Here is a 55,878-nt window from a genome sequence, read left to right on the forward strand (position 1 = left end):
GCCACAATCAAGGAAGCCATCGATGCTTCCGCAAAGGCCCTTCCGGCATGGGCAGCCAAAACCGCCAAGGAGCGCACGGCTATCCTGCGCAAATGGTTCGATCTCATCGTTGCCAATGCCGACGATATTGCTCTTATCATGACCTCGGAACAGGGCAAGCCGCTTGCCGAAGCACGCGGCGAAGTTATTTACGCCGCTTCCTTTATCGAGTGGTTCGCGGAAGAAGCAAAACGCGTCTATGGCGACACGATCCCTGCCCCGCAAAATGGGCAACGTCTCACTGTTATCCGCCAGCCGGTTGGCGTCACCGCCGCCATCACGCCATGGAACTTTCCGGCCGCGATGATCACCCGCAAGGCAGCGCCAGCGCTTGCCGCCGGTTGCACCATGATCGTTCGTCCTGCCGATCTCACGCCACTGACCGCACTGGCGCTCGGTGTTCTTGCCGAAAAGGCAGGCATCCCGGCAGGTGTTCTCCAGATCGTCACCGGCAAGGCGCGCGAAATCGGCGCCGAGCTGACGAGCAACGAAATTGTGCGCAAGCTCTCCTTCACCGGATCGACGGAAGTCGGGCGCTTGCTGATGGCGCAATGCGCCCCGACCATCAAGCGCATCTCGCTTGAACTTGGTGGTAATGCACCGTTCATCGTGTTCGATGATGCCGACATTGATGCAGCCGTCGATGGCGCCATGATCTCCAAGTACCGCAATGCAGGCCAGACCTGTGTCTGCGCCAACCGCATCTATGTGCAGCGCGGAATTTACGACAAATTCGCTGAAAAGCTTGCAGCCAAGGTCAAGGAACTCAAGGTTGGCAACGGCACCGAACCGGGCGTTATCATCGGCCCGATGATCGAGCCAAAGGCTATCACCAAGGTCAAGGCACATATCGAAGATGCGGTATCCAAGGGTGCAAAGCTCATCACCGGCGGCAAGGAACTGGGCGGCCTGTTCTTCGAGCCGGGCATTCTGACCGGCGTCACCTCCGACATGATCGTCGCCAGGGAAGAAACCTTTGGCCCGCTGGCACCGCTCTTTGCCTTCGATACGGAAGAAGAAGTCATCGCCATGGCCAATGACACGATCTTCGGTCTGGCCGCTTATTTCTATACGGAGAATTTCAGCCGCGCGATCCGTGTCGGTGAAGCCCTGGAATACGGCATGGTCGGGCACAATACCGGCCTGATCTCCAACGAAGTCGCGCCCTTTGGCGGCGTGAAACAGTCGGGCCTCGGTCGTGAAGGCTCCAAATACGGCATCGAGGAATATCTCGAGACCAAATACATCTGCAGCGCCTATAAGCGTTAGAGATTGCTGTTTTCCATACCGTTCCATGGAAAGCAGTATCAAAGAAGATGGCGCGCATTGTTCGCGCCATCTTTTTTATTTATAGACGGTGCAACTGCTAATATGGCTTTTGCCAGAGATAATCCGGAAAATACATGCTGCGCCGCCTTTACGACTGGACGATTTCGCTTGCCGCAAGAAAATCCGCCGAATGGTGGCTTGCCATCATCGCCTTCATAGAAAGCTCGGTCTTTCTTGTCCCGGCCGATGTCCTGTTTCTACCCATGGCGCTCGCGCGGCCAGAACGCGCCTGGCGATATGCCTTCATTGCGACGGTTTCGTCTGTCCTGGGCGGCATTGCAGGCTGGTATCTCGGCTATCACGCCTATGAACAGATCGCCAAACCGGTGCTCGAAATGTACGGCAAGCTGGACACGTTCGAGCAGTTGCGCGGTACGACCAGCGCCGACACCATTTTGTTGATGCTGATCACTTCCGGCCTGGCACACCTGCCACCCATCAAGGTGGTGACAATCCTGTCAGGTGCAGCCGGCATCAATATCTGGCTCTTTATCGCATCAGCAATCGTTGCACGCGGCGCACGTTTCTATTTCCTTGCCTGGCTGCTGCGCCGCTATGGCGAGCCGATCCGCCACTTCATCGAAAAGCGCCTCGGCCTGATAGCAAGCCTCGTGGCGGTGGCCTTGATCGCGCTCTTCTTTGCTGTGAAATATCTTCACGCCTGAAGAGTTTGCCCAAACTCGGTCAAAATAAATTGCTTGGAGACAAGCAAGCTGTTTGCCTTAAGAATAAGAAAGCCTTTTCAAGGAATTCCATATGGCGTTTGCACTCAATAATCCGGTCGGCAAAGTTCAGGCATGGACCGCGGGGATCATGACAGTTGGCCTTGCCGCGACTGTCGGCACGGCACTCGGCTTTGAGCACCTCGCAGGCTTCATGCCCTGCAAGCTCTGCCTTGAAGAGCGTACGCCTTATTATATTGGCGTCCCGGTTCTGGCTGCAGCCTGGCTTTCCTACGGATTGAAATGGCCGCCGATCCTGACGCGTGGACTCATTTTGATCGGCGCGCTTTTAATGACTTATGGGCTGGCGCTGGCCGTTTATCATACGGGCGTCGAGTTGAAATACTGGCCCGGTCCGACGGATTGCAGCGCAGCGACGATGAAAGTCACGCTCGATGCGGGTAGTCTCTTAAGCGATCTCAACACGCACCCGCCTGCATGCGACAGCGCACCAGGTCATTTCCTCGGCCTGTCCTTTGCCGGATGGAACGTCATCGCAAGCCTGCTGTTTGCAGCTATCGGCTACTACGGCGCTTTTGCGAAAAGTGGGAAGTAAGGGAAGATTCTGAGGGGGCTTTTTCTCTCGTCACATGTTGTCATCGCAAAACTGCGGCGCATTTTTGCGCAACATGCTTATGGCTCCAGTTCGACGTCCCAATAAAGGAAATCGAGCCAGCTATCGTGCAGATGGTTGGGTGGGAAAAGGCGGCCGTTATTGTGCAGGTCCTGCACAGTCGGCGTGACCGGCTTCTGGCGCGGCCACATATGCGCGACGGCGGGCATCATGCCGCCCTTGCGCAGATTGCATGGTGAACAGGCGGCGACCACATTGTCCCACGTCGTCTCGCCGCCATGGCAACGCGGGGTAACGTGATCGAAGGTCAGGTCATGCGGCGAGCCGCAATACTGGCATTCAAAACGATCACGCAGGAAGAGGTTGAAGCGCGTAAACGCCGGATAGCGTGGCGGCTTCACATAATCCTTCAGGCAGATCACACTCGGCAAACGCATCGAAAACGATGGCGAGGATACAACCTGATCGTATTCCGCCACGATATGCACGCGTTCAAGAAAGACCGCTTTGATCGCATCCTGCCAGGACCAGAGCGACAGTGGATAATAGCTGAGCGGACGGTAATCAGCGTTCAGAACCAGCGCGGGCAAGCCACTGGTCGAGACGGTTCTGGGCGAGACGGCAACAGTCAAGGGCGCACCTCCTTCAGAGCAACTCCGAAAAGGGCGAAATGGCTCTCCGTGCGGAATTGCGCTTATTATCGAAGCGCCGCGCGTCCATTATGGGCGCAACAACGACGCTCCAACCTCGTGAGGACGGCGCCGAGAAAGCAGAAGATCAAGCTTCTGCGAATCGAAATTCCGTCATCAGCCGATGGAGATAATGTAAGCCCGACGTGACAGGATTGTGAAGCGGAAACGCATTTATGCTTCGGGAAACACGCAAGTTTTACAGAAGCATCTACAGAAGCGGCGCAGCCTCGCGTCCCTTGATTGCCGCATAATAAGCCCAGAACAATCGCGCCGCCACGCCACGCCATGGCGCCCAATCTTCCGCCAATAACCGCAGCGCCGCAGCGTCCGGGCGCGTTTCATGCGCGAAGGCGTGACCAACGGCCGTCTGCAAAGCCACATCGCCTGCCGGAAACACATCCGGATGACCGGCAGCGAATAAAAGATAGACCTCCGCCGTCCAAGGACCGATGCCCTTGATCGCTGTCAGTGCGGCGATCGCTTCTTCGGCAGGCAGATCACAAAGCCCGTGCAGGTCAATTGCCCCTTCCGCCAAAGTTTCACTCAAGGCAAGGAGTGTTCTCTGCTTTGGGCGTGAGAGACCGGCAAAGTGCCAGGCTTCCTCCCCGCCCGCAATATAGGCTTGGGGCGTCAGTGGATCGATGGCCTGTTTCAGCCTCGCCCAGATCGCGGCGGCACTGGCCGTCGAAACCTGTTGTGCGACAATGATGGAAGCCAGACTTTCAAATCCGGGTTCGGACCGGCGCAGCGGCACGGCATGGGAACGGCTGCGTATATCGGCCAGCCGCATATCGGCGAGAACCAGAGCTTCCAGCCCTGCCTCAATGTCGCTCAATGTATCGATCCGCCGCATCGCCTGGCCTTTCATTCTATCAGCGCACAACGTACCAATGGAATCAGATGACATTCAACTGACATCGGCAACTGACATTGGCAACTGACATTGACGCTGACACCACCATGACCGTACCTGTGTTCCGTTTCGCTCCGAGCCCCAATGGCCAGCTCCATCTCGGCCATGCCTACTCAGCCCTTCTCAACGCCGACATGGCAAAAAAGAACAGCGGGCGCTTCCTGCTGCGTATGGAAGATATCGACATCGCGCGCTGCACGCCGGCACTGGAACAAGGCATTTACGAGGATCTCCGCTGGCTTGGCCTGACATGGGAAACCCCTGTGCGCCGTCAGTCGGAACATTTCGGCGAATACCGCAATGCCCTTACCAAACTCGCCGACAAAGGCCTTGTCTATCCTGCCTTTCTCAGCCGGGGCGAGGTTCGCGAGCAGATCGGCGAAGCTTTCGCCAGGGGCAAGGACTGGCCTTCCGACCCGGACGGAACACCGCTTTATCCGCAGGGCGAGCGCAATCTGACCGAAAAAGAACAGATGGAACGCATCGCTTCGGGCATGTCCTATGCCTGGCGGCTCGACATGGACAAGGCACTGGAAGCCGCAGGTGAGCCACTTTTCTGGAATGAAAGCGGCGCAGGTCCGGATGGTGAGACCGGTCGCCTTGTAGCCGATCCTGCGCAATGGGGCGACGTCGTGATCGCGCGCAAGGACACGCCCACCAGCTATCATCTTTCCGTGGTGGTGGACGATGCACTGCAGGGCATCACCCATGTCGTGCGCGGGCATGATCTGTTTCACGCGACATCCGTTCACCGGCTTCTGCAAAAACTTCTCGACCTGCCCGAGCCGCTTTATCATCATCACGATCTCGTGCTGGGCGACGATGGAATGAAACTGTCGAAGAGCCGCAAGGACACAGCACTCGCATCCCTGCGCGAACAGGGCTTTACGCCTGACGACATTCGCGCCAAGCTGTCATTTTAAAAGCTATTTTCGCCGCAGCGTCACAGATGATGTGCCCACGCACCGATTGACGAAAGCGCGCCAAAGCGGTTCAAAGGCAGCATGATAGCTGGCACTGAAAAGCGCCGGCGGTAAATGTGTTTATTTTGAAGGAGGCAGAGCCATGGTTTCTCAGAAAGCCGGTAATTACGTTGAGATTGAAGGCTTGCGCGTTGCCCCTGAACTGGTGGAGTTCCTGGCCACGGAAGCCGCGCCCGGCACCGGTGTGGAACCGGAAAAATTCTGGAAGGGCTTTGCAGCCATCATTCGCGATCTTGCACCGAAGAACCGCGCCCTCCTCGCCAAGCGCGACGACCTTCAGGCCAAGATCGACGCATGGTACAAGCAGAACCGCGATAAAGGCTACACACAGGCCGATTACCAGCAGTTCCTCAAGGACATTGGCTATCTCCTGCCGGAAGGCGGAGAGTTTTCGGTTTCGACCACCAATGTCGATCCGGAAATCACTCATATCGCAGGCCCGCAGCTCGTCGTTCCGGTCATGAATGCGCGCTATGCGTTGAACGCCGCCAATGCGCGCTGGGGTTCGCTCTATGATGCGCTCTACGGCACCGATGCCATTTCCGAAGATGACGGCGCGGAAAAGGGCAAAGGCTACAATCCGAAGCGCGGCGAAAAGGTTATCGCCTGGGCGAAGAACTTCCTCGATGAAAGCGCGCCGCTTGCCGCCGGAAACTGGGCGAATGTCGCCGGTCTCGCTGTCAAGGACCGCAAGCTTGAAATCAAGCTTACCGACGGTTCGGCAACGGCACTGAAAGATGCCAGCCAGTTCAAGGGCTACAATGGCGACGCCGCCGCCCCGACCAATGTCCTGCTGGCCAAGAACAACATGCATGTCGATATCGTCGTCAATGCGGACCATCCGATCGGCAAGACCGATCCGGCCCATATCGCCGACGTAGTTCTGGAATCTGCGGTCAGCACGATTCAGGATTGTGAAGATTCGATCGCCGCCGTCGATGCCGAAGACAAGGTTGCCGTCTACCGCAACTGGCTCGGCCTGATGAACGGCAAGCTGGAAGATACGTTCGAGAAGAACGGCAAGCAGATGACGCGCCGCCTCAACGGCGACCGCAGCTACAAGGGTGCAAACGGCTCCGATATCACCCTCAAGGGCCGCTCGTTGATGCTGGTGCGCAATGTCGGCCACCTCATGACCAACCCGGCAATCATCGATGCAGACGGCAACGAAGTGCCGGAAGGCATCATGGATGCAGCCTTCACCAGTCTGATTGCGCTGCATGATATCGGTCCGAATGGCCGCCATATGAATTCGCGCGAAGGTTCGGTCTATATCGTCAAGCCGAAGATGCACGGGCCGGAAGAAGTGGCGTTCGCCAATGAAATCTTCACCCGTACCGAAGAGATGCTGGGCATGAAGCCAAACACGCTCAAGATCGGCATCATGGACGAGGAACGCCGCACCACGGTCAATCTCAAGGAAGCGATCCGCGCTGCCAAGGACCGCGTCGTCTTCATCAATACCGGCTTCCTCGACCGCACCGGCGACGAAATCCATACCTCGATGGAAGCGGGTCCGATGATCCGCAAGGGCGACATGAAGCAGGCTGCCTGGATCGGCGCCTATGAACAGTGGAATGTCGATATCGGTCTTGCATGCGGCCTTTCCGGCCACGCGCAGATCGGCAAGGGCATGTGGGCCATGCCTGACCTGATGGCTGCGATGCTGGAACAGAAAATCGCGCATCCGAAGGCTGGTGCGAACACCGCCTGGGTGCCGTCGCCAACCGCTGCAACCCTGCACGCCACCCATTATCATCAGGTGGATGTTGCTGCCGTTCAGGAAAAGCTGAAGAGCCGCCCGCGCGCCAAGCTCGACGACATTCTGTCGGTGCCGGTCGCAACCCGCCCGAACTGGACGCCGGAAGACATCCAGCACGAAATCGACAACAACGCGCAAGGGATTCTGGGCTATGTCGTGCGCTGGGTCGATCAGGGCGTCGGTTGCTCGAAAGTGCCGGACATCAACAATGTCGGCCTGATGGAAGACCGCGCAACGCTGCGCATCTCCGCACAGCATATTGCCAACTGGCTCTATCATGGCGTCGTTTCGGAAGCCCAGGTGATGGAAACCATGAAGCGTATGGCCGCTGTCGTCGACAAGCAGAACGAAGGCGATCCACTTTATCGCCCGATGGCCGCAAACTTCGACAAGTCGGTTGCTTTCCAGGCTGCCTGCGATCTGGTTTTCAAGGGCCGCGAACAGCCGAATGGCTATACCGAGCCGGTCCTGCATCGCCGCCGTTTAGAGCTGAAAGCTCAGGGCTAATCTGGATTACGGGACAGACGGAAAGCGGCGGGAGAAATCCCGCCGCTTTCATTTTTGAAATCGCTTGACTCCATTATAATAGATATTATTTCTAAAATAATGGAAAACGCAACCGAACAACTTGACAATGCCATTGGCGAAAATCTGCGCCGCCTGCGCCTTGCGCAAGGCATGACGCTGGATGCGCTTGGCGATGCGTCCGGTGTCAGCCGCGCAATGATCTCGCGGATCGAGCGCGGAGAAACAAGCCCGACCGCCCAGCTTCTGGCGCGCATTTGCGCCGCCCTTGGCACGTCGCTTTCCGCCTTTTTCGGCGATGCGGAAGCCCCGCCCTCACCCTACCTTCCCCATGATCGCCAGCCAGTCTGGCGTGATCCGGATACCGGCTATGTGCGTCGGTCAGTCTCCCCACCCGGCACCGGTTCGAATGTGGACATGATCGAAGTCGAGTTTCCAGCTGGTGGCAAGGTCACTTTCGCGCCGCAGACCGCCAATGCCGGCATCACCCAACATATGTGGCTCTTTGCCGGTGAGATGGAAATGACCGTCGGCGACACGCATCACAGCCTGAAGCCCGGCGACTGCCTTTATATGCCCATCATGGCTGGCATCACCTTTCATAATCCCGGTTCGACCCTCGCACGCTACGCCATCGTGCTTGAGCGCCGTGGCAGCCTCTGAAAGACAGGCCGATGATCCGCGTTCTCCATGTAGAAGAAGCGAAACAAGCCGTTCCGGCACTCGCCGAAATTCTGGCGGACTGCGTCATGGGTGGCGCATCGGTTGGCTTCATGGCGCCTTGCGAGCCGCAGGATTTCATCTCCTACTGGAACCGTATCGCCAATGAAGTCGATAGCGCTGACACAGCCCTTCTGGTTGCCGAACATGAAGGCGAGATTGTCGGCACGGTTCAGCTTGGTCTCGCTCAAATGCCCAATCAGCCGCATCGTGCCGATCTTAAAAAGCTGCTGATCCATTGTAAGGCGCGCGGCCTTGGTCTTGCGCGCAAACTGATGGAAGCCGTTGAAGAAGAAGCACGTAACCGACGCAAGACACTTCTCTGCCTGGACACAGCAACCGGCAGTCCGGCGGAAGCAATCTACATTCATCTCGGGTGGGAGCGGGTCGGCGTTATCCCGAACTATGCGCTTTATCCTGACGGAAGCCCCTGCGCGACCACACTTTTCTATAAAGGCCTTTGAAATGACCCTCACCATCCGCTTTGCCAACGAAGCTGACCTCCCCGCTCTGCTTGCGATCTACAATGATGCAGTCGAGAACACGCTCGCCATCTGGAACGAAACGCTCGTCGATCTGGAAAACCGACGTCAATGGCTGGAGGGCCGCAATCGTGACGGCTTTCCGGTGCTGGTTGCCGAGCGCGAAGGTCGGGTTGTTGGCTATGCCAGCTATGGCCCATTCCGCCCCTTTGAAGGCTTCCGCCATTCATCCGAACTGTCGGTCTATGTGGCAAGCGATGCGCGCGGCGGCGGCATCGGTCGCGCCTTGCTGGCCGAGCTGGTGGAAGAGGCGCGCCGCCGCAAGGTGCATGTGCTGGTGGCGGGCATTGAAGCAGGCAATGCCGCATCTATCGCGTTGCACAAATCTCAGGGTTTTTCAGATTGCGGCACGCTGAAACAGGTCGGCCAGAAATTCGGGCGCTGGCTCGATCTGACCTTCATGCAGAAGATTCTCTGATCGTAGCCACTCAAGAAAGAGCACTGCAGGTTATTGCCCTGCTGCGCTCTTTTTGTTTATACGAAGATATTCGCAAGGACCCGGTGAAAGCCCGGGTGGCTCTTCTGGCCGCCTATCCGCCAGACAACGCAACAACATCCCCCATTTTTACAATCGGCCATGTTGAATCGGACGGCTCTCAACGCCCGTCTTCTATTTGCGGAAAATTCAATGACACGTCTTGCTGCCTACCGCCGCGAGTGGTTCTCCAATATTCGCGGCGATATTCTTTCCGGCATCGTCGTAGCACTTGCCCTTATCCCGGAAGCCATCGGTTTTTCGGTCATCGCTGGCGTCGACCCCAAGGTCGGCCTCTTCGCCTCCTTCGCCATTGCCTGCGTTTCCGCCTTTACCGGCGGACGTCCCGGCATGATATCCGCCGCCACGGCGGCAACTGCTGTGGTGATGGTCTCACTCGTCAAGGAACACGGATTGCAATATCTGTTTGCTGCCACGATCCTGATGGGCATTCTGCAAATCCTCGCAGGTTTCCTCAAACTCGGACGCCTGATGCGGTTTGTATCGCGCTCGGTCATCACCGGCTTCGTCAATGCGCTGGCGATCCTCATCTTCATGGCGCAGCTGCCGGAACTCATCCATGTTCCGGTTGAGACTTACTGGATGATCGCAGGCGGTCTCGCCATCATCTACCTCTTCCCGCGCGTGACCAAAGCAATCCCCTCGCCGCTCGTTGCCATTGCCGTGCTCACCACGCTTGCATGGACGACTGGCATGGACCTGCGCACGGTTGGCGATCTCGGTGAATTGCCATCCGCATTGCCGATCTTCGCGCTTCCACAAGTACCGCTGACGCTGGAAACGCTGCAGATCATCCTGCCATATTCAATCACGCTGGCGGCTGTCGGCCTGCTTGAATCGCTGATGACGGCCCAGATTGTCGACGACATGACGGATACCAACAGCAACAAAAGCCAGGAATGTATTGGTCAGGGCACCAGCAATATCGCATCCGCCATGATTGGCGGCATGGGTGGTTGCGCCATGATTGGACAGTCAGTGATCAATGTGTCGTCCGGCGGTCGTGGCAGGCTTTCAACCTTTGTTGCTGGCTCTTTCCTGCTGTTTCTCATTCTCGTTCTCGACGATCTGGTGCGGATCATTCCGATGGCCGCTCTGGTGGCCGTGATGATCATGGTATCGATTGGCACCTTCTCATGGCGTTCGATCCTCGATCTGCGCCGCAACCCGCCATCCTCGTCCATTGTCATGCTGGCAACCGTCATAACGGTGGTTTCCACCCATGATCTTGCCAAGGGTGTTCTGGTCGGCGTGCTGCTTTCCGGCGTGTTCTTCGCAGGAAAAGTCGCCAAGATGTTCCGTGTGAGCGAAACAACGAGCGAAGATGGAACCGAGCGCACCTATACCGTTCAGGGGCAGATCTTCTTTGCCTCGGCACAAAACTTCATTGCGGCTTTCGATTTTTCATCGCCTGCAAAAAGGGTAACGATCGATGTCAGCCATGCCCATCTGTGGGACATCACCTCGGTCGGTGCGCTCGACAAAGTGGTGCTGAAATACCGTGCCAGCGGTACGGATGTTTCGGTGATCGGCTTTAATGAAGCGAGTAGCGATATGATCGACCGCTTCGCTGTCCATGATAAGGAAATCGGTGCCGCAAAACTGGCGGTACACTGAACAAAGAAAAAGGGCCGCTTTTGCGGCCCTTTTTATTAATTCGGCTGTGGAACGGCAGTCCCGGTCGAAAGTTCGGTCAGACCGATATCACCTTCAACCTGATCGCTGCGGGCCATCAGGTAGAGGCCAAGCACAGAGGTCAGAACCGCGATGAACACTAGATACCAGGCATGCGCCATCGGGTTGACCGCCAGAAGCGAGGTTACGATCACCGGCGTCAGTCCACCAAAGACCGCATAGGAAATATTGTAGGAAAACGACAGGCCGGAGAATCGAACCGGGGCCGGAAATGCGCGCACCATTACATAAGGAACAGCGCCAACCATACCGACCGAAAGACCCATCACCGCATAAAGCGCGAAAAGAACAGGCAGGGAAACCGCCGCATAGGTGTAGAACACGAAAGTCGCAACGCCGAAGAAAATGCCTGCGACCGCGAAGAATCTTCCGCTGCCGATACGATCAACAATCGCGCCTGCGCTCACCGTTCCGAACATCAGAAACAGCGTGCCGAAGCTTGTAGCGGCAAGCGACTGCAAAGGCGTGTAGCCATAAAGCTTCTGCAGGAAAGTTGCAGTCATCAATGTGGTGACGACGATGCCAGCCGACAATATCCAGGTCAGCAGCACGGAAATGATAACGCCATGCATGTGATTGCGTAGAACGGTGCCAAGCGGCAGCTTGTCCTTGAGAAGATGGCTGTTCTTCATCTCGGTGAAGATCGGCGTTTCAGCCAGCCAGCGGCGCAAATAAACGGCAAACAGGCCGAAAATGCCACCGATGAAGAACGGAATGCGCCATGCATAGGCGGACAGTTCTTCCGGCGTGAAAATCCAGTTGATGGCAGTGGCGATCAGCGAACCGATCATGATGCCGAGCGTCAGGCCCGAGCACAGGAAGCCGCAGGCCATGCCAACACGATTGGCGGGAACATGCTCCGCCACAAACGTCCATGCGCCGGGGACTTCACCACCGATGGCAGCGCCCTGCAACATGCGGAAGATAATCAGCAGGATCGGCGCGCCAACACCAAGCGTTGCATAGGTTGGCAGGCAGGCCATGGCCAATGTCGAGATCGACATCAGAAACACCGAGAACGCGAAGACGCGCTTCCGGCCAAACTTGTCGCCAAAATGCGCCAGCACGATGCCGCCAATCGGGCGCACCAGATAGCCAGCTGCGAAAATGCCGAAAGTCTGGATCAGCACCAGCCAGTCCGGCATATCGGGCGGAAAAAACAAATGTCCGATAACGCTCGCGAAAAATACGAAGATGATGAAATCATAAAATTCCAGCGCGCCGCCCAATGCCGAGAGGCCAAGGGTGCGGAAATCCTGCCGGTTCAGCGGACGGGGATTATTGCCTGCATGGAGATTCGTCGATGTCATCGATCCGATTCTTTCTATCGCATCGGCCCGAAATCATGATCGATTTTCGGAAAGCACAATGCGTGGTTTCAGAAGTTCAGGATGTCGTTTATGCGTCCAAGTGGGCGCGTGGCGCTCTGATCATTAACTTGCTTGAGCCCGATCTTTTCGGGTGGGTTTTAATGCGCCAAATGTGCCTGTACTGCAAGGCTTGACTTCTAGAGGTCAAAGTCTATTTTAGAATTATTCTAATCTATGGATTTTCGAAATGCTCAACCGATTCTTCCGCACCGACCGCCGTCCTTTCGATTCGCTTTCCGAACAGGAAATCCTGGCGCTTGCCATTTCCTCCGAAGAAGACGATGCGCGCATCTATCTCGCCTATGCCGACGGCCTGCGCGACGAGTTCCCGCAATCGGCAAAAATCTTCGAGCAGATGGCAGCAGAAGAACACGGTCACCGCGATGCGCTGATCGAACGGCACAAGGCTCGCTTTGGCGATCGGATTCCGCTGATCCGCCGCGAGCATGTCAGCGGTTATTATGATCGCAAGCCGGATTGGCTGGTGCGACCGCTCGGCATCGACAAGGTGCGCGAAGCTGCGTCCGAAATGGAGGAGCAAGCGTATCGATTCTATATCGAGGCCGCCAAGCGCGTCAGCGATGCGGACACCCGCAAACTGCTGGGCGACCTTGCCCAGCAGGAAAAGCAACACGAAGCCAAGGCTGAATCGCTGGAACACACGCTGACACCAGGTGATGTGCAGGATGAGGAGCGCGCCGCCGAGCGCAAGCAATTCATCCTCACCTATGTCCAGCCCGGACTGGCAGGCCTGATGGACGGATCGGTCTCGACGCTTGCTCCGATCTTCGCCGCCGCCTTTGCAACACAGGACACGTGGCAGACTTTTCTTGTCGGTCTTTCGGCCTCGGTCGGCGCCGGTATCTCGATGGGTTTTACCGAAGCCATCCATGATGACGGCAAGCTGTCCGGTCGCGGCTCACCGATCAAGCGCGGCCTGTCCTGCGGTATCATGACGACGCTGGGCGGCCTTGGCCACACCCTGCCCTATCTGATCAAGGATTTCTGGACCGCGACAAGCATTGCTGCGATTCTGGTCTTCTTCGAACTCTGGGCCATCGCCTTCATCCAGAACCGCTATATGGAAACACCATTTTTGCGCTCGGTGCTGCAGGTGGTTCTGGGCGGCGGCCTCGTGCTGGCGGCAGGCATCCTGATCGGGAACGCCTAGAGCATTTCCAGCAAAAGTGTGAAACGTCTGCGCGGGGAAGTTCGGTAAAACAAATAGTTAGAGCGGTTCCGACGATTCAGTTGAAATAGGAGCCGCTCTACACCCCCACAGCGTCCTGCGGTCGGGAGATCGGCTCCTCGAAAGTCTCGATTGCAATGCGCCCTTGTCGGGAAACAGTGACAAAGCTGTTTGCTGGCACGGCCATCCAGTTGGCGGCCTCGCCGTCCAGCGGCTCTGACACCACGCACACACCGGACGATCCGCCCAGCGTCGCGGTATAAAGCGTCGGCGCGAAGGCATCGGTAGCATAGCGAATGGCATAAAGCTGGTTGCCGTCAGAAAACGCCGCCGTCAGCCGCAGAAATGGCGGCACGCCGCCACGAACCGCTTCCTCGACGACCGTTGCCACCATGCGTTTCATCGCCAGGGCAGGAACACTGTCCAGACCAAATTCCAGCATCAGCAGAAAAATCAGTTCCGAATCGGTTGCGCCATGTTTGCGACCGTAGACCTCATCGCTCAAATGACTTTCCAGCCTGCGACGCAACCGGTCGAAATGACCGATCTGGCCGTTATGCATGAAGCTCCAGCGCCCGGAAACGAAGGGGTGGCAGTTGGAGCGGCTGGTCAACCCGCCGGTCGAAGCCCGCACATGTGCAAGAAAAAGGCGCGACCTGATCTGTCGTGCCAGACTACCGAGATTCTGATCGGACCAAGCGGGCAAAATATCTCGATAAAGGCCCGGCTCATCCCGATGGCCGTACCAGGCGACGCCGAAGCCGTCGCCATTGGTACGCGTTTTCGCCTCATGCGCATCGTGGCTTTGCGCCACGAGCGAATGGCAGGGAGACGATATGACGTCTTCCAGATAGGTTTCCGGTCCGAGATAGGCGGCCCAACGACACATGTGCGATCCGGTTTTTACCGGCCCCGGTTATGAGTCCGCTCATAGAGCTGGCGAACAATCGTGCTCGCTGTCTTCTCGAACAAAAATGGCAAAATTGCATGAGTGAGTGCTGCAAAGGCTGCACAAAAAAGCTTGAACGAAAAACGACCGGCAAAGGCCATATGCTGGAAATAGGTTTCGTCAACCGATTCAGGATGTTCAGTAAAGAGGCGAGTGATGCGAGTGGTCATTGGAAATACTCCCGTCAATGAGCAATTCGTTCCCTTTTGTCCGGTGCCAGAAGCACCTTTCTGGAAAATCATTTTAGCAAAAGCAGACGAGATGAAATCTCAATTTGTCCTTGATTATTTTGATTTTGCGGGACAAATATCCCATCATGAAACTAACTTTAGACGAAATTGATCGCAGAATCTTGGATGAGCTGCAAATTGACGGTACTTTGTCCGTTGATTCTCTCTCCGAGCGGGTGCATCTTTCCCGCAATGCCTGCTGGCGGCGGGTAAAGCGCATGGAGGATGAGGGGATCATCAAGGCGCGCGTCGCTTTGGTTGATGCCGAGATGGCGGGATGCGGACTTTCCGTCTTCATTCTTGTACGCACATCGAGCCACGACCCCGAATGGCTGGCGAAATTTCGCTCTGCCATGGGTCGTTATCCGGAAATCGTCGGCGTTTATCGCATGACCGGCGATCTGGATTACGTACTGAAGGCACGCGTTTCCGACGTCAAAGCCTATGACCGCCTCTATCAGCGGCTCATCGCCAGCGTTCCGCTGTCGGATGTTTCGGCTTCTTTCGTCATGGAGGAAATCAAGGAAACGACGGCGGTTCCGCTGAAGGAATAAACACCACCTCATAAGCATAATCCGATGGGCTTGCCGCATTCCAACCCGATTATGCTCTAAAAAGCATGACCCTGTGCATCACTATCATTGCAAAACGTCAAATAGGCGGTACACCTTTCATTGGTTTTCACGTATGAGCGTCGCCAATTTGAACTCTCGCAGGAAAGGCTCCCTCATGACCGCAGCATCCTCTTCCGCGCCAACGCTCGGCATCATCCGCCTCGAACATGCGAAAGGGCTGGAACTTCCGGCCTATGAGACATCCGGCTCGGCTGGCATGGATCTGCGTGCCGCCGTCGCCGAAGATCGCCAGATCGTTCTGCTGCCCGGACGCCGCACGCTGGTACCGACAGGATTGATCCTCGAGATTCCCGAAGGCTTTGAGGTACAGATTCGTCCGCGCTCGGGCCTTGCCTTCAAGAACGGCATCACCTGCCTCAACACGCCCGGCACCATCGATTCCGATTATCGCGGCGAGGTGAAGGTCCTTCTCATCAATCTGGGCGATGACGATTTCCGCATCGAACGTGGTATGCGTATCGCGCAGGCCGTTTTTGCGCCGGTCATTCAACCGAGAATCGAAGAGCGCGCCGAGGTGACCGATACGGCGCGCGGCGCAGGCGGTTTCGGATCGACCGGCACGGCATAAAAGCACATCGCACAATAAAGCCCGGCTGAGCCGGGCTTTTTTTATAACGCATCCCGAAAAGTGTGAAACGGTTTTCGGATAAGATGCGCGTCAAAACGAGTATTTAGAACGCCGATCTGATGGCGATTTTTACTGCGTCAGAGCGGCGCGCTGGCAAAGGACGCCAGTGACCTGCACGTCAGCCTCACCCAACTTGACACCGAGCAAGTCGAGAACTCCGAAAACCAGATTATCTATAACAGGCGCCACAGGCGTTAACAATAATCCTATCAAGCCCACCAAATCTCCCAATGGTAGCTTTATTATACCCAGTACGCTGAGATCTATATCTATATTCTTGAGAAGAGAACTTGAAAGAGAAGAAACCAAATCGCTCGAATACGCAGTTCTTATTTTTTTATTCTGGATGTCACTGTAGCTGAATGACAGTAGCGTCGTCTTTTGACCCAGATTCACTTCTGCTTTTGCGTCTAGGCTTAAAAGACTCCCGAATTTAAGCCCCAACACATATGGCTGCACGTCAGCTATACTTGTCTTGCTCACAGAAGGCTTCCGGTTCAAGTCGTAAAAGGAACTGACTTCACCAAGATAGACACCCACAATACCCGGCTTTGCCGCAATCGTGACATTAGCGCTCGTCGGGCCCAACGGACAACTTATACTTTTGAGTTCTCCTTCACCTGAAGCAATATCGATTGCTAGCGGCAGATTGAGATTGAGAAGTTCAACGCCAAGCAGCGGATTGCCCGATTGCCCCCCGACGCGGATACCAAGTTGCAATCGAATCTGAGCTGTACGAACGAAAGAACCCGCTGCGCCAACCCGGAAAAAGGGAGTTTTTTGCGGTGGTTCTCCCACTATAACTTCTAAGGTAACGCCCAGCAGCCCGGGAACCTTCAACCCAGACGTAATATCGACTTGATGCTTACCTCCAATCATCACCGCTGCCGAAACCAGCTGCATAACATTAGCGGTTATGTTGTATCCGGCTCCAGAGCCTATTGAGGCGTTAGCCAACGACCCAAGCCCCAGCAGCTTCCCGACCGGTAGTTTCGTAGCGAGGGCAGCTGCATCCCTACCCAGAATGCCGAGTGCCGCTTTCGCTGTCGGATTGTTCGTCACCACTTCAGCCAACACACTTGCCAGCATCCCGACCGAAACATCCGTGTTCAGCAGCTGATCATAAGTGCCAGCTGTTAGCCCTACTTTCGGGGCCAGCTTGTCGAGAAAACCGAGCAGGTTGATATCAGTTGCTGCAAGAGCATTGTAATCGACGAGCTTCAGATTAAGAGTGGTGCCCAACAGACCACCGAGAAGTCCGTTCAACACACTCTGATCGGTATTGAGGCTCAACAACCGCGAACCGATGGAAAACGCGGCTTCTGCCTTTGTGGCCGCCATTCCGGTAGCGCCAAGCGCGGGGCGATTGAGGAATGCTTGACCGAAATAGAGATTGCCCGGACGTGCCAGCCGGACACGAACCGCATCAGGACTGGCCCCACCAGCCACGAAACGGTTTTCAACCGCACGGCTCTTATCCGGGAAATAGTTGCCCTTCTCCACCCAGACACGCGTCTTGTTGTCGGTCTTTCCGTTGACGACAGATGGATCGTAGCTGCCTGTCATCAGCACCGGATCAAGACCGTTCGCCTGCAATTGCCGCAGCACCGCATCGTTGGCCTGCGAAAGAGAAGCCGCGCCGGCGACGGCAGCAAAGTCAGCCATGCTCTGTAGCTGGCGCCGCTCCAGAAATAGCGAACTCGTGTCCACGCTGAAAGCTGCTATCGCCAGAAACAGTGGAGAAACCAGCGCCGCCATCGTCGCCAGATTACCGCCCCGTGCATGCAGGAAACGCGATACCAAACCCCGCATATCGAATGCCCCAATCCGTGTCAGATTCCGCCAAGTCTTATTGTGGATGCCCTTGTGATCGTCGTGTCTGGGAGCGGCAGCCCCGTCATCAGGTTCCAGATCGGCAGATTTTCCGCATTGTAGCGGATCGTTACCGTGAACTGGTTCGGGTCCGACTGTGCATTATCGACATTCACCTGCATCTTTGCAGGATCGATCAGTGAATATTTTGCCGCGTTCTTCTGGATATAGCTGGTCGCCAAGGTCTGCCGTTCCGACGGGTCGAGACCCGCCAGCGCGGTGCGCGTCGCATCAGCCGCAAGCTGCTGTACCGCATTGGCAACCCCAAGATAGAGACCGAAGGCGATCATCCCCATCAGGATTAAAAGAAAAACCGGTGCCAATATTGCAAATTCGACCGCTGCCGTGCCGCTTTTATTTCGATTGAAAAACAACAACGAAGGTATTCTTCGAAACAAGTTCGGAAACCTGTTCGATACGAATAAAAGCCTTTTTCGCCCCATAATAAGGTAAGCCATTTGCCCTCCCGTCCAAGAGCATTGAAACCTTATTTCCATGCCAGTTCGAAACAACATGCATCATGCATGCGCCGACCATCCGCTTTCGCAGACAGATCACGTCCTGAATTCTTTTATCTACTTTCAGATTGTGGTTTCCCGATCTTATTCAATCAGGATATAATTTAAGAACACTTAATTACTGACATCAGTGTTTTTCCATTGGCAAATTCATAAAGAATAACTGCAAGTTGTATCTTTATGCCAACTTTGCTCGCTTCATTGCTTGCTGTGTGTTGGACTGCCGAGAGCGACGGGGAAACGGCCAGCCTTTGTTTCATCGGCAATTGTTGCATGACAAATAATTAAGATGAAATCTTGAGCGGAGAAGCATAGATATCCAGCTAGCAATTCATGGCTGACAAGGGCTGTCTCGCTTTGGTTGTATGCGGCAGAAAATTTTGCGGGGCATAACAATAAATCTCCGAAATGAGATTCTGAAAGCTTGAGGGTTTGACGGTGCTTACATCTTCCGATTCTTCCAAAACCGGGCAGCGAACGGCACCTTCGCAAAAGCGTGCGCGCAGCAAGGCGCGCCGCTGGTGGCTGTGGCTTCCCGTCGCGGCAATCGTGGCTGGCGCGGGTTGGTATTTTTACGGCTCGGGCGAAGCGGGCGGCCAGAAAACGAGCTATCTCGCCGAAACAGTCACGCGCGGCGATATTGAAAACGCCATTACCGCTGTCGGGACGCTCAGTGCACTGCGCAGCATCAATGTCGGCGCGCAGGTCTCCGGCCAGCTCAAAAGCGTGAAGGTCGAAGTGGGCGATCAGGTCAAGCAAGGCCAGCTTATCGCCGAAATCGACCCTTCGCCTTTCGAAAAGAAGGTGGAAATATCAAGCGCCCAGCTCGATAATCTCAAGGCGCAGCTTCTGAGCAAGGAAGCCCAACTGACGCTGAAAAAAGCCAATGCGGCGCGCCAGCGCTCGCTGCTGGCCACGCGCGGCGTATCGCAATCCACGGTCGATCAGGCCGATGCCGATCTCGCCATGGCCGATGCCGACGTCAAGGCGCTTGGCGCGCAGATCCGCCAGCAGGAAGCCCAGCTCGCCAGCGACAAGGTCGATTTCGGCTACACCAAGATCTACAGCCCCATGGAAGGCACGGTCGTCGATCAGGCCGCCAAGGAAGGCGAAACGCTGAATGCGGTACAGAGCGCACCGACCATCGTTACCGTGGCCGACCTCAAGGTCATGACGGTGGAAGCACAGGTTTCGGAGGCTGACATCGGCAGGTTGAAGCCCGGTATGCCGGTCTACTTCACCCTGCTCGGCCAGCCGGAAAAGCGTTTTACCGGCACACTGCGTCAGATCAAGCCGACGCCTGCGACAGAGAACAATGTTGTGCTTTATTATGCGCTGTTCGACGTCCCCAACCCGACCGGCGAACTGATGATCAATATGAGCACACAGGTCTATTTCATTCTCGATGAGGCGAAGGACGTATTGGTCGTCCCCTCTTCAGCGCTGAATTACAAGCGGGAGGGTGCCCAGAACCAGAAAGGCAAGCCGCAGATTTCGGTCAAGGTCGTGAGCGATAACGGTTCGATCACTGAGCGCCAGGTTCAGATCGGCGTGCGCAATCGCGTGCAGACCGAGATCAAGAGCGGTCTTGAGGAAGGCGACAAGGTCGTCGTTACCAGCGCTTCCAGCGGAGCTGAAGCTGCCGCAGGACAGCGTGGCCGCCGGCCCGGCATGCGTCTGTTTTGATGAACCGCCCCATGTCCGACAGTCCTATGACCGACACACCACTCATCAGGCTGGATGATATCCGCAAGACCTATCACAATGGTGACCTTGCCGTTGAGGTGCTGCATGGCATCACGCTCGATATTCAGGCCGGCGAATTCGTCGCGATCATGGGCGCGTCCGGTTCCGGCAAATCGACGCTGATGAACATTCTGGGCTGTCTCGACAGCCCGAGCGGCGGGCAATATCTGCTCGATGGCGAGGACGTCTCGACACTGGACGCCGACGCGTTGGCAACGTTGCGCCGCCGCACTTTCGGCTTCGTCTTCCAGAGCTACAACCTCATCTCGACCTCAACGGCACAGGAAAACGTCGAAGTGCCCGCGATCTATGCGGGCCTGCCCGCATCGGAGCGCCATGCGCGTGCCGCTGAACTGCTCAACTCGCTGAAACTCGGCGACCGCCTCGATCATCGTCCGAACCAGCTTTCCGGCGGCCAGCAACAGCGCGTTTCCATCGCCCGCGCCCTCATGAATGGCGGGCGCATCATCCTCGCCGACGAACCGACCGGCGCACTCGACAGCCAGAGCGGCGAGGACGTGATGGAGCTGCTGCGCTCCATGCACCAGCAGGGGCACACGGTCATCGTCATCACGCATGCCCGCGAGGTGGCCGAACGCGCCGACCGGCTGATCGAAATCCGTGACGGCCAGATACTCTCCGACACCGTAAAGCGCGCCATTCCCGATACACAGGCCCCGTTCCGACTGCAGAAGAGCCTTGAAGGCAATTCCGCCCGCATCGCCGACATTTCGGAAGCGGTGAAGATGGCAATGCGTGCCTTGCGGGCCAATATCTTCCGAACCGTCCTCACCTTGCTCGGCATCATCATCGGCGTCAGCTCCGTGGTGACGATGCTCGCCATCGGCACCGGCGCGCAAAACTCCATTCTCGACCGCATCAATGCCATGGGCACCGATCTCATTCTGGTGCGCCCGTCTATGGCGGGTTTTCGCGGGACTGGCCAGATAGCAACGCTGATCCCCGAAGACGCCACCGCCATTCTGGAACTGCCGAACATCAGAACCGCTGTCCCGGAAGTCACCGGCACGGTGACGCTGCGGCGTGGCAATGTCGACTACCAGTCGCAGGCAAACGGGACTGTCCCTGCCTTCTCGGAAGCCAAATCGTGGAAGGTCGCGACAGGTGATTTCATCAGCCAGAGCGATATGGACAATTATGCGCCCGTCGCAGTACTCGGCACCACGGTCGTCAAGACGCTGTTTCCCGACGGCAGCAATCCGATCGGCCAATATATCCTGATCCAGAAGATTCCATTCCAGGTGATCGGAACACTGGAACCGAAGGGCGCCGGTTTCGGCGGCTCGGATCAGGACGATGTGGTGATCGTACCGCTCTCGACCGGCAATCTGCGGCTGTTCGGCCAGAAATATGTGCGCACCATCACCGTGCAGGTGAAGGATTCCGACCTCATCAACACAACGCAGGAACAGATTCAGGACCTGCTCGACCAGCGTCACAAGAAGCGCGACACGATGATAACCAACATGTCCTCCATCCGCGAGGACGCGACGGCGATGGGCAACACGATGACGCTGTTTCTGGGATCCGTGGCCGCGATCTCGCTTCTGGTCGGCGGCATCGGCGTCATGAACATCATGCTGGTGAGCGTGACCGAGCGCACCCGCGAGATCGGCGTACGGATGGCGACGGGTGCACGGCGGCGCGATATCCTGCTGCAGTTCATCACCGAGGCGCTGACCGTGTCGGCCATCGGCGGTGCATTTGGCGTCGTGATCGGGCTGGGCGCCGCCGCCATCGCGGGCTGGGCCGGCCTCTCGGTCGGCTACAGCGTCGGCCCCGTCCTGCTGGCCTTCGCCTGCGCTTTCGCCACCGGCTTGATCTTCGGCTTCCTGCCAGCACGCAAGGCTTCTCGCCTGCTGCCCGCTGTGGCACTGTCATCCGAATAGCAAATTCGGACTGGAAAGCTGTGCATCGATGATTCTTCCCAAGCGAGGCTTGTTCGCTGTCGCCATAATGTCTGCAGCGATGGTGGCCCTGACCCAGCCCGGCCGTACGGAAAGCTGCAATCGCGAAGCCTTTGAAAATACAAATTATATCATCTGCGATGCCAAGGCCGACGGCACAGGCTTGCATCTGTTCTGGACAAATGCCGACGACGAGCCCTATCGCAATTTTTCGAAAGTAGCCGACGCCGCAGCAAGCCGTGAGCAAAAGCTGGTTTTCGCGCTTAATGCCGGAATGTATCAGCCTGATTTTTCGCCAATGGGCCTCTATGTCGAAGACGGCCGCGAGCTTCGCCCGGCAAGCAAGACGACGCCCGCCCATCGCTCCGGCCCCGTGCCGAACTTCTACAAAAAACCGAACGGCATCTTTTATCTCGGCGACAGGGGCGCGGAAATCCTGCCGACAGACCGTTTCCTAAAACAAAAGATCAAACCTCGGCTCGCGACCCAGTCGGGGCCGATGCTGGTTATCCGCGACAGGATCAATCCGATTTTCATCGTTGGCTCCACAGACAAGACCCGGCGCAGCGGCGTCGGCGTTTGCAGTGGCAGCGCGATCCGATTCGCGGTCAGCGAAGATGCCGTCAATTTCCACGACTTCGCAAAATTGTTTCGAGACCATCTCAAATGCCCGAACGCCTTGTTTCTGGACGGTGGCGGCGGTGCAGGCATCTACGTTCCAGCACTGGAGCGGAATGACATATCCTGGCACGGCGGTTATGGCCCGATCTTCGGGCTTGTGAAGTGATGTGTATCCGGCAGAAAGTGAAAAAGCCGATCTGAATCCAAACCGGCCTTTCAGATCATGCTTGCTGTACCAGCTTACTTGAACAGTAGCGGCAAGGTGATCGGCATACGCGCCTTGGCAATTGCTGCTGGCGGCGCGGGCACAGGTGAAGCTCGACGCGCGGCTTCCAGTGCAAGCTGGTCAACCTCTGGATTACCAGATGACCCCGCCAACTTGACCGAAAGCACGTTGCCGGAAGGATCAATCACGAAGTTGATGACCACGCGTCCTTTCGCGTTGCGTGCCTTACGCTGCATGAAACGCGTGTTGCGCGCCATATGAGAGTTCATTTTCGCCTGCCATTTGTTGGAGGCGACGCCTGCCGACGCCGAATTCTCGCCTCGGCGATTCGCGGCAGCCTTCTCACCCGCGTCCACATCCATGCGCGGTGCGCTTGCCTGGCGGGTTTCCGGTGCCTTTTCAGCCTTCTTGGGCTTGGGCTTTTCGACCTTGGGCTGCTTCGGCTTTTCCGGCTTCGGTTTTTCAACCTTTTTCGGTTCTGGCTTCGGATCCGGTTTAGGCTCTGGCTTCACTTCCGGCTTTTCGACCGGCAGCGGAACAGCAACTTCGGGCTTTTCTGCCTCGACGACATCCGGAACGACGTCTTCCGGCTCCTGAACAGCCTGTGGCTGAGGCTCGGGCGGCTTCACCTCTTCCGGTTCTGGCGGTGCCGGCTCTTCCTGCTGCGGTTCGGGCTGCGGGGTCGGTTCCGGCTCAACCTGTTCCTGCGGTGCTTCAGCCGTTTCAGGCTGGGCTTCTTCCGCAACCTGTTCTTCCATTGGCGCTTCAGGCTCCGGCGCAAGTTCCACCACCATGGCGGCGACCTGCGAGCCATCGGGCTGATCGTCTTCCTGTGCCATATGGATAGCATAGGCACCGGCCGCATGAACCGTCAGAACAAGAATGCCCGCACCGAGCCAACGTCCCGCATCATGCCAGAAGGAATGATGATGGTTGTCGGCGGAAGCCGCCTTTACCGGGGGATGGTCGGGCGGAAGTGCATTCATTGCGCGGCTCCCTGCACGGCAGGCGTTTGCGAGGCGGGGACCGGTTGCGCAGGTGCAGTTCCGGTCTGGTCAGCGCCGACAGTTTCAAGACCGACCAGCGCAATCTTCAGATAACCGGCTTCGCGCAGAAGATTCATCACGCGCATCAACTCGCCATAGCCGACATTCTTGTCGGCGCGCAGAAAGATGCGGGCTTCCTTGTTTTTCTCGGACAGGCCGTCGAGCGCTACACCGAGACGCTCGCGCGCAACAGTGTCATTGCCGACACTGATGCTGAGATCGTCCTTCAGCGTCACATAAAGCGGCTTGTCGGGACGCGGCGCGGGCGCTGCCGTCGAGGCAGGCAGATCCACCTTCACATCCACAGTAGCCAGCGGTGCTGCCACCATGAAAATGATGAGCAGAACCAGCATGACGTCGATGAAGGGCGTTACATTGATCTCGTGGTTCAGCTCGAGATCGTCACCGCCGCTTTCGCGAACTTTACCAGCCATGGTGCTACTCCGCTGCGTGCAGCGTGCCTTCACGCACGCCTGCCGTCCTGAAATCGAGGTCGCGACTGACAAGACGCTCGACCCCTGCCGAAGCATCGGCGAGCAGCGAGCGGTAGCCGGTGATGGAACGGGCGAACACGTTATAGATAACCACGGCGGGGATAGCAGCGACGAGACCAATGGCAGTCGCGAGCAGTGCTTCGGCAATACCCGGCGCCACGACAGCGAGGTTTGTCGTCTGCGCCTGACTGATATTGATGAACGAATTCATGATGCCCCAGACGGTGCCGAACAGACCGACGAAAGGCGCAATCGAACCGACGGTCGCAAGAAGGCCAGTGCCCTTGGAAAGGCGACGTCCAGCCTTCGCTTCGATGCGCGACAGGCGTGAAGAAACGCGTTCCTTAAGACCTTCGCCACCCGCACGTGCCAGCGCAGGCCCCGAAAGGCGAACCTCATCTTCTGCGGCGCGGACGAGGATTGCACCCGGTCCCTTGGCGCCGTCCAGCGAACGGACGGCTTCGGCAAGCGTTGCCGAATGGCCGATAATCTTCAATGCCTTGGTTGCACGGCGGCGCGCACCGGCCAGTTCAAGCGATTTGGCAACCCAGATCGTCCAGGTGGCCAGCGAAGCGATCGCCAGACCGATCATCACGGCCTTCACGACCCAGTCGGCAGCCATGAACATTCCCCATGGCGACAGATCGTGTGGGAGGATCAGACCGTTCTCGCTTTCGACAGGTGCGGCAGCAGACGCAGTGGTCTGGGACTGGATCAACTCAGGAGAAGGTGCCGCAGCCGGGGCGGTCGCTGCGGGAGCTGGCGCTCCCGGTTCGTTCGCAGGCGCTGTATTGGCTGGAGCCGGGCTGGAAGGTGCTTCCGCCGTGGGGGCCGCCGGGGCATTCGTCGAGGGGGATACATCCTGGGCCAATGCAGAAGCCGCACCCAGCAAGCCGATGCCCATCGCCGCAGCCATGAAGCCTTTTCGCCAGAAACCAGTCATTTTGATCGCCTTTTGATTGTTCAAATCCGCGCGCACATGACTAAACCCTCATGCAGGCCGTCGCACCGCTTGTTGGGCCTCTTCTTAACTCCCAATAATATGATGGCGCAAGTCATGTTTTCATTTTCGAGGCGATTTCGTCCCGCAGTCCAAGGATATGCGAACATTTTTCGGCTCTCAACTTTTTGCCAGTTGCACATTCACGCCAAATCAGAACTGATATGGTTAACCGAAGCGCCTGAGGGTTGGATCTAAAAACAAATTCCGGGTGCGCGGGAGGAAATGCAGTTCCGCTCAGACCGGATTTCTGGAGGACATGCCAATGATGCTCAAGGATATCCAGACGCTTGAACATGCGGCACGCACTGCCATGGCAGGAAATGACGATCCGCTGCCGGTACAACAGCGTTCATTGAAGCCGACACATGTAGGACTGGCCTTTATCATGCTGGCCGGTGCGGCTTATCTGCTGCTGGCCTGAACCGCAGATCTGCAACTCTAAAGCGCGCTCGCCACGGTTTCGCCACTGCGACGACATGAGTTTCACAATTCTGACGCTAGAATAACACAGACTTTGAGCGGAACGGAAAGCGTTTCCCCTCGTTTTTTCTCCTGTTGACGGCGAGATTGCCTCTCGCCTTCGGTTTGCCTTAATTACCGACAGGAGTTTCCATGAAAAGACTTCTCGCCTCCACGGCCCTTGCCGCGCTGATCGCCCTGCCCGCTTTCGCTCAGGATGGATCACCAATTTTCTCCGACGAGAAACAGGAAAGACCGGTCGCCAGCGAGAACGGATATTTCGTGGCATCGCCCGGCCAGCTTCTGGTGTCGGGCTTTGTCGGACAGGCAGTTTATAACGGCCCTTCCAACGATGCGGCCAATATCGGCACGGTCAATGACATGATGCTCGGTGCTGATGGCAGCCCGCAGGCGGTCGTCATCGGCGTCGGCGGTTTTCTCGGTGTCGGGGAAAAGAATGTCGCAATCGGTTTCGACCATCTGTCATGGGTGGTTCGCGATAACGGCAAGCGCTGGCTGATCGTGGATGCCACCAAGGAACAGCTTGAAAAAGCACCCGCATTTGATCGCAGCGCAGCTTTCGAAGCGGATGGCGCGCCACGTACAGAACCTCCAGCCGCCGATAAGACGATCACCACCCAGAAGGCCGACAGGGTCATGCCTGAAGGCATGAAGCCTGTTCCCTCCGAGGGGCTAAGCGCGGACAAGCTGATCGGCGCAACCGTTTTCGGCGCAGATGAAACGAAGATCGGAACAGTGGGCGACGTCCTGATGTCCGCCGACGGACAGACCGAGGCATTCGTCGTCGATGTGGGCGGTTTCCTTGGCATCAACTCCAAACCCGTCGCCGTTTCCATCGCCAATCTCGACGTTGCCTCCGGCAAGGACGACAAGGTGAACGTCTTCACGCAATTCACCAAGGAACAGTTGCAGGCGCAGCCCGCCTATTCGGACGCAGCCTATAAGAAGGACCCGGAAGGCACGATCCTTCACGGCGAAGCGGAGTGACACTTCACGATATTTGCGGAAGCGTCCTCAATGGCGCTTCCGCATCTTTTCGTCATTTACCATGACTTGCAACAACCGGCTGGTGTTGTTGCCGCTGATGGCTTTGCGTGCAACCATTAAGCCAGCCGCACGTTATCCGAACGATAACCGGAGAATGAACAGGAGAGCTGATATGGCGCGTGCATCCGCGAAAACGAGCAAGATCGAAGAAAAGATCGAGGAAGCGCTGACCGATGCCAGCACGGAAGACCTTCAGGCTCAGGTCGAGCAGTTGAAGGAAGACATCGCTGCCATTGCGGCAACACTTGCCAATCTCGGTTCGCAGACCGTCCGCGACGCAAAACGCGGTGCCAAGGAAACCTACAAGAGCGCCTATGTTCAGGGCGAAGACGTCATCGATGATCTGCGCAACAAGGCGCAGGATGTTGAAGCTCAGCTGACGGCAACGGTGCGCGAACGTCCGATAGCCTCGCTCGCCACTGCACTCGGCGTCGGCTATCTGCTGGCCCTGCTCTCGCGCCGCTGAGGCGTGCCATGCTGAAAGCTCTCATGCCCCTATTGTCTGCGCTGGCAGGCGAGGAACTGAAATTCGTCGCCGGGCAAACGAAACGCGCGGCGATTTTCGGCACAGCAATCGCCATCTTCGCCATCATTGCGATCACCTTCTTCTGTGTCGCCGCCTTTCTGGCGCTGGCGCAGAACTATGGAGGCCCGCTGGCAGCGCTCATTCTCGCTGCATTGTCGCTGATCGTGGCGCTGCTCATTCTCGCCGTTCTGAAAATTCAGGCGGTGTCAGAAGCCAGGAAGCGCAAGCAGAAACTCGAGGCGGACAAGTCGGCAATGATGGCAACGGCAGTAATCGCAACCGTGCCTGCCATTCTCAAGCGTCCCATACTTGCTGCCGCCCTGCCGCTTGCCGGAATCGCACTGGTCTCGCTGCTTTCAGATAAGAAGAAGCGTCCTCCGCAGAGCTGAAACGCTTCACAGAGTTTAAAGACGCCGGCCGTTATTGGTCGGCGTTTTCTTTCCAGCGACCGATTTGGCTATTTACCGACAGGCGCATCGCCCTCTTCGGCCAGCGACGACAGGCGAACAATCACCTTGGTTCCTGCACCGTCATCGGTCTTGCAGTAAACTGGCTTTTCGCCGAACTGCATGCAAAGCTGTTCGATAACCAGCGTGCCAAGACCGTTCTTTTCGCCGGATTTCTGCTGGTCCTTGTCAAAGCCCACACCATCGTCTTCCACAACCAGCACCGGGATAGCATCTTCGCCCGGCTTGAGGCTGATCCGGATATGCCCTTCCGGACGGCCCTTGAATGCGTGCTTGATGGCGTTGGTGACGAGCTCGCCCAGTATGATACCGATTGTCGTCACATCGCGCGCCTTCAGATCAAGCGGTGCGAAATCGGTCGAGAATTCGATCTTGCGGTCCTGACCGATGGCGTTTCGGATATCGTTGATAACGGTGCCAAGAAAATCGTCGACCCGCGCTGATTCCATATCCTCGCCCAGACGCAGGCGCCGGTGCGCCGTCGACACGGTCTGGACGCGGTCGCGGGCAGCAGCAAGCGCGGCGCGGGCATCCTCGCTGCGCGTCTGCCGCATCTGGAGGCCAAGCAAGGATGAAACCGTTGCGAGCGAATTGCCGATGCGGTGATTGGTGTCCTGCAGCAAAAGCTCGACCCGCTGGCGCTCCCGTTCGGCAATGCGGCGCTCCTGCTCAAGCTCGGCAGTGCGTTCCTGCACCCGCTGTTCCAGCAACTGCTTTTCGGAACGCAGCACCGTCTGCCCCTCGAACATGGAGCGCGCATAACGCTGAACGCGGGTGAACAGCAAAAGCGCCAGCATGGCGGCCGAAGCCAGCGCCACAATCGACGTCGCCGTCATCCAGTAGCGCATGCGATTGATCCGCTTGTTGCGCTCGAGAAGTTGCTGTTCTTCCGCATCGATGAATTGTGTGACCGTATTGGCAAGCTGATCCATCAGCACCTTGCCCTCGTCACCGCGCACTTTTTCAACCGCCGCCGCCACATCACCCGACTGGGCAAGATTGACTGTCTGGCGCACATCTTCCTGTTCGCGTTCGACCAGCGCACGTATCTGCTTGACCCGCGCATCCTGCAGCGGGTTCTGGTCCGTCAGGGCTTCAAGATCGGCCAGCGTCTTGTCGACACTCAGGATCGTATTGCGATAGAGATCAAGATAAGTCTCGTCGAGCGTCAGAAGATAGCCGCGACGGCTCATCTCGATATTGCTGGCAAGGCGGGCCACCTTGTCGACCTGCTGGCGCAACGCATAATTGCGGGAAATATCAACCACCTGATGGTTGACGCTGGACGACAGAAACAGCGTCATGATCGCCGATAACAGCACAAGGCCGAGCGACACGATAACCGCAACCGGCTTCGATGACGATTGAAGCAGTTTTTGCAACAAGGCTGATGGCAAGGACGCAACCCACAAACAAACGATCACTTTGCCGACAAGAAATATCAGCAGGCGCTAACCTACAAGTGACTGGAGATAAAAAGCAATCGTTGCGGGCAAAAACACGCGTTGGATTGAGACGTTAGAGCATGCCTTCCGAAAGTGCTGCCGGTTTCGAAATGAAAACATGCGTAAAAAGAGCAACTCCAATGATTCGGCAAAACAGCAAATGCTCTCGTAACATAAGCCCCCTCCCCACCGGGAAGAGGGCAAAATCCATCATGCACTATGCAAAGCTTCTCAAGGTTGCCCGCGATGAATCGGCGTCCGGGCCGTAATCGCTTTCGCCTTCGATCTTGAGGATTTCCTGCAAGCGCGTACGGGCACGGCTGACACGGCTCTTGATCGTCCCAACGGCACAGCCACAGATTTCCGCAGCTTCCTCATAAGCAAAACCCGAAGCCCCGATCAGAATGATCGCTTCGCGTTGATCATCAGGCAATTGCTCCAGTGCCGCTCGGAAATCCTGCAGATCGAGCGAGCCATATTGCGAGGGATGCACGGCAAGCTGTTCGCTGAACACGCCATCCGTATCCTGGATCTCGCGACCGCGCTTGCGCATCTGCGTGTAAAACTCGTTACGCAGGATGGTAAAGAGCCAAGCCTTCATATTCGTCCCCATTTCAAAGGACTCCTGCTTGGCCCATGCTTTCATAATCGTATCTTGAACGAGATCATCCGCCTTGTCATGCTGGCCTATAAGCGACACCGCAAAGGCGCGCAAGCTCGACAGCGATGACAGGAGCTCTCGCTTGAACTGTGCATTACTCTCAACCGACGGACCGGGTGCTGTGTTCACGCATACTCTCCTGTTCAGCCTGATCGAGTTTTTCGAGAAGATCAAGGAAGCGATCCGGAATCGTCTCATCCTGTATCGAGGTGTACAGTGCCTTTAATTTCAATCCGACTTCACAATTTGGTCCTAATATATCCTTCTGAACGCGGCGAGGCGACCTGACCCCGGCTCCGTTCATGTGAAGGTTTTCTTTTTCTGCCATATCTTGATCGTTCCGGGCTGATTGCCCTACCCTATTAATCTAAGCCCCTGCTTGTCCGAGAAATGCACGGGCTACCAAAAAGTTCCCTAATACACCTCCCAATCTCGGAACTTTTTTCAAAGCGCCCCGTTATGTGTACCATAATGCTGCGCTCAAAGCATCGGTGGGAGGGCCGTAAAACCTTGTCCGCCAATGTGCATTTAATGAACGAAAGCGGCAGTTGAGGAGTTCCAATACCATGACGTTATCGACGCGTATCGCGCCGCACCTTCCCTATCTCCGTCGTTTCTCCCGTGCTCTTACCGGCTCCCAGGCTTCCGGCGACGCCTATGTTGCGGCTGCCCTTGAAGCCCTGATTGCCGATGTGAGCATTTTTCCGCGTGCTTCGTCCGACCGGATCGGCCTCTATCGCCTTTTCTGCGATCTTTATAAGACCGCCTCGGTTCGCATGCCGGAGCCGACATCGGAGTTTGCATGGGAACAGCAGGCGGCAAGAAATCTTTCCCATATCGCCCCGCTGCCCCGACAGGCGTTCCTGCTGGTGGCTGTGGAAGGTTTCTCCGACAAGGAAGCAGCCGAAGTTCTCGAGCTGGACGATGCCGAACTGAGCCGCATCCTGTCGGCTGCATCGACCGAAATTTCGCGTCAGGTGGCAACGCGCATCATGATCATCGAAGACGAACCGCTGATCGCGATGGATATCGAGCAGATGGTGGAAAGCCTTGGCCACGAAGTCGTTGGCATCGCGCGCACCAAGGACGAGGCGCTGGCGCTTTATAATCAGGAAAAGCCGCGCATGGTGCTGGCCGATATTCAGCTTGCTGACGGAAGCTCGGGCATCGATGCTGTGAATGAAATTCTGCAGAACGATACGATTCCTGTCATTTTCATCACCGCTTTTCCGGAACGCCTGCTGACAGGCGAACGCCCGGAACCAACCTTCCTCGTCACCAAGCCGTTCAATCCGGATATGGTGAAAGCACTGATCAGCCAGGCGCTCTTTTTCGAAGAAGCCTCGCAGGTCGCAGCCTAGCCCGGTGTCAGTGTGCCCCGGCATCACCCACCAAAGTCCCGAAAGAGAGTACCTTTCGGGACTTTGGTGCATTGGGGTTTTCAAAGTCCGTTCAAGACACGCAGCCTTACATCCTGTCATGAGTATTTAGAGTTGTGAGCGCCTTAATTTTCCCGGAACTACGGAACCAAGTCGTCTTCGATGTCGTTTCTCCTGCACACAATAAGAAGGAGACCGGACATGCTTTATTATGCGCTCGTATTTCTTGTGGTGGCACTCGTGGCAGGTGCGCTCGGTTTCGGCGGCATCGCTGGTGCCTCAGCCGGTATAGCGCAGATTCTGTTCTTCGTATTCCTTGCGCTGCTCGTCGTTTCGCTCATCGCTTCGGCGATCCGCAAGGCATAGCAGGTATTAAATTAAAGGCTGTTTTTGACCTGAAGATATATCAGCCTATATTGCTGCTTATTGACATGGCCGCCGCATCCTATCATGCGGCGGTTTACCGGTTCCAAAATCCGGGCCAGTTCAAGGATCAAAAAGATCGCTCGACCGTGACCCGCCGAACAGTCGATGAAATGGACGTTATGGCACGCAAATTTCCGTTCAGTATTCCCGGAGTTTTTGCCGTTTTGCCAATGGGCGATCTAGATATTTGTTTCGTCGCATTCTGCTACGCAAAACCGCTTCGCACTTTTACTGGAACTGCTCTGAGTTCAGTTGCGGGACAATCGGGGCAAATATGACCGCTGGCACAAAATTCACCCTACAGGAAACCGAACCCGACGCGGCCCGTCTGCGGGCGCTGTTGAGAGCAGTCCGCAACAGCAATGTCTGCGTGCTCTACCAAACGCCCGATCTGGTTTATTCGTGGGGCGAAAATATCCCCCTCTACTGGCAGGAAAAGTGGAAAGTCGGCGGAAACGACTGCGATTTCATCTTCTCCGCAGCCTTGCACAAGCTCGACGGCGCCAAGCGTGCGGCCCTGGATACCGGTGAAGCGCAGAATGTGGAACTTGCCGTCAATGACGGCGACAAGCTGCGCTGGATCGAATTTCACATCGACTGCGATCGCGACGAGAACGGCAATATACTGGGACTCGTCACCACCGCTATTGAAATCAGCGAACTGAAACGACGCGAGCAGGTGTTGAAGACACTGTTGCGCGAGGTCAGCCACCGCTCCAAAAATCTTCTCGCCATCGTGCAGAGCATCGCCAGCCAAACGGCGCGTTTCACCGATTCCATCGACGATTTCCTGCTGAAATTCCGCGGGCGCATCCAGTCCCTTTCCTATTCGCAGGATCTGGTGACCGATTCCAACTGGCGCGGCGCGCTGTTTCGCGATCTCGTGTATTCGCAGGTCGAGAAATACATCGACGTCAATGACGAACGCCTGACCATTGAGGGCGACAATCCCTATCTTTTCCCCGGTGCCGCGTTGCATGTCGGCCTTGCGCTACATGAACTGGTGGTCAATGCGACCTCTTTCGGCGGTCTTTCGATACCCTATGGTCGGGTGAAGATTTCGGCGAAGGTTGCCCATGTGGCCAGCGGCGATGACAGGCTGGAATTCCACTGGGAAGAAACCAATCCTGCAATGCCGGAGGTTTTTGAGCACGATCCGCGCTTTGGCAGTGCCGTGCTGCAGCGCATCGTTCCCGCCTCCGTCAACGGTCATGCCGATTATCGCATCGACGGAACTGGCGCGGTTTATTCGCTCATCATTCCCACAGAGCAGTTTGACGCCTGATCAGGATCGATAACGCCCTCACCAGCCACAAAAAAAGCCGCCATGGTCAGACCTGAGCCTGAACCACGGCGGCTTGCTCTGAATTTGCGGAACGCCAGCGGCATAACGTTTGACGTCAGCGCGGCATTCTCGCCGCTCGCCTCGTGCGGGGAGGTTGAGGCGAACTCTGAAGGTCGTGTTGTGGGGGCGGGGTCACGACCTTCATGCGCGCTTAACGTCACAGATGAAACTTGGTTCCGTCAGTTTCCGATTTTTTTGCAATAAAGTTCGAGCCGGTGATGCACGATCTCATAGCCGAGCGAACGGGCGATTTCTTCCTGCAGTTTTTCGATCTTGTCAGAGCGAAACTCCACCACATCTCCGGAGTCCATATCGATGATGTGATCGTGATGCGCACCGCTCGCCTGTTCGAAACGCGACGGCCCTCCGGCAAAGGCATGCCGGTGAATAGCGCCGCGCTCTTCGAGAAGCTTCATCGTGCGGTAAACCGTCGAAAGCGAGATGCTGCTGTCGATCTCGACTGCCCGGCGAAAAATCTCGAGCGCGTCAGGATGATCTTCAGTCTCGGTCAGTATGTCCAGGATGATCCGGCGCGGCCGCGTGATACGGACCCCTGCCTGGCGCAGCTCCTGTTCATAATCGGGCTTTTTGTACGATTCTCTCATGTCCGCGATTATGCACCGTCACGCTGCCAGTTGCAATTTTTTGCAACTGGAGCCTGCCCGATCTCCCCAACCCATTGTAACGGATGCGCTTTAGTGGCTTAGGTCTGCCAACTGTCCGTAATCGGACATATGCGACTCGGCGGCCTTATCGTTCAGATGGTATTGCCCACGCCCCACCCGCACGAAAAGCGCATCGCTTTCCGGCTGATTATCGGTGCAGTTTTCGGCAAGGAAAGAGAAGTATCTGGAGTAAGGCCAGCCTGGAGCGACACGACGCACATCTCTCGGCGAGAAAGGTTCGGCAAGAACACCTTTCACCCTGACAGCATTATGGATTTGAGGATAAATATTCGATCCAATTTTCCACATGCTTTAACATTAGCACCACCATATACGGCCTTCATATCCCGTAAACACGGGATAGTTGCATATTTTTTGCTTGGTCAGACAACGCTCGGTTAAATGCCCAGTTCCGCTCAGGCATCAATTGAGGCGCATCCGCCTTGTCCAAGCCCATGATGAGAAATCATCAGTCGGCTGGAGCAAGCACAGTAAAGAGCGCCGCTCCGTCACGATCCAGCTCTTCGACCGCCACCGGATAAGTATCGCCTTCATGCGATTTGAGGCCAACAGCCGATGCTTTCATCGCCTCGCCTATCGCATCCTTGTTGCCCCAGAACTTGCCGCGCTTTGTCAGATCTGCCCCGTCGGCGGGAATGGCCACGCTGTATTCCACCGCACCTTTGTCGATGCCATCACAAATGAGGCTCGCCGATCCGGTCTTGATTGAAACGCTCATCATTCCTCCGCGCCTGGTTGATCCCTCATCGGCATCCACCCTAACGCCCATCCGCAAATGTGTAAAACAATGAACCGAAATTAGTATTTCACCGCGTACCGCACCACCAATGGAGTAGTCTCCACCCCCCCGTTTCACCTACGGATTGTGAGGCTTTGTTGGTATTCTCGCGCCACAACAGAGGGCGCAAAAAATGGTAACCCCGATAGCGCAATATGTCAGACGTTCAGTCGCTTATGCAGCGACAAAACTGAATTACAGACAATCGATCGACAGGATCGCGTCCGATGCCCAGGACTATTGGGCCGATCAAACTTCAAAGAATCATAAATCGAATTCCCACTGGAAGGGAAGCGACGGCCTCTCCGATGCCGCATGGATGCAAATCGGACGATCGCATCGAAAGCTTGTGCAGGATGCAGCCGCTTCCGTCGGCCTAACCGCGCAAGGCTCCCGGATATTGGAATGGGGTTGTGGAGGCGGTGCGAATGCAGTTCAGTTTGCGGATCTGGCCAATGAATATCTGGGCGTCGATGTATCTGCCGCGTCCCTCAAGGAATGTGCGGCTCGAATGTCGGACGTGGGATATAGGCATTTTTCTCCAGTGCTCATTGACGTAGAGAAACCACAAAAGTCACTGGAGCAGATCAAACAGCCGGTCGACATCTATATTTGCACCTATGTCTTCGAACTCATTCCGACAGAGGAATACGGGGCTGATCTTTTGAGAATAGCTTTTCAGCATCTACGCTCAGGCGGGCTGGCTGTTATCCAGATCAAATATTCCACACACAAGTCAGATACACGTGGCCACAAGTGGGGATACCGACGGAATCTGGCCAATATGACGACTTACTCCATCGACCAATTTTGGTTGCTGGCTGAAAGCGTCGGCTTCAGACCGGTCTCCGTCTCGCTCAAACCATATGATGCTCTCGTTAAAGATGAGAGATACGCCTATTTTGTTTTACAAAAACCGGAAGCGAGTGCTGACCGAGAATAGCCAGCCATGTGCCATTTGAAGTGAAAGCCAAGCCATGCTTGTTCATTGGTACGCCCAAGGGGAATCGAACCCCTGTTTGCGCCGTGAGAGGGCGCCGTCCTAACCGCTAGACGATGGGCGCATAAGCCATCTCGCTGATATAATCGCCAAAAAGAAAAAGCGCAATCCTCGAAGGCAGAAACAATCGGGGCGGCAATATTGCCGCCCCGATCAGGTTCTATTCGTTCTACTCGACATTGCCGAGCTTGATGCGGCCAATGATACGGGACTCACGATAATCGTAGATGATGAGTTCCGTACCGCCGTCCGGCAGCAGGGTTTCCAGCGAAAGCTCGTTGCCGGAAAGGCTTTGCGAAAGAAGGCGGGCGCCGGGTGCCAGGTTGATCTGTGATTCAATCAGCTTCGGCGGTTCCGGCTTTACCGGAGCGGTCGCGGCCTGTCCCGGGATATCGGAACGGGCTTCTTCAACCGGCGGGGTTTCCGGCGCGCGATTGATCTTGTAGACAACTGCGACAAGCACCGCCATAAGACCGATCAGCATGACACCGATGGAGACGGCCAGAAGCCGGATCATTTTGCGGCGCACACGTTCCATGGCTGGATCAAGCTGGGGCTCGGCCTGTTCATCCGGGTAATAGCCCTGCTGATAGTCCTGATAGCCTGAATCCTGATGATTCTGGTATCTCGGATAGTGTGGATCCTGCATTCAACGACTCCGGTTCGAACTTCGCCGTGTTAAGGCGTGTGGCGCGTGATAGAGCATTTTGCAGCCAAATGGAAACATTTGACGTCGCATAAATGCGGTAAAACCAAGAGATAGAGCAGTTCTGACGATTTCGTTAAGAGAGAACTGCTCTCATAAAGGAAAGACACGAGTGAAAGAGCTTACGACCGACTCCGATGCCACAGGCAAGCGTCTCGACCAGTGGCTGGCCGCAGCATTGGGGCCGGAACTCTCGCGCAGCCGCGTCCAGTCCCTTATTGCCGAAGGCCATGTGACCATAGACGGCGCACCCGCCCGTGAAGCCAAGCAGAAGCTGCGCGAAGGCATGACTATCGCCCTCGTGCTGCCTGAGCCTGAACCTGCCGAACCGATTGCTGAGAACATTCCCCTCGATATTCTTTACGAGGATGATGATCTCATCGTGATCAACAAGCCCGCCGGACTTGTCGTTCACCCCGGCAACGGCAACTGGACGGGAACACTCGTCAATGCCCTCATATATCATTGTGGCGATAGCTTGTCGGGCATCGGAGGAATCCGCCGTCCTGGCATCGTTCATCGCCTCGACAAGGATACGAGCGGCGTCATGGTCGTGGCCAAGAATGACCGTTCCCACCGGCATTTGAGCGAGCAATTTGCCGACCATGGGCGCACCGGCGATCTGGAGCGCGCCTATCTTGCACTCGTCTGGGGCATGACCGAACGCCCGCAGGGCTTCATCGACGCGCATCTCGGACGCTCGCATCGCGACCGCACCAAGCAGGCCGTCGTGAAAGAAGAACGCGAAGATGCCCGCCACGCCGTCACGCACTACTCAACCATCGAGAAATTCGCACCGCAAGACGATGCAACCGCGCTGGCCTCGCTCGTCGAATGCCGTCTTGAGACAGGCCGCACCCACCAGATTCGCGTGCACATGGCACATATAGGCCATCCGCTTGTCGGCGACATGGACTATGGCAGCGCCTACAAGACCAAGGCCAACAAACTGCCGGAACCGTTGAAAGTGGCAGTGCGCGGCTTTCATCGGCAGGCATTGCATGCCGGGCTTCTCGCCTTCACCCACCCGGCCACAGAGGAACTGATGCGTTTCGAAGCACCCGTGCCGGAAGATATGGAGCACCTTCTGGAAAACTTCCGGAAACACTCTATATAATACTGGCAATTATCATGGTTGGCCGAACGGATGACAGCCTGTAGATAGAAGGCTGTTTCATCATCAAGATCGGGGCGCGGTTGGAATAAGAGCCGCTCTCCACCCCATAAAGACCATATATTTCAGATGCGCTTTGCAACCTTTGTCATGCGGCGACGTTCACATTGTAGTGACAGATTGTTTCATGAGTTAAAGGATCGTGTTTTCGCCAAAATCATGCCTATATATGAAGGCTCGCGTGAGGGAAGTGCAGGAGGCAGCCCCCGCGACAGGTTCGCCAAACGGGAACCTGAAATTATAAAGGAGGGTGCTCTATGGCCCAGATGAATCTCCCAAGCATCACGTCAGGTGACGGCGGTCTTACCCGTTATCTGGAAGAAATTCGCCGTTTTCCCATGCTTGAGCCGCAGGAAGAATATATGCTGGCCAAGCGTTATCACGAACATACCGACCCCAAGGCCGCCCACAGGCTGGTGACGAGCCATCTGCGTCTCGTGGCCAAGATCGCCATGGGCTATCGCGGCTATGGCCTGCCGATCGGTGAAGTGATCTCGGAAGGCAATGTCGGCCTCATGCAGGCCGTCAAACGTTTCGAACCTGAACGCGGTTTCCGTCTTGCCACTTATGCCATGTGGTGGATCAAGGCCTCGATCCAGGAATATATCCTGCGTTCGTGGAGCCTTGTGAAGATGGGCACGACCGCCAATCAGAAGCGTCTGTTCTTCAATCTGCGCAAGATGAAGAGCAAGATTCAGGCGCTCGACGATGGCGATCTTAACCCGGATCAGGTCAAGCAGATCGCAACCAAGCTGAAGGTCAGCGAAGACGAAGTGGTTTCCATGAACCGCCGCCTGTCCGGTGACGCTTCGCTGAACGCGCCTTTACGCGCTTCGGAAGGTGAATCCGGCGAATGGCAGGACTGGCTCGTCGACGACAGCAGCAGCCAGGAGCAGGTGCTGATCGAGCAGGACGAACTGGAAAACCGCCGCTCCATGCTCGAGCAGGCGATGGATACGCTGAACGACCGCGAACGTCGCATTTTCGAGGCCCGTCGTCTGTCGGAGGATCCGATGACACTGGAAGACCTTTCCAGCGAGTTCGGCATCAGCCGTGAGCGCGTGCGCCAGATCGAAGTACGCGCCTTTGAAAAGGTGCAAGCCGCAGTGAAAGCCGCTGCCTACAAGCAGCAGAAGGCGCTGAACCATGTCGAGGAAGCGCACGCCTGAAACTGATAATCTGCTGATCCTTTACTGCCGCAAAGTGGGAGACCATTTTGCGGCAGAATTGTTTCAAAGCATTTCCAGCAAAAGTGCGAAGCGGTTTTGCGCAGGATAATGCGTGAGAAAATGAATAGATCGGGCTACTGATCCGGCTCGCCTTTCACCAGTTCGAACCCCTCATCGATCCAGCCCGTCATTCCGCCTGCCATGATCTTGACTGGCCTGTCGAGATTGGCGAGCCGCAAGGCGCCGCGCGCCGCACCATTGCAATGCGGTCCCGCACAATAGGTGACGAAAATCGTTTCCTGAGACCATTCCGCCATTCTGGACCCGATGATCTTGCCGTGCGGCAGATTGATTGCACCCGGTATATGCGCTTGATCGAAAAGCGCCGGGCTGCGCACATCGAGAAGCACGAAATCAACTCCCTTGGACAAGGCATCATGCACGTCCCAGCAATCCGTCTCGAATGCGAATTCGGCAGCAAAATGATCGCGTGCCAGCGCACTTGGTGCTGGTGAAATGGCTGTCACGGCTGATTTCCTGTCGGTCTTGGCAATAGTATCCACGGACGTTCTCCTTTGTCTTCGGTAAGATTTTCGCCCATTTGCCAATTCACTTGCAATTGGCACGATTGACAATATACGTAAAGATAATGACAAACCCAGCACGCGACCTCGAAGGCCCGCTTGTCGTAGCCCTTCTCTATGACCGGCTATGCACTTTTGAATTCGGCATCGTTGCCGAAATCTTTGGTCTGCCGCGGCCGGAAATGGGAACCAACTGGTATCGCTTCGCAAGTTGCCCGATCGAAAATGGTCCGTTGCGCGCGCATGGCGGGTTTGTCATCACTCCCGACGGCAGCCCCGACCTTATTGACGAGGCTGACATCATCATTGTTCCAGGCTGGAAAGGCGCTGACATTCCAGTACCAGAAGCAGTCAGCAAAAGGCTGCGTCGCGCCCACCGGCGTGGGGCGCGGCTTGCCTCCATCTGTTCCGGTGCTTTCGTGCTGGCAGCGACAGGATTGCTTGACGGCGGTTTTGCCACCACCCATTGGCGCTACGCCGATGCGCTGCGCAAAAGACACCCCGAGATCGATGTCGATGATGCATCGCTCTATCGCGAACATGATCGCATCTTCACTTCGGCTGGAAGTGCGGCGGGAATAGACCTCCTGATCGAAATCGTACGACAGGATTTTGGAGCCCTTGCCGCCAATTCCGTTGCACGACGGCTCGTCATGCCCGCTCATCGCACCGGCGGACAGGCACAATTCCTTGAGCGCCCGGTCACCAGGCGCGAAGGCACCGCGATCAGCCCGGTTCTGGACAGGATACGCGCCAATCTTGCCGCGGAATGGACCATCGAGCGCATGGCCGCTGCATGCCGGATGAGCCCACGCACATTCCTGCGTCGCTTTGCCGAAGCAACCGGTGCCACACCCGGCGACTGGCTCACCATGGAGCGTATAGCCGCTGCCAAGGAGTTCCTTTCTCAGGGACAGGCAAGTGTTGACGACATTGCCACTTCAGTCGGCTTTGGAAGCGCCCACACGCTTCGCCATCATTTTCGTCAGAAGATCGGCATCAGCCCGGCGGAGTATCGCAGGCGGTTTCTCACTGAAACCGTCACCCAACCGATATAAAACCGTCAAATAACTGTAATGGATTGGCTTTAGGGACGAGGGTGTGTTTCACCCAAGCCCGAAGGTCATCCCATGAAAAAGCTCCTGCTCGCCGCAGCTCTTGCGCTTACCACTGCAACCGCCGCGTCGGCTTCCGAATATGTCTCTTTCCTCGATTATCCGCAGAAGGAACAGGACGGGAAGGAGTTCTTCACGGCCGTTGAAATCCCGCAAGGCAGCTTCACTAAATACGAAATCGACGACAAGACCGGTCACATCGTCGTCGACCGCTACCAGTCCATGCCTGTGATCTATCCGGCCAATTATGGCTCCATCACCAGCACGCTTGCCGGCGACGGCGATCCGCTCGACGCGCTCATCTACACGCGTGAACCGATTGTTCCAGGCGCGATCATCAAGGTTCGCCCCATCGGGGTTCTGAAGATGATCGACGGTGGCGACCAGGACGACAAGATCGTCGCTGTCCCGACCTCGGACATCGATCCGACTTATGACAATATCAAGGAAATCACCGATCTGCCGAAGATCGAACAGCAGCGCCTCGAAGCCTTCTTCCGCGTCTACAAGCAATTGCCGGAAGGCCGCAAGGTCGTAGAACTGGGCGGTTTCGACAGCGCAGAGGCGGCGCAGAACGAAGTGGCCAAGGCCATCAAGGCTTTCGCCGAAAAAAAATAAACACTGTGCGATAGTGATCGCTTCAAAACAAAAAGGCCGCTTGAAGCGGCCTTTTTTCGTCTTTGCGAAAGGTATTAATTCGTACCGAGCACGTCGTTAAACACTTTCTCGCCCGGCACACCCTTTTCAAGACTGATAAGCGCGCGACGACCGTTGCGATAGGAGATTGGAATATCGATCCACTGCAGGCGGCGCATCAGCGAAAGATTGGTATCCTGCGCGGTACGAGCATCGTTCAGCCATACGATGAAGAAATTGTCGCCGATCTTCGACGGCACGGCGATCAGCGGATTACCCGCTGCCTGTTCCGTATCCTTGAAGGTGATACGCTGCACATTATCCACCACGCCACCGGAGAAGCCTTCAGGCACAGTGAACACGAGTTCGATCAGATGGCTCGCCGGGATAGACTGGTCCGTATTCTTGCGGATGGTCATCTTCAGCTCGACCTTGCTGGTCGGCATCGTAACGGTTGCACGCACTGCCGGTTCGGCGGGCTGGCCGTCTTCCGGGCTTTCCTCGATCGTGGACCAGACCACATTGCCGCGCTCAACCGAATCCGAACCGGCGCCGCCGCGTTCTTCATAAAGAAGCGCTTGCTGGCCAACAGCTACGGTCTGGTTCTGTCCGGGCTGCGCACCTGTCTGCGTATTCGTTTCGGCAGGCGCTGGCGTGGAGGCGGCAGTCGACGTGCCCTCGCCGATACCATTTGCACCAGCGGCAGGACCGCTATCGGTTTCGCTGCCGTCAGGCATCAGCCGCTGGGTCATTTTCGGCTCGCCTGCAGGCTGTTGCGGCTGCCCTGGCGTCTGCTCGCCACCTGTCGTCGCCGTGTTGGTGTCGGCCGGCGGCGTCGTGCCTTCGGGATGAGTTTCGCTATCGGAACCGGTCGCAGGCGCATCGCTGCGCCCAAGGCTCGATGCCAGTTCCTGAATCTTGTCCTTGTTGGCCCAGACCGCATAACCGGCACCGCCGACAAGCAGGACTGCAATCAGACCGGCGATCAGGCCCTTATAGGAGCGCTGTTCTTTCTTGGTCGTGCGCTCGATATACTCGCTGCGGCGAGCCTGAGCCTTTTCCTTGGCGCGGTCCAGTTTCCAGTCGTCGCTGCGCTCGGCGGCAAAAGCCGGTGCGTCGTCATCGTCGCTGAAAACGCCGTCGCGGCGCTCATCACGCGGCGCGCTGGAAAATGCGGGCTCGTCATCGTCATCATGCGACGGCGCGCGCGCTGCTGCATCCTGATTCGCCTCTTCCAGAAAATCTTCCAGCGCATCACCAACCGGTTCTACCGGCGTGTCAGCTGGCGGCGCGTAAAAAGCTTCAACCTCGGTAATAGCATCTTCAAGAATATTGCGTTGGCGGACAGCCACAGCCTGCGAGGCGTTCGCCGTAACAAGCTTTTGCTCGATCGTGGCGCGCGCTTTCGCGTAAACACGCTGGCGCAGTTCGGGCGACTTGTCCGCCTGCGCATCGATCGTCTTTTTCAGTACCGCTACAAAATCCGCCATTCCGTCTTACCCGGTTTCCGCCCGTCCAGATGAACAATAAGCACAGGATGCAATAAATGTCCCAATAATCACAATAATCAAGGGAAAGCAAAGTCTCCGGCTACGATTTAGCGAAGACTTTCAAAATGATGCGGTGAAATAGTGGCGAAACCCACCCTGTTGCGAAGCTTTGCGTGGCCTATTGCGTTCTTTGTACAACGGTCAAAATAAAATCGGAGCAGCTTCCGGAAAAGCTGCTCCGAACATATCAGTTTGTAACTGCAAACAATCAGTCGTGGAACGGGTCAGTGACGAGGATGGTGTCCTCACGTTCCGGGCTGGTAGACAGCATAGCCACCGGAGCGCCGATCAGCTCTTCGATGTGACGGACATATTTGACAGCCTGTGCCGGGAGGTCGTTCCACGAACGCGCACCTGCGGTCGTTTCCGACCAGCCCGGCAGCGTTTCATAGATCGGCTTCACGCGCGCCTGCGCACCCATCGAGGACGGCAGATAGTCGATGCGCTTGCCGTCGAGTTCATAGGCGACGCAGATCTTGATTTCGTCCAGACCGTCGAGAACATCGAGCTTGGTCAGCGCAATGCCGGTGATGCCGGAAGTACGAACCGTCTGGCGCACGATCACGGCATCGAACCAGCCGCAGCGACGCTTGCGTCCTGTCACCACGCCGAACTCATGACCCTTGGTGCCGAGGAACTCACCGATCTCGTCGTTAAGCTCGGTCGGAAAAGGACCTTCGCCAACGCGCGTCGTATAGGCCTTGGTGATGCCGAGCACATAGCCGATAGCCGTGGGGCCCAGGCCCGAACCGGCGGCCGCCTGGCCAGCAACCGTGTTGGAGGACGTCACGAACGGATAAGTGCCGTGGTCATTGTCCAGCAGTGCACCCTGTGCGCCTTCGAACAGGATACGGTCGCCCGCCTTGCGGCGTTCGTCGAGAACGCGCCAGACCTGATCGATATAAGGAAGGATCTGATCGGCAACCGAGTTCAGTTCCTTCAAAATGGTCTCAACTGCGATTTCTTCAAGACCCATGCCGCGGCGCAGCAGATTGTGGTGCGCCAGCAGACGTTCGACCTTCGGCTCAAGCGTTTCCGGCTCGGTCAGATCGATAACGCGGATGGCGCGACGGCCAACCTTGTCTTCGTAAGCCGGGCCAATGCCGCGCTTGGTCGTGCCGATCTTGAGACCCGAATTGGAGCCTTCACGCATGGCATCGAGTTCGCGATGAATGGAGAGAATGAGCGGTGCATTTTCAGCGATGCGCAGCACGTCAGGATTGATATCGATGCCCTGCGCGCGCAGCTTCTCGACTTCGGCGACAAAATGATGCGGATCGACAACGACGCCGTTGCCGATGACACTCAACTTGCCGCGCACAAGACCGGATGGCAGCAGCGAAAGCTTGTAGCTGACGCCGTCGATGACAAGCGTATGACCTGCGTTATGACCGCCCTGGTAGCGCACGATGACATCGGCGCGTTCGGACAGCCAGTCAACGATCTTACCCTTGCCCTCATCGCCCCATTGCGATCCGACGACAACCACATTTGCCATTGAAGAAACTCCTTGGCTTCTATTTGAAAATCCAAGGATCAAAGCGGCCCGGTCATCGCCAGTTAAGGCTACAGGGTGCTGATCCCTCGTCTCTATACAGATTGAAACGGGATTGCGCGACTCTTTCGTGCAAGAAATTCGCGATTTTTGAACACCGTCCGGAAAGAAGAGCGCTTAGGTCGCTTGAGATTCCGTTTATGGCGTGGCGAAAATGGTGAGATTTGAGAACCGGAGCGGAATGTACATTTTAGTACATGAGCACCGGAAGCGAAAAATCACGCCATTTGCAGACCGCCAGAATTGGAATATCTGCGACCTAGCCGGCGCGGACCATATAAAGTGCATCATCCGAGTAGCTCTTGAGCTTTTCCTCAAGCGCCGGGAGGTCGCGGACAACGAAACCCTTTTTCTCCCAGAAGCCCTGCGAGCCATTGACGGCAACGAGAGACATGGTGACGAAGCCGTCACGTTCGGCCTGCAAGGCCATCAGTTCAACCACGCGCGTGGCAGCACCGCTGGAACGGGCTTCGGGCAGGAGCGCGATATCGTGGATGTAATAGGTGTTGGTATCGTCCGGCAGTTCACCCAGAACGGCATTGAGCGCCGGAACAGCATCGAGCTTCCATGGATGGCTGATGCCATAGCCGAGGATTTCATTATCACGGGCAAGCACAAAGCAGCCTGCCGGATAGAGTTTGAAGCGGTCCCGGAAGACCGCCTCATCTTCGAAGAAATCGAGATGGACAACATTGGCAACCGCAGTCACGCTCGCAATATCCTGCTCGTGCATGCGCCGCCATTCCGGCTGTGCCATCTCTTCAACCATTTTCTCAAACTTCTCCGACGTTGAACTCAAGCGGTGTTGCCGCCTTGATTGCCTCTTGAGCCGTCAGTTCGTCAAGTGCTGCCTGTGGAATCTGTTCATCCACATAGAGCATGGCAATCGCGTCGCCCCCTGGATGATCGCGTCCAAGCGAGAAATTTGCGATGTTGATATTGTGCTTGCCGCAGATTGTGCCAAGCAGGCCGATCATGCCCGGAACGTCCTTGTTGGTGACGTAAAGCATGTGCGGACCGACCTCGGCGTCGAGATTGATTCCCTTGATCTGGATGAAACGTGCTTTGCCGTCCGAGAAGCAGGTTCCGGCGATGGAACGTTCACGCAAGGTGGTCTTCACGGTCAGCTTGATATAGCCGTCGAAGATGCCCGATTTGTCGCGCTTGACTTCCGAAACGATGATACCGCGTTCCTTCACCATGATCGGTGCGGAAACCATGTTGACGTCAGCAACCTGCGGACGGATAAGACCGGCCAGGGTCGCACTCAGCAATGCGCGCGTGTTCATGGTTGCTGTGGAACCATCGAACAGCACTTCCACTTCCTGGATCGGCTCGTCCGTGACCTGACCGACGAAAGCGCCGAGCACATCGGCAAGCTTCACGAACGGCTTGAGGCGCGGCGCTTCTTCCGCCGTGATCGACGGCATGTTGATGGCGTTGGAAACAGCGCCCTTCACGAGGTAATCCGACATCTGCTCGGCCACCTGAAGCGCAACATTTTCCTGCGCTTCCGAGGTCGAAGCACCCAGATGCGGCGTGCAGACGACATTGGGCAGCGAGAAAAGCTCGTTTTCCGTCGCTGGTTCCGTTTCGTAGACGTCGATACCGGCGCCTGCCACATGGCCGGATTTCAGCGCTGCCACCAGATCTTTTTCAACGATCAGGCCGCCGCGCGCGCAATTGACGATACGGACGCCGGGCTTGGTCTTGGCCAGGTTTTCCGCATTGATGATGTTGCGGGTCTTGTCGGTCAGCGGCGTGTGAAGCGTGATGAAATCGGCGCGGCCAAGCAGCTCGTCCAGCTCGACCTTTTCAACGCCCAGTTCCTGCGCGCGGGATTCGGACAGGAACGGATCGAAGGCCACCACATGCATCTTCAGGCCGATGGCCCGGATGGCGACAATCGAACCGATATTGCCGCAGCCGACGACGCCCAGCGTCTTTCCGGTGATTTCCACGCCCATGAAGCGGTTCTTTTCCCACTTGCCAGCGCGGGTGGAGGTGTCTGCCTCCGGCAATTGCCGTGCCACGGCGAACATCAGCGCAATGGCATGTTCGGCGGTGGTGATCGAATTGCCGAAAGGCGTGTTCATGACGATGATACCGCGACGCGATGCCGCCGGAATATCGACATTGTCGACGCCAATGCCGGCGCGACCGACGACCTTGAGGTTTTTAGCGGCTGCGATCAGCTTTTCCGTGACCTTTGTGGCTGAACGAACCGCCAGCCCGTCATAATTGCCGATGACTTCGAGAAGCTTTTCCTTGTCCTTGCCCAGATCGGGCAGATAGTCGACTTCCACGCCGCGATCCTTGAAGATCTGGACGGCAGTGGGCGAAAGCTTATCGGATACGAGAACGCGAGGTGCCATCGAGGCCTCCTTCAAACATTTTCAAACCATGCATTTCCTGCAGTATCGCAGACCGATCTGCTTCAGGAAATGCAGCACATAAGGGGGATGCGGACCGTGGCCGCCCCAACGCGGACCACGGCATCATGCATAAAATGCTCAGGCAGCAGCTTTCAGCGCAGCCTTCTGCGTTGCAAAAGCCCAATCCAGCCAATGCGTCAGCGCTTCCAGATCGGAGGCTTCCACCGTTGCGCCAGCCCAGATGCGTAGACCCGAAGGTGCATCGCGATAAGCGCCGATGTCATAGGCAACGCCCTCTTTGTCGAGCGCGGTTACTATGCCCTTGGCGAAAGCGGCCTGTTCGTCAGCAGATAAGGCAGTCACTTCCGGATCGACAATCGTAAAACAGATGGACGTGTTGGAGCGCGTTTCCGGCTTCACAGCCAGATTGGCAATCCACAGTGTCTTCGCGACAAAGCCGTCGAGAACCGCAAAATTCGCATCGGCGCGCGCAACCAGCGCATCGAGACCGCCGAGCGATTTCGCCCAATTCAGTGCATCAAGATAGTCTTCCACGCAGAGCATGGATGGCGTGTTGATGGTTTCGCCGACGAAGATGCCTTCGATCAGCTTGCCGCCCTTGGTCATGCGGAAAATCTTCGGCATCGGCCAAGCCGGCTTGTAGCTTTCCAGGCGTTCGACAGCACGCGGGCTGAGGATCAGGATGCCGTGTGCACCCTCGCCGCCCAGAACCTTCTGCCAGGAGAAGGTCACGACATCGAGCTTGGGGAAATCGAGGTGCTGCGCGAAAGCCGCAGAAGTGGCGTCGCAGAAGGTCAAACCCTTGCGGTCAGCAGGAATGAAATCACCATTCGGGACGCGCGCGCCCGACGTGGTGCCGTTCCAGGTGAAGACCACGTCGCGGTCGAAATCGACCTGCGAGAAATCGACAATCTCGCCATAGGGTGCTTCGAAAGTGCGGACATCGTTCAGCCTGAGCTGCTTGGTCACATCCGTGACCCAGCCCGAACCGAAGCTTTCCCACGCGACCATATCGACGCCGCGCGCGCCGAGCATGGACCACAGCGCCATTTCCACAGCGCCGGTATCGGAAGCCGGCACGATACCGATGCGGTAATCGGCAGGCACCTGCAGGATTTCGCGGGTAAGGTCGATGGCTTCTTTCAGCTTGGTCTTGCCGATTTTCGCGCGGTGCGAACGGCCAAGTGCCGCGTCGACCAGTGCATTCAGCGACCAGCCGGGACGTTTTGCACAGGGACCGGATGAAAAATTAGGATTAGCCGGGCGAACTGCCGGCTTCGCAATCGTCGTCATGTTGTTTCTATCCTCTCAGATAGCACGCGTCTCGTTGGGGAGACGTGGCCCACTGAGTGGGATATCCGAAAGCGCGTTTTTCATCAATACGCCTTTCGGGGAATATTTTCATCCAACTCGCCCGAATTGCTTCGGGCGAGTAGAATTTCTTTATCGCGCAACTGTTTCCACTTCAGCAGGCTCTTCTTCCATGCGCGCATAATAGCTTGCAATCAGCGCGCCGGAGATGTTGTGCCAGACGCTGAAAACTGCACTCGGCACCGCCGCCAGCGGCGAGAAATGCGCATTGGCAAGAGCCGCACCCAGCCCGCTGTTCTGCATGCCGACCTCGATGCTGATCGCCTTGCGCTTTGCCAGCGACAACCCGGCAAAGCGGGCGGCGAAATAGCCAAGAAGCAGGCCGCAGCAATTGTGCAGAACCACAACCACAAAGATCAGCAGGCCGGACTGCACGATCGCAGCCTTGTTGACCGCAACCACGGCTGCAACGATCAGCACGATTCCGACGACGGAAACGAGCGGCAGCATGGGAACCGCCGCCTTGACCAGACCCGGAACCAGTTTCTGCAGGATGAAGCCGAGCGCCAGAGGCAGAAGGATCACCTTCACGATGCTGATGAACATGCTCATCGCATCGACCGGCAGATACTGGCTGGCGAAAAACCAGACCAAAAATGGCGTCACGAGAGGCGCCAGCAGAGTGGTGACGCTTGTGCAAGCCACACTCAATGCCACATCGCCTTTCGACAGATAGGTCATGACGTTGCTGGCCGTTCCACCGGGGCAGCAGCCAACCAGGATGACGCCCGCGGCCACTTCCGGCGACATCGGGATGATGCGTGTCAGCAATACCGCCAGAAGCGGCATGATGATGAACTGTGCCAGCACACCGATGGCAACATCGAACGGCCTTTTGGCGACTTCCGCAAAATCCTTGCCGGAAATCGTCAGGCCCATACCGAACATGATGATGCCGAGCAGAACCACGATCCACGGTGCGAACACGCTGAACGTGGACGGCAGAACAAAGCCGAGAATGGCAAAGACAATGACCCAGACGGCAAACGTCCGGCCTACGAAATCTGAAAATGCTGCAATTGCTTTCATAAACCTCCCCTTTTCAGGACACGCATTCGACGCGTTCTGTCACCTGTAAGGAATCGGGCCGCACATGAAAGCGAAAAATTCGAAACCGCTAAAGCAATGAATTGCAAAGCGGGCCGTGAGGCCCGCCGCAATTACCAGGTCGTGAAACGCACACCGGCGCGCAATTGATGGGACTGAATGTCCTTGTCGCTGATCGTGGCACCTGCCGCACTTGCAATATCGGCACCCTCGATAACACCATAACGATAGCCAACATCAAGCTTGATATTGGATGCCACATCGATACCGACACCCGCCATAAGCGCCCAGGCGAGACGATAATCGTCATCCGTCTTGTATTCGCCATAGGCCGTATCGATGGAATAACGCACATTGGCAAAGCCGAGGCCTGCACCGAGATAGGGCGTGAAGCCAGAATAATTACCGAGATCGACATAGGCATTGGCCATCATGTCCCAGCTACGGACATCGACGTCATAATCGTCGAAGCTCTGTTTGGAATAGCCGAGCGTCACGTCGCCGCGCAGATTATCCGTGAACTGATAACCGATACCGATGGAGGGGACGACGTTCTTGGCCAGATCATAGCTTTGAGAGCCATTCCAGAAAGAGGTCTCTGTCTGGATCTTGACCTTGGACGAGAGGTTGTAGCCGACATCGCCGCGCAAATACCAACCGGATCCCACTTCGACTGGCTGCACCGGGGTGCCCGGCTCATAACCAACCATATCGAGATCGGCAGCAAAAGATTGCGTTGCGAAGCACAATCCGGCCAGCAAAGCAGCCGACGAACAGAAAGCACGCCAATGCATAGACATGATGAAATCCCCGCTTATGAATTCATCGTCATGTATGAATGAACATAGTTAAGATCGTATAAATATAGGGATATGTTTACTATGTTTCTAAATGAATAAGGCCCGGTTGACCGGGCCTTATTCCATCTTGTGATCTACTTTTATTTGTAAACGGGACCATCTACAATGGTCGAAGCCTGTTGCGGGGCATAGACTGGACCAGCGCCGCCAAACATATAACGCAGACCGACGCGCACATCATGCACATTCATGCCATTGTCGTGGCCGTCGCCAATCCACTGGTTGCCCTCGAACATCTTGCCACCGTTGATGTGGCGATAGCGATAGCCCGCATCGAGCTTAAGGTTCTGCGTCAGATCGACCGATGCACCGGCCATGAGCGCATAGGTAAAGCGCCAGTTGGCCGCGCCTTCCTGCGTGCCGCCATAACGAACATCGTCCAGATCGCCCCACTTCACCCGCGTGCCACCGATACCGGCGCCGATATAAGGCGTGAAGCCGGCGAAGTTACCGAGATCGACATAGGCATTGGCGAGAATGGAAAGAGCGGAGAACCGGCTGCGCTCATCGGAAGCGCAATTGATATCGCCGTTACAGGCCGAACCATAGGTGTGACCGTCGAATTTGGCACGGGTCATGTAGTCGACCGTTAGATCGGTGCGGAAATAGTCCGTCACCTGATAGCCGACACCACCGCCGACGAGGAACGAACCCTTCAGATCGCCATAAAGCGTGTTGCTGCCAAAGGTCGGCGAGCCGCCGCCGCAAGTCGCGCAATTATCGATGGTCGCGTAGTCGGCGTCCTTGAACTTGGCCTTGGAGTAACCGATATCGCCGCGCAGATACCAACCGCCAACGGCAGGCGGAGCGACAACAACTTCAGGAACAGGTTCGATGATATCGGCCGCGAAAGCGACGGGCCCTGCAGCCATCAGGGCAACCGATGCCGCCACACCGGCAAAAAGAATTTTCGTAAGACTTTTCATATGTCTGCCCCATCGGAGAATCGCGCCGCCGAAGGCGACGGGTACGGATATTTGAGGGGGAGACTATTCGGCAAAAGTTAAATACAACTTAACCTTGTTTTTTTACCAAGTTCATTAACATTTGCTAATTTATTAAACGCAAAAAGGCGCGGGTCTCGCCCGCGCCTTGCAAATATTGTCTTTGCAGTGTTCAGGCCGCAGCGCTGCCTTCGGACGAGATCACGTCGATAATGTCATTGACGACCTTCTCCACCAGACCACGATCATCGCCTTCCGCCATGACGCGGATGAGTGGCTCTGTGCCGGACGGACGGATAACCAGACGACCCTGACCGCCAAGGCGCTCGGTCGCTTCGTCGATTGCGCTCTTTACCCGCTTGTTCTCCAGCGGCTTGCCACCAGCGGTGCGAACATTCTTCAAAAGCTGCGGCACCGGATCGAACTTGCGGCAGACCTCGCTGATCGGCCTGCCCTGTTCCTGCGCAACGGCAAGGATCTGCAGCGCCGAAATCAGACCGTCGCCCGTCGTCGCGAAATCGGACAGAACGATATGACCGGACTGTTCGCCGCCGACATTGAAGCCATGTTCGCGCATATGCTCGACCACATAACGGTCGCCCACCTTGGTGCGAGCAAGCGTCAAGTGACGGTCGGCAAGGAAACGCTCCAGCCCAAGATTGGACATGATCGTAGCGACGATACCACCGCCTTCGAGGCGATCGGTTGCAGCCCAGCTTTCGGCGATAACGGCCATCAACTGGTCGCCATCAATGACAGTACCATTTTCATCGACCAGCAACACGCGGTCTGCATCGCCATCGAGCGCGATACCGACATCGGCGCGCACTTCATGGACCTTTTTCATCAGACCGATCGGATGCGTCGAGCCGCAATCCTCATTGATGTTGATGCCGTTCGGCTCGTTGTTGATGGTGATAACTTCCGCGCCCAGTTCCCACAAAGCGGCAGGAGCAACCTTGTAACCGGCACCATTGGCGCAATCGACAACGACGCGCAGACCGTTCAGATCGATATTGCGCGGCAGCGTGCGCTTGGCGAACTCGATATAGCGATAGATGTCGCCATCAACACGCTTGGCGCGACCGACATCACCATGGCTTGCCATGTAGGACGACAGGTCCCCATCAATCATCGCCTCGATCTTGAGCTCGATCTCGTCGGAAAGCTTGTATCCATCCGGGCCGAAAAGCTTGATGCCATTGTCATAGAAAGGATTGTGCGAGGCGGAAATCATCACACCGATATCGGCACGCAGCGAGCGGCAGAGCATTGCCACAGCGGGCGTCGGGATCGGACCAAGCAGAAAAACATCCATGCCGGCGGCGGTGAAACCCGCCACCAGCGCATTTTCCAGCATATAGCCCGAGCGGCGCGTATCCTTGCCGATCACCACGCGCGAAGCCTGGCCTTTACGGCGGAAGATGTGGCCGACAGCCATCCCGACTTTCATGGCAACTTCCGGTGTCATCGGAAAGCTGTTTGCCTGTCCGCGAATGCCATCGGTTCCGAAATATTTCCGTGTCATCTGTTTCGCCTTGCGCTGAGCCATGAAACGCTCTCTATGCTTTCAAATATATGCCGCCCGAATTGATCGGTGAGCAAGGGCCGTCGGTCAGACAGCAGATTTTCGCTGTTCTTAACGCGAAAACACTCACAAAAGCAATTTCGCCTTTGGCGGCAGGTTCAACGGTCCCACGTCCAAAGTCGTAAGCTGGCGCAATATGATGCGCCGAAATCCTTAACGAGCCTTTGCGGCAGGCCTAAGCCAAAATAAAGTCAGGAAACAAGAAAGCCGGGACAGGCCCGGCTTTCTCTCTTTCGCTTTCAAGCAGTTTATTGCGGCTGCGGCTCCATACCCGGTTCGCTGCCGGGCTCACTACCCTTGCGCTTGCGCGGGCTTCCAGCCTTCGGCACACCCGAACCGCGCGACGGTGTGTCATTGCCCTGATCGCGTGACGGCTTGTTGCCCGCAATCAGTGCCTTGATCTCGTCGCCGGAGAGCGTTTCATATTCGAGCAGACCTTCGGCAAGCGCAATCCAGTCCTTCTTTTTCTTGGTCAGGATGCGGGTCGCCTCGGCATAGGCCTCGTCGATCAGACGGCGCACTTCGGCGTCGATGATCTGGGCGGTTTCTTCCGAAACATTCTGCGTACGGGACACGGAATGACCAAGGAAGACCTCTTCCTGGTTGTCGCCATAGGCCACACGACCAAGCTTGTCGGAATAACCCCACTGGGTCACCATCGAACGGGCAAGCTTAGTGGCCTGCTGAATATCGGAGGAAGCACCGGAGGTGATATTTTCCTTACCGAATTTCAACTCTTCGGCGACGCGACCACCCATCATAATGGCAAGACGCGACACCATCCAGGTATAGGTCGCCGAATAACGGTCGCCTTCCGGAAGCTGCATGACCATGCCGAGCGCACGACCGCGCGGAATGATGGTTGCCTTATGGACAGGATCAGCCGCAGGCACATTGATCGCGACGATGGCATGACCGGCTTCATGATAGGCCGTATTGGCCTTTTCTTCCGGCGTCATGGCGGAACGGCGCTCCGCACCCATCATGATCTTGTCCTTAGCGTCTTCGAATTCCTGCATGGTCACCAGACGCTTGTTGCGGCGTGCGGCCATAAGGGCGGCTTCGTTGACGAGATTGGCGAGATCAGCACCGGAGAAACCCGGCGTACCGCGTGCGACAACCCTGAGATCGACATTGGGTGCAAGCGGCACATTGCGCACATGCACTTTAAGGATCTGTTCGCGGCCGACGATATCCGGGTTCGGAACCACGACCTGACGGTCGAAACGGCCCGGACGCAGAAGCGCAGGATCGAGAACGTCGGGGCGGTTGGTTGCCGCAATCAGGATGATCGATTCGTTGGCTTCAAAACCGTCCATCTCGACCAGCAACTGGTTGAGGGTCTGCTCACGTTCATCATTGCCGCCGCCAAGACCGGCGCCGCGATGACGACCGACAGCGTCGATTTCGTCGATGAAGATGATGCAAGGTGCGTTCTTCTTGGCCTGTTCGAACATGTCGCGGACGCGGCTTGCGCCAACACCGACGAACATTTCAACGAAGTCAGAACCGGAAATGGTGAAGAACGGCACATTGGCTTCGCCCGCAACAGAGCGCGCCAAAAGGGTCTTACCGGTACCGGGAGGGCCAACGAGCAGCACGCCGCGCGGAATCTTGCCGCCCAGACGCTGGAACTTCTGCGGATCGCGCAGGAATTCGACGATTTCCTCAAGATCCTGCTTGGCTTCGTCCACACCGGCGACGTCCTGGAAAGTCACACGGCCATGCGCTTCCGTCAGAAGCTTGGCCTTGGACTTCCCGAAACCCATCGCACCGCGCGAGCCGCCCTGCATCTGGCGCATGAAGAAAATCCACACGCCGAGGATCAGGATCATCGGCAGCCACGACAGGAGAATGCCGATCAGCGAGCTGGAACCGTCAGTTTCAGGCCGTGCGGTAATAGCGACGTCCTTGCTTTCAAGGCGCGAAACAAGACCGGTATCGCCCGGCGAATAAGTCTGGAAGGTAGAGCCATTATCCGCAAAAGTACCGCTGATCCGCTGACCAGTGATCGTGACCGCTTTCACGCGGCCGTTAGATACGTCGTCAATAAATTGCGAATAGGAAACTTCACGGGAATTGGAGCGCTGACCTGGGCTTTGGAACAGGTTGAACAGCGCGATCAAAAGAAGAGCAATGATCGCCCAGAGGGCGAAGTTGCGATAGTTCGGATTCATATCGGGTCCAATCGATACCACGGCCATTCCGCGAGCACGGAACGATGTTTCGGTCTAACATAGGATCGAAGGATGGCCTTGCCAAGGCGCGTTCGGCCCCGCATCCGCGATTCTTGTCACTCTGGTTTACAAAAAGAGCATTTCCAGCAAAAGTGTGAAGCGTCTACGCGGGGAAATCAGTTCACTGGACTGATTTCTTACCCCGCTTCGATGCGTGGGATAATGCGTCGAACCAAAAAGATAGAGCAGTTCCAGCGATTCTGTTGGCCCGGGAATTGCTCTGGTGGTCTGATTCCGACATCTGCATCCCTCAGTCACTGGCGTCGGACAAATGTCGGAATCCAAAAGGCCGCTAGCAAATTTATGAATCTAGTGGATTTTTCGAATTCGACGTTTGAAACAGCGTTTCAGTTGGTCGGGATTCAAACGTCAATTCAATCCACTAGGACATTTCCGCGCAGCCGCGCCCAATGCGCGCTTCAACGGCCATTGCAAGTTCGAAATCATGCCCCGGCAGCACATGATCGAAGATCGCGAAATGCCGTTCGATATGAATGCCTTGCGGAAAGTTTCCATCCAGCAGAAACGGCAATGCGAAAAGCCTGCCTTCCCTATAAAGGGCCGGCAGAACCAGCAGCGCCTCCCGTTTTCGAGATTCGATTTCGATGTTTTGCGACTTCAGGAAGTCGGCAAGCTCCTGCCGTCCCGGTGCGGCAAGATCGAAGCCCGTTTCGCTTTCATTTGAAAAACGGAATCGTCCATCCCAGACAATGGTTTTACCGAGCTCCAGATGAAGTTTCGGCAGATTGCGCTTTTCACGACGGAACCGATGCGGTGAACCGTCCTCGCCGCGCTCGATCAAGGCACCGAATACCGTCAGACGATGGCTGTCGTCTTCCCCAGACAGAACCCGTTCAATGCGTGACCGCTCGCTATCGCCCGGCAGGAAACGACGCCCACCGGCGATTGCCGCCAGCAATCCCGAGAACAGAGGCTTCACGTTGACATGAAGGGCGGCGTAAAGCTGAGGATCAACGAGCAAGGTTCCGTTTGCATCAATGCGCAAGCACGCCGGATCGTCGAGGGCGGCGATCAAGGCCGCATTGTCCCGCTCACGCGCGGCCCCGGCCCCGGCAATCTGGTCGAGAACCACCTGCCTGTCGGTCTCTGCAGCGATGCCCAGACGAATCCGCGGTCGTTCATATTGCGTATTTGCGTTGCTGGGATCATCCACCCAGGCGATACCTCTGCTGCGTAATTCATCGCGCAAGGCCTGCCGGGAAACGGTGAGCAGCGGGCGATCGAGTTCGACCGATCCT

At 56.6% G+C, this 55,878-nt stretch carries 57 protein-coding genes, 1 tRNA gene and 1 other annotated feature (2 of these 59 cut by a window edge); of the genes, 28 read left to right on the plus strand and 30 right to left on the minus strand.

Translation table 11 applies throughout. From position 1 onward, the window contains the following. The 3 genes from CQZ93_RS11085 to CQZ93_RS11095 all read left to right on the plus strand — a co-directional run. On the plus strand, positions 1–1,308 hold the 3' portion of the coding sequence (locus CQZ93_RS11085) for an NAD-dependent succinate-semialdehyde dehydrogenase (RefSeq protein ID WP_105542600.1). The gene continues 144 nt to the left of window position 1, outside the view; only the last 1,308 of its 1,452 coding nucleotides appear in the window; its start codon lies off the left edge, out of view; the stop codon is at positions 1,306–1,308. Positions 1,309–1,442: 134 nt separating this feature from the next. Next, entirely contained in the window at positions 1,443–2,033 is a 591-nt protein-coding gene (locus CQZ93_RS11090; protein ID WP_105542601.1) for a YqaA family protein, read from the plus strand. 91 nt (positions 2,034–2,124) lie between these two features. Next, positions 2,125–2,646, plus strand: coding sequence for a disulfide bond formation protein B (locus tag CQZ93_RS11095; RefSeq protein WP_105542602.1), 522 nt, complete (start codon positions 2,125–2,127; stop codon positions 2,644–2,646). Positions 2,647–2,723: 77 nt separating this feature from the next. Here CQZ93_RS11095 and CQZ93_RS11100 read toward each other — a convergent pair whose 3' ends face one another. Continuing rightward, positions 2,724–3,296 carry an HNH endonuclease gene (locus CQZ93_RS11100; protein ID WP_105542603.1) on the minus strand — a complete coding sequence of 191 codons (573 nt, stop codon included), beginning with the start codon at positions 3,294–3,296 and terminating at the stop codon, positions 2,724–2,726. A gap of 268 nt (positions 3,297–3,564) precedes the next feature. Beyond that, positions 3,565–4,209, minus strand: coding sequence for a DNA-3-methyladenine glycosylase family protein (locus tag CQZ93_RS11105; RefSeq protein WP_105542604.1), 645 nt, complete (start codon positions 4,207–4,209; stop codon positions 3,565–3,567). A 107-nt stretch (positions 4,210–4,316) separates the two neighbouring features. Between CQZ93_RS11105 and gluQRS the strand changes: the two genes are divergently transcribed. From gluQRS to CQZ93_RS11135, 6 genes are all read left to right on the plus strand, one after another. Continuing rightward, positions 4,317–5,192 carry a tRNA glutamyl-Q(34) synthetase GluQRS gene (gene gluQRS / locus CQZ93_RS11110; RefSeq protein ID WP_105543273.1) on the plus strand — a complete coding sequence of 292 codons (876 nt, stop codon included), beginning with the start codon at positions 4,317–4,319 and terminating at the stop codon, positions 5,190–5,192. 142 nt (positions 5,193–5,334) lie between these two features. Beyond that, positions 5,335–7,521 (plus strand): malate synthase G, encoded by a 2,187-nt coding sequence (locus CQZ93_RS11115; RefSeq protein WP_105542605.1) that lies wholly within the window; start codon positions 5,335–5,337, stop codon positions 7,519–7,521. Between the two features lie 99 nt (positions 7,522–7,620). Beyond that, positions 7,621–8,202, plus strand: a complete 582-nt coding sequence (locus CQZ93_RS11120) for a helix-turn-helix domain-containing protein (protein ID WP_105542606.1) — start codon at positions 7,621–7,623, stop codon at positions 8,200–8,202. Positions 8,203–8,213: 11 nt separating this feature from the next. Next, on the plus strand, positions 8,214–8,723 hold the full coding sequence (locus tag CQZ93_RS11125; protein WP_105542607.1) for a GNAT family N-acetyltransferase: 510 nt from the start codon (positions 8,214–8,216) through the stop codon (positions 8,721–8,723). Position 8,724: 1 nt separating this feature from the next. Next, a complete protein-coding gene (locus tag CQZ93_RS11130; protein WP_105542608.1) occupies positions 8,725–9,219 on the plus strand; it encodes a GNAT family N-acetyltransferase in 495 nt (164 codons plus the stop codon). Between the two features lie 73 nt (positions 9,220–9,292). Then, positions 9,293–9,348 (plus strand) — a sequence feature (sul1 is cis-regulatory element that is thought to sense ions involved in sulfur or methionine metabolism; They are found in Alphaproteobacteria). Positions 9,349–9,429: 81 nt separating this feature from the next. Beyond that, positions 9,430–10,914: a SulP family inorganic anion transporter gene (locus CQZ93_RS11135; protein ID WP_105542609.1), complete on the plus strand. Its 1,485-nt coding sequence runs from the start codon at positions 9,430–9,432 to the stop codon at positions 10,912–10,914. Between the two features lie 35 nt (positions 10,915–10,949). Here the strand turns inward: CQZ93_RS11135 and CQZ93_RS11140 are convergent, their stop codons facing one another. Next, positions 10,950–12,302: an MFS transporter gene (locus CQZ93_RS11140; protein WP_105542610.1), complete on the minus strand. Its 1,353-nt coding sequence runs from the start codon at positions 12,300–12,302 to the stop codon at positions 10,950–10,952. A 247-nt stretch (positions 12,303–12,549) separates the two neighbouring features. Between CQZ93_RS11140 and mbfA the strand changes: the two genes are divergently transcribed. Further along, a complete protein-coding gene (gene mbfA / locus CQZ93_RS11145; RefSeq protein WP_105542611.1) occupies positions 12,550–13,533 on the plus strand; it encodes an iron exporter MbfA in 984 nt (327 codons plus the stop codon). 97 nt (positions 13,534–13,630) lie between these two features. Here the strand turns inward: mbfA and CQZ93_RS11150 are convergent, their stop codons facing one another. Together CQZ93_RS11150 and CQZ93_RS11155 are read right to left on the minus strand one after the other, a co-directional pair. After that, positions 13,631–14,440: a class II glutamine amidotransferase gene (locus tag CQZ93_RS11150; RefSeq protein ID WP_105542612.1), complete on the minus strand. Its 810-nt coding sequence runs from the start codon at positions 14,438–14,440 to the stop codon at positions 13,631–13,633. A 14-nt stretch (positions 14,441–14,454) separates the two neighbouring features. Beyond that, positions 14,455–14,670 (minus strand): DUF6356 family protein, encoded by a 216-nt coding sequence (locus CQZ93_RS11155; protein WP_105542613.1) that lies wholly within the window; start codon positions 14,668–14,670, stop codon positions 14,455–14,457. A gap of 146 nt (positions 14,671–14,816) precedes the next feature. Here CQZ93_RS11155 and CQZ93_RS11160 point away from each other — a divergent pair, with 146 nt between their 5' ends. Together CQZ93_RS11160 and dut are read left to right on the plus strand one after the other, a co-directional pair. Continuing rightward, complete coding sequence (locus tag CQZ93_RS11160) at positions 14,817–15,284, plus strand: Lrp/AsnC family transcriptional regulator (protein WP_105543274.1); 468 nt, start codon at positions 14,817–14,819, stop codon at positions 15,282–15,284. Positions 15,285–15,459: 175 nt separating this feature from the next. After that, positions 15,460–15,933, plus strand: a complete 474-nt coding sequence (dut, locus tag CQZ93_RS11165; RefSeq protein WP_105542614.1) for a dUTP diphosphatase — start codon at positions 15,460–15,462, stop codon at positions 15,931–15,933. Between the two features lie 129 nt (positions 15,934–16,062). On the opposite strand, the gene CQZ93_RS11170 is transcribed toward dut, so the two are convergent. Together CQZ93_RS11170 and CQZ93_RS11175 are read right to left on the minus strand one after the other, a co-directional pair. Further along, positions 16,063–17,805 (minus strand): TadG family pilus assembly protein, encoded by a 1,743-nt coding sequence (locus tag CQZ93_RS11170; RefSeq protein ID WP_105542615.1) that lies wholly within the window; start codon positions 17,803–17,805, stop codon positions 16,063–16,065. Between the two features lie 20 nt (positions 17,806–17,825). After that, positions 17,826–18,242 carry a TadE/TadG family type IV pilus assembly protein gene (locus CQZ93_RS11175; RefSeq protein ID WP_422616085.1) on the minus strand — a complete coding sequence of 139 codons (417 nt, stop codon included), beginning with the start codon at positions 18,240–18,242 and terminating at the stop codon, positions 17,826–17,828. 579 nt (positions 18,243–18,821) lie between these two features. Between CQZ93_RS11175 and CQZ93_RS11180 the strand changes: the two genes are divergently transcribed. From CQZ93_RS11180 to CQZ93_RS11190, 3 genes are read left to right on the plus strand one after another with little or no spacing between them, the layout of a single operon-like run. Next, positions 18,822–20,069 (plus strand): efflux RND transporter periplasmic adaptor subunit, encoded by a 1,248-nt coding sequence (locus CQZ93_RS11180; RefSeq protein ID WP_105543275.1) that lies wholly within the window; start codon positions 18,822–18,824, stop codon positions 20,067–20,069. Between the two features lie 26 nt (positions 20,070–20,095). Continuing rightward, positions 20,096–22,039: a MacB family efflux pump subunit gene (locus tag CQZ93_RS11185; protein ID WP_181153380.1), complete on the plus strand. Its 1,944-nt coding sequence runs from the start codon at positions 20,096–20,098 to the stop codon at positions 22,037–22,039. 28 nt (positions 22,040–22,067) lie between these two features. Further along, a complete protein-coding gene (locus CQZ93_RS11190; protein WP_105542618.1) occupies positions 22,068–22,844 on the plus strand; it encodes a phosphodiester glycosidase family protein in 777 nt (258 codons plus the stop codon). Positions 22,845–22,918: 74 nt separating this feature from the next. On the opposite strand, the gene CQZ93_RS11195 is transcribed toward CQZ93_RS11190, so the two are convergent. Genes CQZ93_RS11195 through exbB form a run of 3 tightly spaced genes read right to left on the minus strand, consistent with a single transcriptional unit; the run spans position 22,919 to position 25,423 of the window. Then, positions 22,919–23,890 (minus strand): energy transducer TonB family protein, encoded by a 972-nt coding sequence (locus tag CQZ93_RS11195; RefSeq protein ID WP_105542619.1) that lies wholly within the window; start codon positions 23,888–23,890, stop codon positions 22,919–22,921. Beyond that, complete coding sequence (gene exbD / locus CQZ93_RS11200; RefSeq protein ID WP_105542620.1) at positions 23,887–24,384, minus strand: TonB system transport protein ExbD; 498 nt, start codon at positions 24,382–24,384, stop codon at positions 23,887–23,889. The genes CQZ93_RS11195 and exbD overlap by 4 nt, the downstream gene beginning before the upstream one ends. Before the next feature lie 4 nt (positions 24,385–24,388). Then, positions 24,389–25,423 (minus strand): tonB-system energizer ExbB, encoded by a 1,035-nt coding sequence (exbB, locus tag CQZ93_RS11205; RefSeq protein ID WP_105542621.1) that lies wholly within the window; start codon positions 25,421–25,423, stop codon positions 24,389–24,391. Between the two features lie 286 nt (positions 25,424–25,709). On the opposite strand from exbB, the gene CQZ93_RS26645 reads away from it, so the two are divergent. From CQZ93_RS26645 to CQZ93_RS11220, 4 genes are all read left to right on the plus strand, one after another. Then, on the plus strand, positions 25,710–25,868 hold the full coding sequence (locus tag CQZ93_RS26645; protein ID WP_167522198.1) for a hypothetical protein: 159 nt from the start codon (positions 25,710–25,712) through the stop codon (positions 25,866–25,868). A gap of 191 nt (positions 25,869–26,059) precedes the next feature. Continuing rightward, a complete protein-coding gene (locus CQZ93_RS11210) occupies positions 26,060–26,914 on the plus strand; it encodes a PRC-barrel domain-containing protein (protein ID WP_105542622.1) in 855 nt (284 codons plus the stop codon). Between the two features lie 172 nt (positions 26,915–27,086). Further along, positions 27,087–27,440 (plus strand): ElaB/YgaM/YqjD family protein, encoded by a 354-nt coding sequence (locus CQZ93_RS11215; protein ID WP_105542623.1) that lies wholly within the window; start codon positions 27,087–27,089, stop codon positions 27,438–27,440. A gap of 8 nt (positions 27,441–27,448) precedes the next feature. Further along, positions 27,449–27,889, plus strand: a complete 441-nt coding sequence (locus CQZ93_RS11220; RefSeq protein ID WP_105542624.1) for a hypothetical protein — start codon at positions 27,449–27,451, stop codon at positions 27,887–27,889. A gap of 68 nt (positions 27,890–27,957) precedes the next feature. Here CQZ93_RS11220 and CQZ93_RS11225 read toward each other — a convergent pair whose 3' ends face one another. The 3 genes from CQZ93_RS11225 to CQZ93_RS11235 all read right to left on the minus strand — a co-directional run bounded on the left by CQZ93_RS11225 (position 27,958) and on the right by CQZ93_RS11235 (position 30,401). Further along, the gene (locus tag CQZ93_RS11225; RefSeq protein ID WP_105543276.1) at positions 27,958–29,364 is read right to left on the minus strand and encodes a sensor histidine kinase; all 1,407 of its coding nucleotides are present in this window, start codon (positions 29,362–29,364) and stop codon (positions 27,958–27,960) included. 265 nt (positions 29,365–29,629) lie between these two features. Continuing rightward, positions 29,630–30,202, minus strand: a complete 573-nt coding sequence (locus CQZ93_RS11230) for an RNA polymerase sigma factor (RefSeq protein WP_105542625.1) — start codon at positions 30,200–30,202, stop codon at positions 29,630–29,632. Then, positions 30,174–30,401, minus strand: coding sequence for a NepR family anti-sigma factor (locus CQZ93_RS11235; RefSeq protein WP_105542626.1), 228 nt, complete (start codon positions 30,399–30,401; stop codon positions 30,174–30,176). The genes CQZ93_RS11230 and CQZ93_RS11235 overlap by 29 nt, the downstream gene beginning before the upstream one ends. Before the next feature lie 238 nt (positions 30,402–30,639). On the opposite strand from CQZ93_RS11235, the gene CQZ93_RS11240 reads away from it, so the two are divergent. From CQZ93_RS11240 to CQZ93_RS11255, 4 genes are all read left to right on the plus strand, one after another. Continuing rightward, complete coding sequence (locus CQZ93_RS11240) at positions 30,640–31,434, plus strand: response regulator (RefSeq protein ID WP_105542627.1); 795 nt, start codon at positions 30,640–30,642, stop codon at positions 31,432–31,434. A 219-nt stretch (positions 31,435–31,653) separates the two neighbouring features. Further along, positions 31,654–31,818 (plus strand): DUF1328 domain-containing protein, encoded by a 165-nt coding sequence (locus tag CQZ93_RS11245; protein WP_007876538.1) that lies wholly within the window; start codon positions 31,654–31,656, stop codon positions 31,816–31,818. A 65-nt stretch (positions 31,819–31,883) separates the two neighbouring features. Beyond that, positions 31,884–32,156, plus strand: a complete 273-nt coding sequence (locus CQZ93_RS11250; RefSeq protein ID WP_105542628.1) for a hypothetical protein — start codon at positions 31,884–31,886, stop codon at positions 32,154–32,156. Continuing rightward, positions 32,153–33,163, plus strand: a complete 1,011-nt coding sequence (locus CQZ93_RS11255) for a sensor histidine kinase (protein ID WP_105542629.1) — start codon at positions 32,153–32,155, stop codon at positions 33,161–33,163. The genes CQZ93_RS11250 and CQZ93_RS11255 overlap by 4 nt, the downstream gene beginning before the upstream one ends. 239 nt (positions 33,164–33,402) lie before the next feature. On the opposite strand, the gene CQZ93_RS11260 is transcribed toward CQZ93_RS11255, so the two are convergent. The 3 genes from CQZ93_RS11260 to CQZ93_RS11270 all read right to left on the minus strand — a co-directional run bounded on the left by CQZ93_RS11260 (position 33,403) and on the right by CQZ93_RS11270 (position 34,630). Then, complete coding sequence (locus CQZ93_RS11260; protein WP_105542630.1) at positions 33,403–33,828, minus strand: ferric uptake regulation protein; 426 nt, start codon at positions 33,826–33,828, stop codon at positions 33,403–33,405. Between the two features lie 90 nt (positions 33,829–33,918). Beyond that, the gene (locus CQZ93_RS26935; RefSeq protein WP_105542631.1) at positions 33,919–34,197 is read right to left on the minus strand and encodes a hypothetical protein; all 279 of its coding nucleotides are present in this window, start codon (positions 34,195–34,197) and stop codon (positions 33,919–33,921) included. A gap of 160 nt (positions 34,198–34,357) precedes the next feature. Continuing rightward, positions 34,358–34,630, minus strand: a complete 273-nt coding sequence (locus tag CQZ93_RS11270) for a hypothetical protein (protein WP_286153109.1) — start codon at positions 34,628–34,630, stop codon at positions 34,358–34,360. 190 nt (positions 34,631–34,820) lie between these two features. Between CQZ93_RS11270 and CQZ93_RS11275 the strand changes: the two genes are divergently transcribed. Beyond that, on the plus strand, positions 34,821–35,630 hold the full coding sequence (locus CQZ93_RS11275; protein WP_105542633.1) for a class I SAM-dependent methyltransferase: 810 nt from the start codon (positions 34,821–34,823) through the stop codon (positions 35,628–35,630). Positions 35,631–35,676: 46 nt separating this feature from the next. Here CQZ93_RS11275 and CQZ93_RS11280 read toward each other — a convergent pair. Together CQZ93_RS11280 and CQZ93_RS11285 are read right to left on the minus strand one after the other, a co-directional pair. Continuing rightward, a tRNA-Glu gene (locus tag CQZ93_RS11280) sits at positions 35,677–35,751 on the minus strand. Between the two features lie 105 nt (positions 35,752–35,856). Then, complete coding sequence (locus CQZ93_RS11285; RefSeq protein WP_105542634.1) at positions 35,857–36,336, minus strand: hypothetical protein; 480 nt, start codon at positions 36,334–36,336, stop codon at positions 35,857–35,859. 169 nt (positions 36,337–36,505) lie between these two features. Between CQZ93_RS11285 and CQZ93_RS11290 the strand changes: the two genes are divergently transcribed. Continuing rightward, a complete protein-coding gene (locus CQZ93_RS11290; protein WP_105542635.1) occupies positions 36,506–37,510 on the plus strand; it encodes an RluA family pseudouridine synthase in 1,005 nt (334 codons plus the stop codon). Between the two features lie 314 nt (positions 37,511–37,824). Continuing rightward, positions 37,825–38,736: an RNA polymerase sigma factor RpoH gene (rpoH, locus tag CQZ93_RS11295; protein WP_105542636.1), complete on the plus strand. Its 912-nt coding sequence runs from the start codon at positions 37,825–37,827 to the stop codon at positions 38,734–38,736. Positions 38,737–38,870: 134 nt separating this feature from the next. Here the strand turns inward: rpoH and CQZ93_RS11300 are convergent, their stop codons facing one another. After that, entirely contained in the window at positions 38,871–39,299 is a 429-nt protein-coding gene (locus CQZ93_RS11300; RefSeq protein ID WP_105542637.1) for a rhodanese-like domain-containing protein, read from the minus strand. 86 nt (positions 39,300–39,385) lie between these two features. Here CQZ93_RS11300 and ftrA point away from each other — a divergent pair, with 86 nt between their 5' ends. Continuing rightward, a complete protein-coding gene (ftrA, locus tag CQZ93_RS11305) occupies positions 39,386–40,378 on the plus strand; it encodes a transcriptional regulator FtrA (RefSeq protein ID WP_105542638.1) in 993 nt (330 codons plus the stop codon). A gap of 72 nt (positions 40,379–40,450) precedes the next feature. Then, on the plus strand, positions 40,451–41,053 hold the full coding sequence (locus CQZ93_RS11310; RefSeq protein WP_105542639.1) for an inorganic diphosphatase: 603 nt from the start codon (positions 40,451–40,453) through the stop codon (positions 41,051–41,053). A 74-nt stretch (positions 41,054–41,127) separates the two neighbouring features. Here the strand turns inward: CQZ93_RS11310 and CQZ93_RS11315 are convergent, their stop codons facing one another. From CQZ93_RS11315 to tilS, 11 genes are all read right to left on the minus strand, one after another. Further along, positions 41,128–42,561: a transcriptional regulator gene (locus CQZ93_RS11315; protein WP_105542640.1), complete on the minus strand. Its 1,434-nt coding sequence runs from the start codon at positions 42,559–42,561 to the stop codon at positions 41,128–41,130. Between the two features lie 268 nt (positions 42,562–42,829). Further along, complete coding sequence (locus CQZ93_RS11320; protein WP_105542641.1) at positions 42,830–44,119, minus strand: adenylosuccinate synthase; 1,290 nt, start codon at positions 44,117–44,119, stop codon at positions 42,830–42,832. A gap of 316 nt (positions 44,120–44,435) precedes the next feature. Beyond that, the gene (locus CQZ93_RS11325) at positions 44,436–44,945 is read right to left on the minus strand and encodes a GNAT family N-acetyltransferase (RefSeq protein WP_105542642.1); all 510 of its coding nucleotides are present in this window, start codon (positions 44,943–44,945) and stop codon (positions 44,436–44,438) included. 4 nt (positions 44,946–44,949) lie between these two features. Further along, the gene (serA, locus tag CQZ93_RS11330; RefSeq protein WP_105542643.1) at positions 44,950–46,551 is read right to left on the minus strand and encodes a phosphoglycerate dehydrogenase; all 1,602 of its coding nucleotides are present in this window, start codon (positions 46,549–46,551) and stop codon (positions 44,950–44,952) included. 138 nt (positions 46,552–46,689) lie between these two features. Beyond that, positions 46,690–47,865 carry a phosphoserine transaminase gene (locus CQZ93_RS11335; protein WP_105542644.1) on the minus strand — a complete coding sequence of 392 codons (1,176 nt, stop codon included), beginning with the start codon at positions 47,863–47,865 and terminating at the stop codon, positions 46,690–46,692. 150 nt (positions 47,866–48,015) lie between these two features. Next, positions 48,016–48,972: a bile acid:sodium symporter family protein gene (locus CQZ93_RS11340; protein WP_105542645.1), complete on the minus strand. Its 957-nt coding sequence runs from the start codon at positions 48,970–48,972 to the stop codon at positions 48,016–48,018. 131 nt (positions 48,973–49,103) lie between these two features. Then, a complete protein-coding gene (locus CQZ93_RS11345) occupies positions 49,104–49,790 on the minus strand; it encodes an outer membrane protein (RefSeq protein ID WP_105542646.1) in 687 nt (228 codons plus the stop codon). Positions 49,791–49,930: 140 nt separating this feature from the next. Continuing rightward, on the minus strand, positions 49,931–50,776 hold the full coding sequence (locus CQZ93_RS11350) for an outer membrane protein (protein WP_105542647.1): 846 nt from the start codon (positions 50,774–50,776) through the stop codon (positions 49,931–49,933). A 190-nt stretch (positions 50,777–50,966) separates the two neighbouring features. After that, positions 50,967–52,322, minus strand: a complete 1,356-nt coding sequence (glmM, locus tag CQZ93_RS11355; RefSeq protein ID WP_105543277.1) for a phosphoglucosamine mutase — start codon at positions 52,320–52,322, stop codon at positions 50,967–50,969. 308 nt (positions 52,323–52,630) lie between these two features. Beyond that, positions 52,631–54,559 carry an ATP-dependent zinc metalloprotease FtsH gene (gene ftsH / locus CQZ93_RS11360; RefSeq protein WP_105543278.1) on the minus strand — a complete coding sequence of 643 codons (1,929 nt, stop codon included), beginning with the start codon at positions 54,557–54,559 and terminating at the stop codon, positions 52,631–52,633. Between the two features lie 442 nt (positions 54,560–55,001). Then, positions 55,002–55,878: the 3' portion of a tRNA lysidine(34) synthetase TilS gene (gene tilS / locus CQZ93_RS11370; RefSeq protein WP_105542649.1), read on the minus strand. It continues 494 nt past the right edge of the window; the window shows 877 of its 1,371 coding nt (coding positions 495–1,371); the start codon falls outside the window, past its right edge — the gene reads right to left on this strand; the stop codon is at positions 55,002–55,004.

This window comes from Ochrobactrum vermis, from assembly GCF_002975205.1.
In the GTDB taxonomy this organism is placed as follows: Bacteria; Pseudomonadota; Alphaproteobacteria; order Rhizobiales; family Rhizobiaceae; genus Brucella; species Brucella vermis.

What these genes read in the sequence shown, in the direction of transcription:
- dut (WP_105542614.1), top strand. Translation starts at nt 15,460, where the DNA reads ATGACCGCAGCATCCTCTTCCGCGCCAACGCTCGGCATCATCCGCCTC.
- CQZ93_RS11105 (WP_105542604.1), bottom strand. Translation starts at nt 4,209, where the DNA reads ATGCGGCGGATCGATACATTGAGCGACATTGAGGCAGGGCTGGAAGCT.
- CQZ93_RS11135 (WP_105542609.1), top strand. Translation starts at nt 9,430, where the DNA reads ATGACACGTCTTGCTGCCTACCGCCGCGAGTGGTTCTCCAATATTCGC.
- CQZ93_RS11275 (WP_105542633.1), top strand. Translation starts at nt 34,821, where the DNA reads ATGGTAACCCCGATAGCGCAATATGTCAGACGTTCAGTCGCTTATGCA.
- CQZ93_RS11350 (WP_105542647.1), bottom strand. Translation starts at nt 50,776, where the DNA reads ATGAAAAGTCTTACGAAAATTCTTTTTGCCGGTGTGGCGGCATCGGTT.
- ftrA (WP_105542638.1), top strand. Translation starts at nt 39,386, where the DNA reads ATGACAAACCCAGCACGCGACCTCGAAGGCCCGCTTGTCGTAGCCCTT.
- CQZ93_RS11125 (WP_105542607.1), top strand. Translation starts at nt 8,214, where the DNA reads ATGATCCGCGTTCTCCATGTAGAAGAAGCGAAACAAGCCGTTCCGGCA.
- CQZ93_RS11140 (WP_105542610.1), bottom strand. Translation starts at nt 12,302, where the DNA reads ATGACATCGACGAATCTCCATGCAGGCAATAATCCCCGTCCGCTGAAC.
- rpoH (WP_105542636.1), top strand. Translation starts at nt 37,825, where the DNA reads ATGGCCCAGATGAATCTCCCAAGCATCACGTCAGGTGACGGCGGTCTT.
- CQZ93_RS11255 (WP_105542629.1), top strand. Translation starts at nt 32,153, where the DNA reads ATGACCGCTGGCACAAAATTCACCCTACAGGAAACCGAACCCGACGCG.
- CQZ93_RS11090 (WP_105542601.1), top strand. Translation starts at nt 1,443, where the DNA reads ATGCTGCGCCGCCTTTACGACTGGACGATTTCGCTTGCCGCAAGAAAA.
- CQZ93_RS11215 (WP_105542623.1), top strand. Translation starts at nt 27,087, where the DNA reads ATGGCGCGTGCATCCGCGAAAACGAGCAAGATCGAAGAAAAGATCGAG.
- CQZ93_RS11250 (WP_105542628.1), top strand. Translation starts at nt 31,884, where the DNA reads ATGGCCGCCGCATCCTATCATGCGGCGGTTTACCGGTTCCAAAATCCG.
- CQZ93_RS11130 (WP_105542608.1), top strand. Translation starts at nt 8,725, where the DNA reads ATGACCCTCACCATCCGCTTTGCCAACGAAGCTGACCTCCCCGCTCTG.
- CQZ93_RS11170 (WP_105542615.1), bottom strand. Translation starts at nt 17,805, where the DNA reads ATGCGGGGTTTGGTATCGCGTTTCCTGCATGCACGGGGCGGTAATCTG.
- CQZ93_RS11310 (WP_105542639.1), top strand. Translation starts at nt 40,451, where the DNA reads ATGAAAAAGCTCCTGCTCGCCGCAGCTCTTGCGCTTACCACTGCAACC.
- CQZ93_RS11220 (WP_105542624.1), top strand. Translation starts at nt 27,449, where the DNA reads ATGCTGAAAGCTCTCATGCCCCTATTGTCTGCGCTGGCAGGCGAGGAA.
- CQZ93_RS11240 (WP_105542627.1), top strand. Translation starts at nt 30,640, where the DNA reads ATGACGTTATCGACGCGTATCGCGCCGCACCTTCCCTATCTCCGTCGT.
- CQZ93_RS11235 (WP_105542626.1), bottom strand. Translation starts at nt 30,401, where the DNA reads ATGGCAGAAAAAGAAAACCTTCACATGAACGGAGCCGGGGTCAGGTCG.
- CQZ93_RS11340 (WP_105542645.1), bottom strand. Translation starts at nt 48,972, where the DNA reads ATGAAAGCAATTGCAGCATTTTCAGATTTCGTAGGCCGGACGTTTGCC.
- CQZ93_RS11345 (WP_105542646.1), bottom strand. Translation starts at nt 49,790, where the DNA reads ATGTCTATGCATTGGCGTGCTTTCTGTTCGTCGGCTGCTTTGCTGGCC.
- CQZ93_RS11185 (WP_181153380.1), top strand. Translation starts at nt 20,096, where the DNA reads ATGACCGACACACCACTCATCAGGCTGGATGATATCCGCAAGACCTAT.
- CQZ93_RS11160 (WP_105543274.1), top strand. Translation starts at nt 14,817, where the DNA reads ATGAAACTAACTTTAGACGAAATTGATCGCAGAATCTTGGATGAGCTG.
- serA (WP_105542643.1), bottom strand. Translation starts at nt 46,551, where the DNA reads ATGGCACCTCGCGTTCTCGTATCCGATAAGCTTTCGCCCACTGCCGTC.
- CQZ93_RS11325 (WP_105542642.1), bottom strand. Translation starts at nt 44,945, where the DNA reads ATGGTTGAAGAGATGGCACAGCCGGAATGGCGGCGCATGCACGAGCAG.
- gluQRS (WP_105543273.1), top strand. Translation starts at nt 4,317, where the DNA reads ATGACCGTACCTGTGTTCCGTTTCGCTCCGAGCCCCAATGGCCAGCTC.
- CQZ93_RS11270 (WP_286153109.1), bottom strand. Translation starts at nt 34,630, where the DNA reads ATGATGAGCGTTTCAATCAAGACCGGATCGGCGAGCCTCATTTGTGAT.
- CQZ93_RS11210 (WP_105542622.1), top strand. Translation starts at nt 26,060, where the DNA reads ATGAAAAGACTTCTCGCCTCCACGGCCCTTGCCGCGCTGATCGCCCTG.
- CQZ93_RS11335 (WP_105542644.1), bottom strand. Translation starts at nt 47,865, where the DNA reads ATGACGACGATTGCGAAGCCGGCAGTTCGCCCGGCTAATCCTAATTTT.
- CQZ93_RS26645 (WP_167522198.1), top strand. Translation starts at nt 25,710, where the DNA reads ATGATGCTCAAGGATATCCAGACGCTTGAACATGCGGCACGCACTGCC.
- mbfA (WP_105542611.1), top strand. Translation starts at nt 12,550, where the DNA reads ATGCTCAACCGATTCTTCCGCACCGACCGCCGTCCTTTCGATTCGCTT.
- CQZ93_RS11155 (WP_105542613.1), bottom strand. Translation starts at nt 14,670, where the DNA reads ATGACCACTCGCATCACTCGCCTCTTTACTGAACATCCTGAATCGGTT.
- ftsH (WP_105543278.1), bottom strand. Translation starts at nt 54,559, where the DNA reads ATGAATCCGAACTATCGCAACTTCGCCCTCTGGGCGATCATTGCTCTT.
- CQZ93_RS11120 (WP_105542606.1), top strand. Translation starts at nt 7,621, where the DNA reads ATGGAAAACGCAACCGAACAACTTGACAATGCCATTGGCGAAAATCTG.
- CQZ93_RS11195 (WP_105542619.1), bottom strand. Translation starts at nt 23,890, where the DNA reads ATGAATGCACTTCCGCCCGACCATCCCCCGGTAAAGGCGGCTTCCGCC.
- CQZ93_RS11260 (WP_105542630.1), bottom strand. Translation starts at nt 33,828, where the DNA reads ATGAGAGAATCGTACAAAAAGCCCGATTATGAACAGGAGCTGCGCCAG.
- CQZ93_RS11245 (WP_007876538.1), top strand. Translation starts at nt 31,654, where the DNA reads ATGCTTTATTATGCGCTCGTATTTCTTGTGGTGGCACTCGTGGCAGGT.
- CQZ93_RS11095 (WP_105542602.1), top strand. Translation starts at nt 2,125, where the DNA reads ATGGCGTTTGCACTCAATAATCCGGTCGGCAAAGTTCAGGCATGGACC.
- CQZ93_RS11285 (WP_105542634.1), bottom strand. Translation starts at nt 36,336, where the DNA reads ATGCAGGATCCACACTATCCGAGATACCAGAATCATCAGGATTCAGGC.
- CQZ93_RS11150 (WP_105542612.1), bottom strand. Translation starts at nt 14,440, where the DNA reads ATGTGTCGTTGGGCCGCCTATCTCGGACCGGAAACCTATCTGGAAGAC.
- CQZ93_RS11320 (WP_105542641.1), bottom strand. Translation starts at nt 44,119, where the DNA reads ATGGCAAATGTGGTTGTCGTCGGATCGCAATGGGGCGATGAGGGCAAG.
- CQZ93_RS11315 (WP_105542640.1), bottom strand. Translation starts at nt 42,561, where the DNA reads ATGGCGGATTTTGTAGCGGTACTGAAAAAGACGATCGATGCGCAGGCG.
- exbD (WP_105542620.1), bottom strand. Translation starts at nt 24,384, where the DNA reads ATGGCTGGTAAAGTTCGCGAAAGCGGCGGTGACGATCTCGAGCTGAAC.
- CQZ93_RS11115 (WP_105542605.1), top strand. Translation starts at nt 5,335, where the DNA reads ATGGTTTCTCAGAAAGCCGGTAATTACGTTGAGATTGAAGGCTTGCGC.
- CQZ93_RS26935 (WP_105542631.1), bottom strand. Translation starts at nt 34,197, where the DNA reads ATGTGGAAAATTGGATCGAATATTTATCCTCAAATCCATAATGCTGTC.
- glmM (WP_105543277.1), bottom strand. Translation starts at nt 52,322, where the DNA reads ATGACACGGAAATATTTCGGAACCGATGGCATTCGCGGACAGGCAAAC.
- CQZ93_RS11190 (WP_105542618.1), top strand. Translation starts at nt 22,068, where the DNA reads ATGATTCTTCCCAAGCGAGGCTTGTTCGCTGTCGCCATAATGTCTGCA.